Below are 55,053 nucleotides of genomic sequence, written 5' to 3'. Positions count from 1 at the left end.
ACCAGGACGGCGACGACGAGCGATCGCTGGGTCCGCATCCGGCCGGCCACCGCGGGCGCGAGCAGCGCGCCGGCGGCCCCTACCACGTTCGACACGGCCAGCAGGAGACCGCCCTCGCCGACCGGCACGCCCGCGTCGGCCAGCAGGGTCGGGAGCCAGGCGGCGACCGAGTAGAACTGCACGCTCTGCAGCCCGAGGAAGGCCGTGACCTGCCGGGCCAGCGGGCGCCGCAGCAGCGTCCACGAGCCAGCGTCGTCCGGTGCGGTCCGGGTGCCGCGGATCCCGGCGACCGGCACCCAGAGCACCACCGCGATCAGCGCCAGCACCAGCCAGGACGCCAGCGCCACCCGCCAGCCCGCGCCCAGCGCCAGCCCGATCGGCACCGTGAGCCCGGCGGCCGCGGCGGCGCCGATGTTCAGCGAGGCGGAGTAGGCGCCCATCACCGCGCCGGGGCGGGTGAACTCGCGCTTGACGTAGGCGGGCATCAGCACGTTCGCGATGGCGATCGCCGCCCCGGCGACCAGGCTCCCGCCGTAGAGCAGCCACACCGGGTCCAGCAGGCGCAGCGCGATCCCCGCGACCAGCAGCAGCAACGACGCGGCCACCGCCGTCTCCAGCCCGATCCGGCGGGCCAGCCGGGGCGCCACCGGGGCGAAGGCGCCGAAGCAGAGCACCGGCAGGGTGGTGAGCAGGCCGGCCAGCGCGCTGGACAACCCGGTGTCGGCGCGCAGGTCGGTGAGCACCGGCGCCACGCCCACCACCGCGGGGCGCTGGTTCAGCGCGACCACAACGATGGCGACGACCAGCAGCACCACCCCGCCGCGCGAGCGCTGCCCGTGCTGCGCGCGGTCGGTCACCGGACCAGCAGATCACAGGCGCGTCGGCGCGAGGCGGTGTGTCCCGGCTCACACACTTCTGCCATTGTGACCCCGGCACCGCTGGCACCAGGACAGGAGAGCGCATGAGCATCCTCGGGACCCGGGTGGTCCGTACAGAGGACCCGTTGTTCCTCACCCGTGGGGCGGTCTACACCGACGACCTCGTCGACGAGCGGCTGACCGGCGCGCTGCACGCGACGTTCGTCCGCTCCCAGGTGGCCCACGGCCGGCTGCTGTCGGTGGACACCTCGGCCGCCCTCGAGGCGCCCGGGGTGGTCGCGGTCGTGACCGCCGCGGACGTGACCGACCTGGTCGCCATCCCCCCGCCGTTCCCCTTCATCAACGAGGCGATGACCCGACCGTGGCTGGCGTCGGACCGGGTCCGCTTCGTCGGTGACCCGATCGCGGTCGTGCTGACCGAGGAGCGGTACCAGGGCGAGGACGCCGCCGAGCTGGTGGTCGTCGACATCGACCCGCTGCCGGCGGTGGTCGGCACCGCCGCGGCCGCCGCCGACGAGGTGCTGCTGTTCCCGGAGGCGGGCACCAACGTGATGGCCTCGTTCGGCGAACCCGCGACGGCCGACTTCTTCGACGGCTGCGAGGTCGTCGTCACCCAGGCACTGGTCAACCAGCGGGTGGCCCCGGTGCCGCTCGAGGGCCGGGCCGCGGCGGCCGCCTGGAGCGCCGACGGCAGGCTCACCGCGTGGTGCACCAACCAGGGCGCCCAGCAGGCGCGCGGCCAGTTCGGTGACTGGCTGGAGATGGACCCCGACCTCATCCACCTGATCACCCCCGACGTCGGCGGCGGGTTCGGCGCGAAGATCGGCGCCGACCCGGAGTACGCCTTCGTCGCCTGGCTGGCCAAGCACGTCGGCCGTCCGGTCCGCTGGGCGGAGAGCCGCTCGGAGAACATGATCGGGATGCTGCACGGCCGGGCGCAGGACCAGGTCGTCACGATCGGCGGCCGCCGGGACGGCACGGTGGAGGCATACAGCCTGGTCTTCGACCAGGACTGCGGCGCCTACCCCCGGCTCGGGGCCGTGCTGCCCACCCTGACGATGCTCATGGCGCCGGGCGTCTACGCGTTCCCGAAGGTGCACGCCCAGGGCCGCGCGCTGGCCACCACCACCACGTCCATCGGTGCGTACCGGGGCGCCGGCCGGCCGGAGGCCACCGCGGCCGTCGAGCGGGCCATCGACCTGTTCGCGGCCGAGATCGGGATGGACCCGGCGGAGGTGCGCCGGAAGAACCTGCTGCCCGCGTTCTCCGAGCCGCACACCACGCCGATGGGCGCGACCTACGACAACGGCGACTACACGACCGCGCTGGACAAGGCGCTCGAGGCGGCCGGGTACGACGAGCTGCGCGCCGAGCAGGCCCGGCGCCGGGAGGCCGGTGAGGTCCGCCAGCTGGGCATCGGGTTGTCGGTGTACGTGGAGATCACCGGCGCCGACAACGGCGCGGGCACCAAGGAGGCCGCCTCGCTGGAGGTCCACGCCGACGGCACGGCCACCGTGCTCACCGGGACGTCGCCGCACGGGCAGGGCCACGCCACCGCCTGGGCGATGATCGCCAGCGACCAGCTCGGCATCCCCGTGGAGAAGATCACCGTGCTCCACGGCGACACCGACCTGGTGCCGCAGGGCGGGGGCACCATGGGCTCGCGCAGCCTCCAGCAGGGCGGCGCGGCGGTGCACCAGGCCGCCGAGGAGCTCATCGAGGAGGCCCGGCGCCGCGCCGCCGAACGGCTCGAGGTCGACCCGGCGGACCTCGTCGTCGACCTGGGGCTCGCCGGCCTGGCGGTGCGCGGTACGCCGGGCGCCGTCGTCACGTTCGCCGAGCTGGCCGGCGACGAGCGGCTGCTGGTCGCCACCATGTTCGAGGCCAACGCGCCGACCTTCCCGTTCGGCGCGCACGTGGCGGTGGTGGAGATGGACGTCGAGTCGGGCAAGGCGCAGCTCACCCGGCTGGTGGCCGTCGACGACGCCGGCACCGTCATCAACCCGCTCATCGCCGAGGGGCAGCGGCACGGCGGCTTCGCGCAGGGCGTCGCCCAAGCGTTGCTCGAGGAGGTCCTCTACGACGAGGACGGCAACCCGACGACGTCCACGCTGGCCGACTACCCGTTCGTCTCGGCGACCGAGCTGCCCAGCTTCGAGCTCGTCGACATGGCCACGCCCACCCCGATGAACCCGCTCGGCGCCAAGGGCATCGGCGAGGCCGGGACCATCGGCTCGACCCCGGCGGTGCAGAACGCCGTCATCGACGCCGTGGCGCACCTCGGCGTCCGGCACGTCGACATGCCCGTCACCCCCATGCGCGTCTGGCGGGCCGTACAGCAGGCCGCGCACCCCGAGCAGCAGGAGGGCAACTGATGCAGGTCTCCATCACCGTCAACGGTGAGCAGCGCACCGACGAGGTCGAGCCGCGGCTGCTGCTGTGCCACTACCTGCGGGAGGTGCGCGGGCTCCGGGCGACGAACGTCGGCTGCGACTCGACGTCCTGCGGGGCGTGCACGGTCATCGTCGACGGGCTCAGCGTCAAGAGCTGCACGGTGCTCGCCGCGCAGACCGACGGCGGGCAGGTCACGACCCTCGAGGGGCTGTCCGGTCCGGACGGCGAGCTGCACCCCGTGCAGGCCGCCTTCCGGGCCGAGCACGGCCTGCAGTGCGGGTTCTGCACCCCGGGCATGGTGATGGCCGCCGTCGGGGTGCTGGCCGACAACCCCGACCCGACCGACCGCGAGGTCCGGGAGGGGCTGGAGGGCAACCTCTGCCGCTGCACCGGCTACCACAACATCGTCCGGGCGGTGCTGACCGCGGCGAAGGCCGGGCCGGCTGCCGGGCAGGTCCCGCAGGCGCAGGAGGTAGAAGCATGATCCCGTCGACGTTCGACTACGTGAAGGTGCGGTCGGTCGACGAGGCGCTCGCCGCGCTGGCCGAGCACGGGGAGGACGCCAAGCTGCTGGGCGGCGGGCACTCGCTGCTGCCGATCATGAAGCTGCGGCTGGCCATCCCCACGGTGCTGATCGACCTCGGCGGGATCACCGACCTGTCCTACGTGCGGGTCGACGGGGACGAGGTCGCCATCGGCGCCGGCACCCGGCTGTTCGAGGTGGAGCGCGACGAGGTGGTCCGCACCGAGGTGCCGCTGCTGTCCCACGTGGCCGGCCGGGTGGGCGACCCGCAGGTGCGGCACCGGGCCACCGTCGGCGGGACGGTGGCGCACAGCGACCCCGCGTCGGACGTGCCGACGGGGCTGCTCGCGCTCGGTGGCAGCGTGGTCGTGCAGGGGCCGGGAGGACGCCGGGCCATCCCGGTGACCGCCTGCTGGACCGGCTTCTTCGAGACCGACATCGCCTGGGACGAGGTGGTCGTGGAGGTCCGGGTGCCGCGCACCGGGTCGGCCGGCTGGGGCTACGAGAAGTTCACCCGCCGGGAGAACGACTGGGCGATCGTGGCGGCGGCTGCGGTCGACGGCCGGGTCGCGCTGGCCAACATGGCCGGCACGGTGGTGCGGGCGACGGCGACCGAGGAGGCGCTGGCCCGCGGGGCGTCGATCGCCGAGGCGGCGGAGCTCGCGGACCAGGGCACGTCCCCGGGCTCGGACATGCACGCGGACGCCGACTACCGCCGGCACCTGGCCCGCCTGCTCACCCGCCGCGCCCTGGAGTCCGCCGCCGCTGCCTGACCCGGTTTCGGCGCCGAAACCTGGTTCGGTTTCGGCGCCGAAACCGGCGTCTCCCGTCAGCCGGCGGGGGTGAGCATGCCGGCGCCGACGGTGGCGTTGGTGGCCTCGTCGATGAGGATGAAGCGGCCGGTGACCCGGTTGCGGTGGTAGTCGTCGACGAACAGCGGCTGGGTGGTGCGCAGCCGCACCCGGCCGATGTCGTTGAGCCCGAGCTGCGGTGCGTCGGTCTCCCGGTGCAGCGTGTTCACGTCCAGCCGGTACTGCAGCTCCTTGACCATCGCGCGCACCGTGCGGGTGGTGTGCTTGACCGCCAGCCGCATCCGCGGCACCAGCGGGGTGTCGGCCATCCAGCAGACCAGCGCGTCGAGGTCCTGGGTGACCTGCGGGGCGTTGTGCGGCCGGCAGATCAGGTCACCACGGGAGACGTCGAGGTCGTCGCTGAGCCGCACGGTCACCGACATCGGCGGGAAGGCGGCGTCCACCGGGCCGTCCGGGCCGTCGATGCCGGCGATCGTCGTGGTCAGCCCGCTGGGCAGCACCTGCACCTCGTCGCCGGGGCGCAGCACGCCGGCGGCCACCCGTCCGGCGTAGCCGCGGTAGTCGTGGAACGCGTCGGACTGCGGCCGGATCACGTACTGCACCGGGAACCGGGTGTCGACGAGGTTGCGGTCGCTGGCCACGTGCACGTGCTCGAGGTGGTGCAGCAGCGAGGTCCCCTCGTACCAGGGCATGTTCGCCGAGCGGGTCACCACGTTGTCACCCTGCAGCGCCGAGATGGGCACCACGGTGAGGTCCGGGACGTCGAGCTTGGTGGCGAAGGCGGAGAACTCGTCGCGGATCCGCTCGAAGACCTCCTCCGACCAGTCGACGAGGTCCATCTTGTTGACCGCCACGACCAGGTGCGGCACCCGCAGCAGCGAGGCGAGGAAGGCGTGCCGGCGGCTCTGCTCGACCATGCCCTTGCGGGCGTCGACCAACACGATCGCCAGGTCCGCGGTCGAGGCGCCGGTGACCATGTTCCGGGTGTACTGCACGTGCCCGGGGGTGTCGGCGAGGATGAAGGTGCGCCGCGGCGTGCTGAAGTAGCGGTAGGCGACGTCGATGGTGATGCCCTGCTCGCGCTCGGCCCGCAGCCCGTCGGTGAGCAGCGCCAGGTCCACGTAGTCGCCGCGGCTGGCCCGCTCGATCGCGGCGTACTGGTCCTCGAACACCGCCTTGCTGTCGAACAGCAGCCGGCCGATCAGCGTGCTCTTGCCGTCGTCGACCGAGCCGGCGGTGGCGATGCGCAGGATGTCCTTGCGGGCGTGCGCGATCTCCGCAGCCGCCTCGGCGACGGCGGAGTGGACGTCGATGGGGGCGGCCATCAGAAGTACCCCTCCTTCTTGCGGTCCTCCATGGCGGCGTCGCTGACCTTGTCGTCGCCCCGGGTGGCGCCGCGCTCGGTCAGCCGGGTCACCGCGATCTCGGCGATGACCTCCTCGACGTTGCCCGCGGTGGAGCGGACCGCGGCGGTCAGGTTCGCGTCGCCGACCGTGCGGTAGCGGACGCTCTCGTGCAGCACCGGCTCGCCGTCCCGCGGCGTGATGAACTCGTTGACCGCGTAGAGCATCCCCTGGCGGTCGACGACGTCGCGCTCCTTGGCGAGGTAGAGCTGCGGGATGGCGATCTCCTCCTGGGCGATGTAGCCCCAGATGTCCAGCTCGGTCCAGTTGGACAGCGGGAACACCCGGATGGACTCGCCGAGGTGGGTGCGGCCGTTGTACAGGTCCCACAGCTCGGGCCGCTGGTTCTTCGGGTCCCACTGGCCGAACTCGTCGCGGAAGGAGAACACCCGCTCCTTGGCGCGGGCCTTGTCCTCGTCCCGGCGGGCGCCGCCGAACAGGGCGGTGAAGCCGTGCTCCTCGACGGCGTCGAGCAGCACCGGGGTCTGGATCCGGTTGCGGGAGCCGTTGGGCTCCTCGCGGACCGTGCCGGCGGCGATCGCGTCGGGAACGGAGGCGACGACGAGCTCCACGCCGAGCTCGGCGACCCGCTTGTCGCGGAACTCCAGCACCTCGGGGAAGTTCAGCCCCGTGTCGACGTGCATCACCGGGAACGGGATGCGGGCCGGGGCGAAGGCCTTGCGCGCCAGCTCCAGCATGACGATGGAGTCCTTGCCGCCGGAGAACAGCAGCACCGGGCGCTCGGACTCGGCGGCCACCTCGCGCAGCACGTGGATGGACTCGGCCTCCAGCGTCTGCAGCTGGGTGAGCCGGTGGTCGGCGGTGGTCACGCTGGAGGGCTCCCGGGAGTCGGGGACGACGGCAGGTGCCGCCCGGACGGCGACGTCTTCGAGCGGGGCAACCCGATCGGCATGATGCGGATTCCCCGCCCAGTGTCCGTCATGACCCCCGCGGCGTTGCCGTGCGGTCGGTCACCCCCCGTCGACCACCGCCGCGGTGTCGTCGGGCCGGTGGGGTCGGGACGGCCGGCCGGCGGCGTCGGTGATCGCGCTGAAGTAGGCCTCCACCTGCGCGGGGCGCGGGGTCACCCACATGCCACTCGCCTGGACGAGGGGCTGGTCCGGCGCCTCGGCCAGCGCGATCGAGCCGGCGATGGTGACCCGCCGGCCGCGGCTGTCGCCGACCGCCGCGCGCACCAGCAGGGCCGTGCCCAGCGGCACCGGCCGGCGGTAGTCCAGCTCGAGTCGGCCGGTCATGCCCCACAGCCCGGCGGCGTGCGCCGCCGCGCTGAGCACCTGGTCCAGCACCAGCGCGCTCATCCCGCCGTGCACGTAGCTGGGCGGCCCCTCGTAGGGCGGCCCGAGGACCGCCTCCGCCTCGACGCCGCCGTCCACCCGCCGGATGGCCAGCGGCGGGGCCAGCGCGCTGCCCACCCCGCTGACCGGGTTGAACACCCGGCGGAACTGCGCCGGGTCGTCCAGCGCGGGCAGCTGGTCCAGGCCGCGCCGCGACTCCGCCAGGGCGGCGGTCACCTCCCTGGCCCGGGCCGCGGCGGCGCGCAGCCCGGCCGGGCCGACCGTCGTCGTCACCGAGGCCGCGACCAGCTCGCGCAGCGCGGTGCCCAGCTCGGTGACGGCCGCCAGCAGCTCCGCCTCGTCCGTCGTCCCGTCGATCGCCACGGGGCGATTGCACCAGCCAGCGGGGTCCGCCGCCGCTCAGGAGGGCGTCGGCTCCGCGGTCGGGGGGATCGGCGGACCGGACCGGGGCAGCCGGACGGTGAACGTCGCGCCCTGGCCGGGGGCGGTGGTGAGGTCCACGGTGCCGCCGTGCGCCGCCACCAGCGACGCGACGATGGACAACCCCAGCCCGGTCCCGCCGGCGGCGCGGGTGCGCGAGGAGTCGGCCCGGTAGAACCGCTCGAACACGCGCTCCGCGTCGGCCGGTGCGAGCCCGGGGCCCTCGTCGCTGACGGTCAGCACGACGGAGTCGGCGTCGTCCTCGGACAGCCGCACGGTCACCCGGGCGTCGACCGGGGTGTGGGTGAGGGCGTTGGTGACCAGGTTGCCGACCACCTGCCGCAGCCGGGCCTCGTCGCCGGTCACCACGGGCACGTCGGTCAGCGAGGGGTCCAGCAGCAGGCTCAGCGGCCGGTCGGGCTGGACGGCGCGGGCGTCGTGGACGGCGTCCCCGGCGAGCTCGGCGAGGTCCACCGGCCCGAGGGTCAGCGGGCGCTGCTGGTCCAGCCGGGCCAGCTGCAGCAGGTCCTCGACCAGCATCCCCATCCGGGTCGCCTCGGCCTCGATGCGCTGCATGATCCGGCCGGTGTCCTCCGGGCCCTGGACCGCGCCCTGCCGGTGCAGTTCGGCGAAGCCGCGGATCGAGGTGAGCGGGGTGCGCAGCTCGTGGCTGGCGTCGGCGACGAACCGGCGCATCCGCGTCTCGGAGGCGCGGGCCTGCTCCTCGGAGGCCTGCTGGGCACGGAAGGAGCTCTCGATCCGGCCGAGCATCCCGTTGAGCGCCGCCGACAGCCGCCCGACCTCGGTCCGGTGGTCGGCGACCGGGACGCGGCGGGACAGGTCGCCGGCCGCGATCGCCTGCGCGGTGTGCTCGACCTCGCGCAGCGGCCGCAGGCTGTTGCGCACCAGCATGTAGCCGGCGATGGCCATCACCGCCAGGACCAGCGCACCGACCGCCAGTTCGGTGCGGATCAGCCGGGAGAGCAACGCCTGGTCGGCCCCGACGTCCTGGCCCACGACGACGGTGAGGCCGTTGTCAGGCTGCACCACGACCAACCGCCAGGACGTCTTGCCGTCCTCCGAGCGCCGGATGAAGGTCTTACCCCCCTTCTGGGCTGCCTCGTCGGCGGTCAGGTTGCCCAGGTCGGGGACAGAGCCGCCGACGGGGGCCAGTTCCCCGTAGACCCCGTCAGCGTCCAGGCACGCCAGGTAGAGGCCCTGGCCGGCGTACGGCAGGCCGCTGGGGCTGGTGCACTGGACCTCCGCCAGCCGGGTCTTGTAGACGATGTACTGCGCGTCCGTTCGGAGTGCGATCTCTTGCTGCTCGGCGAGGTAACCGCGCAGCAGTGAGGTGGCGGCGCCGCCGGTGGCCGCCAGCGCCAGGGTGACCAGCGCGACCAGCAGCGCCACCAACGTGACCCGCAGCGGCACCCGGTCGCCCCAGGTCCGCCGGCCCGAGGCGGAGGTGTCGGACGGCGGGCCCGAGCTCAGTTCCCCGGCCGACGCACCGGGGTCGGCGGCCGGGGGACTGGTCGCCTGTGCGGTCACGAGCCGCGGGGGAGGCGCAGGGAGTAGCCCACCCCGCGCAGCGTGTGCAGCAGCCTCGGCTCGGTCGTGTCGACCTTGCGCCGCAGGTAGGAGATGTAGGACTCCACGACGTTGGCCTCGCCGTTGAAGTCGTAGTTCCACACGTGGTCGAGGATCTGCGCCTTGGACAGAACCCGGCCGGCGTTGGTCATCAGGTAGCGCAGCAGCTTGAACTCGGTGGGGGAGAGGCTGACCAGCTTCCCGGCCTTAAGGACCTCGTGGCTCTCCTCGTCCAGCTCGATGTCGGCGAAGGTGAGCCGCGGCGCCTCGGTGGCGCGCTGCACGCCCTGGCTGCGCCGCAGCACCGCCCGGATGCGGGCCAGCACCTCGTCCAGGCTGAACGGCTTGGTGACGTAGTCGTCCCCGCCGAGGGTCAGCCCGGTGACCTTGTCGTCGGCCGCGTCGCGCGCGGTGAGGAACAGCACCGGGGTGTGCGTGCCGTTCTGACGCAACCTCCGGACGACGCCGAACCCGTCGAGCCCGGGCATCATCACGTCGAGCACGAGCAGGTCGGGCCGGAACTCGGCGGCGACGGCGAGCGCCTGCTGCCCGTCGGAGGCCACGGCCACCTCGAAGCCCGCGTAGCGCAGGCTGGCCGAGAGCAGCTCCCGGATGTTCGGTTCGTCGTCGACCACGAGCAGTCGCGCCTCGGGCTGCTGCGCGCCCCCGGCGCGCGAGCTGGTGGCGGACACGACCCCTCCCGATGGACCCTGTGCGGCCGCAGTCGTCATGCCGCCAGGGTGCGGTGCCCGGCTGCAGCTGCGCTGGACGCTACCTGTGAGAAGGCTGGGCGAGGGGCCCCGAGCCGCTCAGCCGGCGGGTGACATGGCGCGCCCGCGCCGCCAGTAACCGATCGCGTGGTGCTGGCTGCGGCGCAGCCCCCACCGGCCGCGCAGGTCCGCCCGGACGGTCCGCACGGTCGCCGACTCCGCGCCCACCCAGGCGAAGACGTCCTCCCCCTCGGGCCGGGGCAGCGCCGCGACCGCGTCGGCGAGCAGGTCGGTCCCGGCGGCCGCACCGGAGCGGTGCAGCCAGCGCACCTCCACCCCGGGGGGCGCGGGCACCGGCTGCTCCTCCTCGGGGCCGGCCACCTCGAGCAGGGCCACGCCGCGGGTGCCCGGTGCAGCGGAGGCCAGGATGCGGCTGATCGCCGGCAGCGCGGTCTCGTCGCCGGCCACCAGCAGCCACGAGGCCGGGCCCTCACCGAGCGGCGCCGTGCTCGCCACGCCCAGCAGCGCACCCGGCGCAGCGGCGGCCGCCCAGGTCGCGGCCGGTCCGTCACCGTGCAGCACGAAGTCGACGTCCAGCTCGCCCGCGGCGGGGTCCTGCCGGCGGGCGGTGTAGCTGCGCAGGGCCACGCCGTGGCTGCCCTGCGGCCACACGATGCGCCCGTCGCGGGCGACGGTGGGCCAGCGCGGAGCCGGGTCGCCCACCCGCGGGACCAGCAGGGAGAGGGTCGGGCCCGCTGCCGCCACCACCGGGGCCGGCGCGGTCAGGGTCACCCGGCGCACGGCGGGGGTGACGTCCCGGACGGCGGACACGATGAGCACGTCGACCGGGCGGGCAGCGGCTGGGTCGTCCTCGGTCGGCTCCACGAGCACCGAGCCTAACGAGGCCGACCCGGCCGGCCCCGGGGGAATGGGGCCAGCCGGGCCGGCGTCTCGGGACGGTGATCTCACTGTGCGTAACCGGAGCATTGCGCTGGTCAGGTCTCGCGGTCAGGACCTTCCGTCTGATGAACACGCTACGTGACGAGATCCGGCTCGGTACAGCCCGGTCGCAGGACTCGACCCGAACGGGTGATCACAGGGGTGGATGTGTGCGGTCCGGCGACGCCGGGCAGGCACGAGGGACCGACGAGCTACGGAGGACCGGCGATGGCGCAGGACTTCAGCAAGGGCGACCACGTGAGCTGGAAGAGCCACGGTGGCGAGGCCGAGGGCACGGTCCAGAAGAAGATCACGAAGGACACCGAGGCAGCCGGCCGCAAGGTCAAGGCGAGCTCTGACGACCCGCAGTACGAGGTGAAGAGCGAGAAGAGCGGCGGTACCGCCGTGCACAAGCCCAGCGCGCTGTCCAAGGACTGAGCGGCGCGGCGGGACGGGACGAGGAGGAGCACGTGAGCGAGAACGAGGACACCTTCGCGGGCACGTCCGCGAGGAGCACGAAGCACTCGGCCCGGGAGGACGACGCCCTGGCCCACGAGGTCGAGGGGATGATCCGCTCAGGCCGGTCCACCCACGCCGAGGAGTGGAACGACCCCGAACCCACCGCCGAGGGCGACCCGGACGTCGACAGCTCCCCGGCCGACACCCTGACCGGCGGCGTCCCGGTCGGCATGACCCCCGACGCGGTCGTCGCCCGGGCCGAGCTGGCCCGCTGGCTGGACCGGGCCGACTTCCCCAGCACCGGGCCGGACCTGGTGGAGGCCGCGCGCGACCACCGGGCTCCCGACGTGGTCGCCGACGAGCTGTCCCGGCTCCCCGACGGCCAGGTCTTCGAGCGGATCGGTGACGTCGTCCGCGCGCTGGGCTACCCGACCGAGACCTGACCGCCGGGCGTCGACAACTGACCGGCGCCGTCCCCTGCGGGGCGGCGCCGGTCGTCTTCTCAGTGGCCGTCGGAGTTGGCGGCGGCGCCGTCCTCCTCGGCGATCTCCTCTGCACCGCGGCGGCGGAAGAGCTTGGAGCCGGGGAACCCCTTCACCACCTGGCGCATGTCCTGCACGGTGTCCAGCAGCGCGTGCACGTCCGGCGCGACGTCGCCGAGGGTGGCCAGCACCGGCAGCACGTCCTCGTCCAGGTGGACGACCAGCGTCGGCAGCCGGTCGACCAGCGTGATGAGCGCGGCGACCTCGTCGTCGTCGAGGTGGGCCGCGAACCGGTTGAGGACCGGGGCCAGCACGGTCAGGGCCGGGCGGTAGTCGTCCAGCACCGGCTGCACCGACCCGAGCATCGCCTCGGCGCGGCCGAGCGTGCCGTCGGCGGCACCCGCGGTCCCGCCGACGGCGACGAGGAGCTCGTCGGCGGCGTCCGTGCTGCGCCCGATCCGCTGCACCGCGGTGTCGGCGGCGGCCTGGGTCACGCCGATGGCGTCGATCGCCTGGTCGGCGCGTGACTGCGTCACGCCGATCGCGTCGATGGCCTGGTCCGCCCGGCCCTGGGTGGTGCCGATGGCGTCGATGGCCTGGTCGGCGCGGGACTGCGTCACGCCGATCGCGTCGATGGCCTGGTCGGCCCGGCTCTGGGTGACGCCGATCGAGTCGATCGCCTGGTCGGCGCGGGCGCGGGTGGCCTCGACCGCGGTGATCGCGGCGTCGGCGGCGGCCTGGGTGCCCTTGATCCGGGTCATCGCCTCGTCGGCGTGCGCGCGGGTGGCGTCGATGCCGACGACGGCCTGCTCCGCGCGGTCGGCGATCCGCTCGACCCGGTCGAGCAGCACGGTCAGCCGCTCCAGCAGGTGCTCGACCTCGCCCACCGCGCCCACCACCCGCGGCAGCAGCGCGAGGGCCTCGGTGACCCCGTCCCGCAGGCCGCCGGCCGCGTGGAGCACGTCGGAGGGACCGAACAACGGCAGCTTCACGGTCCCGACGCTACGGTCCACGGCCGTCCCGCGCCGGGCGGGTGGCCCTTGCTGCGCTGCTCAGGACACCTCTCCCGCGCGCCCGACCGGGCTGAGGGCCCCGCACCCGTATCGTGGGGAGGCCCGCGGTCGACGGCGTCCGACCGGGGTGCAGGGGTGGCGAGACGACCAGTCCGGCGAGGGTGCAGCCGGACCACGACGACGGGATCCTTGAACGGTGGCGGACGAGCCGACGCGGAGCGGGGCCGACGGTGGTCCTCCCGTGGGTGACCCGGCGACGGGTCGGTCCGGCGCCGACGACGGCGGCCCCGTCGCGCCGCTGACCGTGGCCGAGCTGCTCGCCCGCTCCGGGACCGACGTCCGGCGCCGCCGGGCCGAGCGCCGCGAGTCCGAGGTGACCGGCCGGGAGCCGGGGGTCCCCCGACGCCGGTCCGGACGACCGCCCGCCGCTGCGGGGCGGCGTGCGCCGCGAACCGTTCCCCGCGGCCGGCCCCTCGTCCTCCCCGCTGCTCCCGACCGGCTGGCAGCCGGCGATGCCCGGGCCCGCGACGCCACCCGACCCGACGCCGCCGTCCCTCCCGCCGGCACCGCCGCCGTCCCCGCCCCCGTCGCTGCCGCGGGCCGCTCGGTGGAGCCCGGCACCCGCGGTGGTGCCCCCCGCCTCGGTGTCCCGGAGCTCCTCCCCGGGCACCGTGCCGCCGCGGCCGGTGATGCGCCCCCTGCGCACCGAGGCGGCGCAGCCCGCCGACCCGGTGCCGGCGGCCCCTCCGGCCCCGGTGGCCGCTCCGCTGCCGGCCGGCCCGGTGTTCGGCTCCACCTACAGCCCCGCGCCGCGGGTGGTCCCGCCCGCATCCGTCACCCCGGCGGCCACCCCGCCGGCGCCTTCGTCGTCCCCGGCCGAGCCCGGCCCCCCGGCCGGCCCCCGCGCGGCCGGGCGCCCAGCCGTCCGTGCCGGTGCCCGGGGTGCGGCGCAGCCTGCCGCTGCCGCCGATCCCCGGTCGGGACGTGCCGGCCTCCGACCAGGGGACCATCACCGACCTCACCGTGCCGCGGCGGCCGGCCAGCCCGGCCCGGCGGCGGCTGACCCGGGTCGTGCTCGCGCTGGTCGCGCTGCTCGGGGTCGTGGCCGCCTACTACGTCGGGCTGTACTTCTACGTCGACCGCACGCTCGACCGCGTCGACGCGCTGGTCACCGACGGGCCGGAGGTCCTCGCCCCCCAGCTGCAGGAGTCCGCGCAGACCTACCTGCTGGTCGGGACGAACCTGCCCGGGCGGAGCGGGCTGTCCGCGGTCAGCACCCTCATCGCGCGCGTCTCCGATGACGGGCAGCAGGCTGTGCTGGTCAGCGTGCCGCCCACCGCGCTCAGCGACACCCCGACCTGCCGGGACAGCGACGGGGAGGTGCGGCCGGCGGCCTCCGAGGCGTTCGCCTCGGCACTGCTGGACGGCGGCCCGTCCTGCCTGGTCCGGTCGGTGCAGCAGCTCACCGGACTGCGCGTCGACCACTACCTCGCGCTGGACCTCGAGCGGCTGCCGGGCATGGTCGACGCCCTGGGCGAGGTCTCGGTGTGCATACCCGATGCCGCCACCGGCGCCGGCTCAGCGCTCGACCTGCCGCCCGGGGAGACTCGGCTGACCGGCGAGGACGTCACCGACTTCCTCCGGGCCGGCAGCACCGGTTCCGACCTCACCGGGGCGGCGGCCGCGGAACGGGAGCAGCTGGTGCTCACCGCGACCCTGCGCACCGCGCTGGACACCGGTACCGTCGCCGACCCGCTGACCCTCACCCGGTTGCTGACCCGGACCGGGGACACCTTCACCGTCGACGCCGACACCGCCCTCGACGACGTCCGGGTCCTCGGCTCCACCCTGGGTGACCTGTCCGGCGACGCGCTGCAGCGCGCCGAGGTGCCGGTGGCCCAGGTCGGGTACGTCCCGGCGGGGTCCGACCAGGCCGCCGTGGTCGTCGACGCCGCGGCGACCCGAGAGCTCTTCGACGCGGTCATCGACGGCGGCACGCTGCCGGCCTCGGCGGAGTCCCAGGCCGCGGCCGACGGGGCTGCCCCGGCGGACGCCTCCACCGGCCCCGGGGCGGCCGGCTCCCTCCCCGACCCGACCGAGGCGCTGCCCGCGGGCACGGTCACGACCGTGGCCCCGGCCGGGGTCACCGTCGACGTGCTCGACGCCTCCGGCGTGGGCCGGACGACGGACGTCGCCGAGGCGCTGGCCGCCGGCGGGTTCCGGGTCGGCGCCCGCGGTGAGGAGCCGGCCGCGGTGGACCGCACGGTCGTCCGCTACGGCCCGGCGTCGGTCGAGCCTGCCCGCACTGTGGCCGCCGCCGTCCCCGGGGCGGTGCTGCAGCCCACCGAGGAGGTCGGCGCCGCGGTGCAGCTGGTCATCGGGCCGGACTTCACCGCCGTCAGCCCGGCCCCCGTGGGCACCGCGGTACCGACGACAGCGGCCCCGGTCCCCCTGGACGAGGGGACCGGGGCCGCATCGGCCTGCAGCTGAGAGGCGTCCTTCGTCAGCCGAAGCGGCCGGAGATGTAGTCCTCCGTCGCCTTCTCCTCCGGGTTGCTGAAGATCTTCTCGGTCGGGTTGAACTCGACCAGGTGCCCGGGCTGACCGACGCCGCTGAGGTTGAAGAAGCCGGTGGTCGTGCTCACCCGCGCCGCCTGCTGCATGTTGTGCGTGACGATGACGATGGTGAACCGCTCCTTGAGCTCCGTCATCAGGTCCTCGATGGCGAGCGTGGAGATGGGGTCCAGCGCCGAGCACGGCTCGTCCATCAGCAGCACCTCGGGCTCCACCGCGATGGCGCGGGCGATGCACAGGCGCTGCTGCTGGCCACCGGAGAGGCCCGAGCCGGGCCGGTTGAGCCGGTCCTTGACCTCGGCCCAGAGGTTGGCGCCCTTCAGCGAGCGCTCCACCAGGTCGTCCATGTCGGACTTCTTCATCCGGGTGCTGTTCAGCCGGACGCCGGCGACGACGTTGTCGTAGATCGACATCGTCGGGAACGGGTTGGGTCGCTGGAAGACCATGCCGATCTGACGGCGGACGTCGACCGGGTCGACGTCGGCGCCGTAGAGGTCCTGGCCGTCGATGACGACCTTGCCCTCGACCCGGGCACCCGGGATGACCTCGTGCATGCGGTTCAGCGACCGCAGGAAGGTCGACTTGCCGCAACCCGAGGGCCCGATCAGCGCGGTGATGCTGCGCGGCTCGATGGAGACGTTCACGCCCTGGACGGCGAGGAAGTTGCCGTAGTAGATGTCCAGGTCCGAGACGTCGATGCGCTTGGCCACAGAGGTGTTCCTCCAGTCCTTCCGGTCAGCGACCGGTCTTGGGGGCGAAGAAGCGGCTGATCAGGCGGGCGACGATGTTGAGCGCCATGACCAGGATGATGAGCACGAGCGCAGCCGTCCAGGCCCGCGCGATGGCCGGCTCCGGCGGGAAGCCGGGCTGGGTGAGCTGGTAGAAGGCGTACACCGGCAGGGTGGTCATCCGGCCGTCGAAGGGGTTCATGTTCGTGCTGGTCAGCAGGCCGGTGGTGATCAGCAGCGGCGCGGTCTCGCCGATGACCCGGGCGATGGCCAGCGTGACGCCGGTGCCCAGCCCGGCGATCGAGGTGCGGAGCACCACCTTCACGATGGTCCGCCACTTCGAGACGCCCAGTGCGTAGCTGGCCTCGCGGAGCTCGTTGGGGACGAGCTTGAGCACCTCCTCCGCCGAGCGGACGACGACCGGGATCATCAGCACCGACAGCGCGACGGCACCCATGATGCCCAGCCGGATGCCCGGACCGAAGAAGATCGAGAACAGCGCGAACGCGAAGAGGCCGGCCACGATCGAGGGGATGCCGGTCATCACGTCGACGAGGAAGGTGATCGCCTTCTTCAGCCGGCCGGAGCCGTACTCCACGAGGTAGATCGCGGTCATCAGGCCGATCGGCACGGAGATGACCGTGGTCAGCCCGGTGACGATCAGGGTGCCGAGGATGGCGTGGTACGCGCCACCGCCCTCGCCGACGACGCCGAGCATCGAGGAGGTGAAGAAGGTGCTGTCCAGCCGCTCGAGCCCCTTGCTCAGCACCGTGTAGACGAGCGAGACCAGCGGGACCAGCGCGATGACGAAGGCGGTGGTCACCAGGCAGGTCACCAGCCGGTCGGTGCCCTTGCGCCGGCCCTCGACCGCGCGGGAGGTGAGCCAGACGGCCAGCGTGCCCAGCACCGCCCCGTACACCACGGTCAGCGCGATGTTGAGGCCGCCGGTGGTGAGCGCCGCGAGCAGCGCGCCGACGACGATGCCGGCCACGTACAGGCCGGTGGGCGCGAACCGGGGCAGCCGGCGGTGGACCTCGACCGGCCCCTGCGCGGACTCGACCGGGCGGACGGGGGTCTGGGTGCTCATCAGTTCGCTCCGGAGAAGTCGGCGCGCCGGTTGACGACCCAGCGGGCCAGCATGTTGACCGCCAGGGTGATCACGAACAGCGCCAGGCCGCTGGCGATCAGGACGTTGACGTTGAGGCCGGAGGACTCCGGGAACTGCAGGGCGATGTTCGCCGCGATCGTCGAGGGGTTCGTGCTGCTGATCAGGTTGAAGGTGACCACGCCGGAGGCGGAGAGCACGATCGCGACCGCGAGGGTCTCCCCGAGCGCGCGGCCCAGGCCCAGCATCGCCCCGCCGATGATGCCGGACTTGCCGTAGGGCAGCACCGCCATCTTGATCATCTCCCAGCGGGTGGCGCCGAGGGCCAGGGCCGCCTCGCGGTGCAGGGCCGGGGCCTGGCTGAAGACCTCGCGGGAGATGGCAGAGATGATCGGCAGGATCATCACCGCGAGCACCAGCCCGACGGTGAGCATGGTCCGGCCGGTCACCGAGGCCGGGCCGGCGAACAGCGGGATGAACCCGAGGTTGCGCTCCAGCCAGCCGTAGAAGGGGACCAGCGCGGGGGCCAGGGTGGCGATCCCCCAGAAGCCGTAGACGACGCTGGGGATCGCGGCGAGCAGGTCCATCACGTAGCCCATCAGGGCGGCCAGCCGGCGGGGCGCGTAGTGGGTGATGTAGAGCGCGATGCCCACGCCCAACGGTGTCGCGACCACCAGGGCGATGAGCGCGGCGAGCAGCGTGCCGAAGATCAGCGGCCAGATGTAGGAAGCGAGCCCCTCCTCGTTGGGCAGGTCCGCGGTGTCGGCGGTCAGGGCCGGGAGGGACTTGCTGATCAGGAAGACCGCGACGCCGGCGAGGACCAGCAGGATCAGGATCCCGGAGCCGGTGGACGCGCCGGCGAACAGGCGGTCGCCGAGACGGCCCTTCGCCTTCGGCGTGGAGTCCCGGCGCTGCGGGGGAGAGGAGGGGGGTGCGCTGGTGGTGGTCACCGGTGGCTCCGTCGTCCGTGCGGTGGGTGGACTGGTGGGTGACGCGGGACGACGGCCCGGGGTGTCACGAGGACTCCCCGGGCCGCCGGCCTGCAGCCGAGACTGTCGGTCAGCCCTGGACGGTGATGGCGTCCACGACGGTCTGGGCCGCCGTGCGCGCCTCGTCGGTGATGGGCGAGCTGCCCGCCGCGTCGGCCGCGGCCTGCTGGCCCTCCTCGCTGATCACGTAGGACTCGAACGCCTTGACCGCGTCGGCCTTGGCCTGGTCCTCGTACTGGACGCAACCGATGTGGTAGCTGACCAGCACGATCGGGTACTCGTCGGCCGACGTCGTCGCGCGGTTCACGGCGACGGCGAGGTCGTACTCGCCACGCCCCTCGACCTTCGGGGAGTTGGCGACGACGGCGGCGGCGGCCTCCGCCGAGGGGGCCACGAACTCCGAGCCGATGCCGATGTTGGCGATGCCGAGCTCGCCGGCCTGGCTCTCGTCGGCGTAGCCGATGGTGCCCGCGCCGTTCTTCACCGCGTCGATGACACCGGAGGTGCCGTTGCCGGCCTCCCCGCCCTGGATCGGCCACTCGCCGTCGGGCTCGTCGGTCCACACGTCACCGGCGGCCTTGGAGAGGTAGTCGGTGAAGTTGGTGGTGGTGCCCGAGTCGTCGGCGCGGTGGACCGGCGAGATCGCGGTGCTGGGCAGCGTGGCGTCCGGGTTGTCCGCGGCGATGGCCGGGTCGTTCCAGGTGGTGATGGTCCCCTTGAAGATGCCGGCCAGGGTGGCGGGGGACAGGTTCAGGTCGTCGACGCCCTCGAGGTTGTAGACCACGGCGATGGCGGAGATGTAGTTCGGCAGCTCGAAGACGCCCGCGTCGCCGCAGACCTCACCGGCCGCGGCGAGCTCCTCGTCGTCCAGCGCCGCGTCCGAGCCGGCGAAGTCCACGCCGCCGGAGGTGAACTGGTCGCGGCCCGCGCCGGAGCCGGCCGGGTCGTAGCTGAAGGTGACGCCGGGCTGCTCGGCGTTGAAGCCGGCCTGCCAGGCCGTCATGGCCGCCTGCTGCGCGCTGGAGCCCGCGCCGACCAGGTCGCCGCTGAGCTCGGCGGAGGAGCTGCCGCTGGCACTGCTGTCGGAGCCGCTGCTGCTGGTGTCCTCGTTCGAGGCGCCGCAGGCGGCGGTGGCGAGGACGGCGGCGAGCGATGCGGACACTGCCGCGGCGCGCGTCGTGGTGCTGAGCTTCAACTCAGTGCCTTTCGACTGGTGTGCCCGGACGTCGTAGCCGGGCAGAGGAATGCAACGAGCAGGACGCTAAGCAGCCCAGGTGGACGGATCCGGGTGGCTCGGTGAACGAGCGGTGAACGCCCCTGGAGCTCTGCGTCACATCCGGGCAGACGCTGTCCGTCGAACGGGTGAACTGCCGCGCGCCGCCGTCACGGCCGAGGCCGATCCGGTCGCTCAGCGTGCGGGGGAGCGCCGCCAGGAGACGTCGACGGCGAACCGGGTGAAACCGCTGCGCTCGTACAGCGAGACGGCGGCGGTGTTGTCCTCCTCGACGTAGAGGAGGACGTGCGACAGGCCGCGCGCCCGCAGGTGCGCCAGGCCCAGGTCGGTGAGCGCGCGGCCCAGCCGCATGCCCTGGGCGTCGGGGTCGATGCCGAGCACGTAGACCTCGCCGATCGGCTGGTCACCGGCCTCGCCGGCCGGGTGCACCTTGGTCCAGTGCGAGCCGAGCAGCCGCCCGTCGCGCCAGGCGAGGAAGAAGCCGGCCGGGTCGAACCACGCCTCGGCCTCGCGCAGCTCGAGGTCCGTGCGCGTCCAGCGGCCCTGCTCGGGGTGGGCGGCGAACGCGCGGGCGTTGACCTGCAGCCAGGCGTCCTCGTCGGTGCCCGGCCGGAAGGTGGCCACGGTGACCCCGGCGGGGAGCGCCGGGTGCGGGTCGGGGTCGACGCCGTCCAGCGGCCGGCGCATCTGCAGCAGCACCCGGGCCTGCGTGTAGCCCCGGCCGGTCGCGAGCTCGGTGGACCCGGGCAGCTGGCCGTGCGCCCAGGTGGCCAGCGGGCGGTCGCCGGCGAGCTCCTCGACCCGGGCGAGCAGCGCCGTCCCGACGCCCCGGCGGCGCGCGGCCGGGGCGACGACCAGCTCCGCCTCGGCGTCGGGCGCGCCCGCCGGGAGCTCGAGCCGGGCGTAGCCGAGCAGCGTGCCTGCGGCGTCCCGGGCGGTGACGTCCGAGCCGCTGGGGACGCCGCCGTGCTGCAGCCGCAGCTCGGACTCCTCCGAGACCGGCCGCACGCCGTCGGCGGCCAGGGCCGCCTCGAGCAGGGCCAGGACCTCGGCCACGGCAGCGGGGGGCAGCCGGTCGGTGACCTCGACGGAGACCGGGTCGGCGGGAGTGCTCAGCGGACCGGTCTCAGGAGAGGCTGTCACCGGCGGTGACGCTCGCCGCGGCCGTGGCGTCGGCGACCTGCTGGTCGAGCTTGTAGCCGACGTTGCGGACGGTGCCGATCAGCGCCTCGTGCTCGGTGCCGAGCTTGGCGCGCAGCCGGCGGACGTGGACGTCGACGGTGCGGGTGCCGCCGAAGTAGTCGTAGCCCCAGATCTCCTGCAGCAGCTGGGCGCGGGAGAAGACCCGGCCCGGGTGCTGGGCGAGGTACTTGAGGAGCTCGAACTCCTTGTAGGTCAGGTCCAGCGGCCGGCCGCGCAGCTTCGCGGAGTAGCTGTGCTCGTCGATGACCAGCTCGCCGGCCTTGGTCACGCCGCCGTCGCCGCCGTCGGCGGGGGTGGCCGCGGCCAGCCGCCGGGCGGTGGCCCACTTCAGCCGGGCGTCGACCTCGGCGGGGCCGGCGGTGTCGAGCACGACGTCGTCCACGCCCCAGTCGGCCGACAGCGCGACGAGGCCGCCCTCGGCGAGGACGGCGACCAGCGAGGCGGCGACCCCGGTGGAGGCGAGCAGCGAGCACAGCGTGCGGGCCGACACGAGGTCGTGCCGGGCGTCGACCAGGACGACGTCACCGGCGTCGCCGTCGAGCAGGCTGGAGAGCTCGGGCGCCACGATGCGCACCTGGTGGGCGAGCAGCCCCAGGGCGGGGAGGACCTCGGTGGTCGCCTGCCGCGCCGAGGTCATGAGCACCAGTCGCATGTCGTCTCCTCACTGGGGTGTGATCCCAGGCCGTCGACGACGCTGTCGAGGTGAGAGTGCAGGATAGCGGACGTGTGCCGCCGTTCGACCCCAGAGGTGACGCAGCGCACCTCCGGTGTCACCACCGACACGTCGGCGCCGCCGGCACCGTGCCGCCGGTGACCTCTGGGACGATCGCCGGGTGACCCCCGCGGCGCTGGACCCCGAGGTGTCCCCGCGGACCCACCACCTGCCGCCGGCCGGGCTGGTGGTGTTGGCCGCGGGGGGCGCCGCCGCGCTGTCGGCCGCCCTGGGCGGGCCGGGCCGGCTGGTGGCCGTCGCGCTCCTGCAGCTCGCGCTGGTCGCCGCGTGGGTGGTGGCCGTCGGGATCCGCGGGCTCCTCGGCTCGGTCGGCCTGGGTGTGGCGACCGCCGCCGGTGCCGACGCCGCCCTACTGCTGCCCGACCGGCCGCAGCTGGACGGGCTGCTGGCGGTGCTGGGGCTGGGGTTCCTGGCCGCCGTCGTGCACCAGATGGCCCGGCCGGCCCCCCGGCTGTACCTCGTCGCGTCGCTGGCCGGCGTCGTCCTGCTGCTCAGCTCGGTGTGCGCGCTCGCGGTGCTGCTGGCCCTGGGCCGGCTCGACGGCGGCGAGCAGGCCCTGGTCACCGCGCTGCTCGCGGTCGGTGCGGCGCTCCTGGTGGGGCACCTGGTCGACCTGGTCCTGCCCCGGCCGCGGATCACCCCGGAGGTGCCCCGCGGACTGCTCGGCCTGCTGCTCGCCGTGGTGGCGGCGGTGGCGGTGGCCTGGCTGCGCGGGGACGGCGGCGCGACGGCCGGCGGGGTCCCCGCGGCCGTCTACGGCGCCGCGCTCGGCGGGGTCGCCGCCCTGATGGCGCTGGGCGCCTCCTACGTCGTCGCCGAGCGCGGGCAGGCGGGCTGGGCGCTGCCCGTCGTGCAGGCGGTGCTGCCGCTGGCCGCGGCGGCCCCCGTCGCCTACGCGCTGACCCTCTACGGCACCGGATGAGCCGCCGGATCGGGTGCCTGGCCGCGGTGCTGGTCCTCCTCGGCGTCGTGCTGGGGGTGCTGGTCGTCGTCGACCGGGTCGGGGTGGGCGTCGCCGAGGACCGGGTCGCCGAGCAGCTCGCCGACCGAGGGCAGCTCGCCGGCACCCCCGACGTCGAGATCACCGGCTTCCCGTTCCTGACCCAGGCGGTGTCGGGCCGGTACTCCGACGTCCGGATCCACCTGACCGCCGAGGAGCTCGGGCAGCCGGCGGGCACCCGCGCCGACGTCTCGCTGCAGGGCGTGCGCGTGCCGCTGTCCGACGCGCTGTCCGGCTCGGTGCAGCAGATCCCGGTCGACCGGGTCGACGGGACGGCGACGCTGTCGTACGCGCTGCTGGCCGACCAGCTCGGCGGCGACACGACCCTCACCCAGGACGGGGACGGCATCCGGCTGACCAAGAGCGTGGAGGTGCTCGGCGTCGACTTCGCGGTGACGGCGGCGGGCACGGTCACCCTGGAGGGCCAGGACGTGGTCGTCGACGTGCACGACGCGTCGGCCGGCGCGGTCGACGTCCCGGACTTCGTGCTCGACACCGCCGACGAGCTGCTCGACTTCCGCTACCGGGTGCCCGCGCTGCCCTTCGGTCTGCAGCTGACCAGCGTGCAGCCGGCCGCCGGGGGCGTCGACGTCCGGGTGCAGGCCCGGGACACGGTGCTCTCCGGCTGAGGAATGCCCGCCGTCCGGGCGCCGTTCCAGCACATCGTGGACACGACGGGTGAGGTCGCGGTGCTGCGCGGGCTCGGCGCCCGCCCCGAGGACGCCGACCTCACCGTCGTGCAGTTCTCCACCGCCTTCTGCGGCCCGTGCCGCGCCACCCGCGCCCGCCTGCAGCAGCTGCAGGCCACCCGACCGGGGCTGGCCCACCTGCACGTGGACGCCGAGAGCCACCTCGACGCGGTGCGGGCGCTGGACGTCCGGCTCACCCCGACGCTGTTCTACCTCGACCGCAGCGGCACCCTGCTCGGGCGCAGCAGCGGCGCCCCGCGGGCGGGCGAGCTGGCCGCCCTGGTGGACGCCCGTACGGCGGTGCGGTCGTGATCAGCTACCCTCGCGCCGTGGGCATCCTGCTGACCTCGCGACGCGCAGTGGACCTGTGCCGCGTCGGCAGCTGCCTGTGTCCCGCCTCCTGAGGACGAGCCCCGCTCGTCCAGACGTGCCCTGACCGCCGTCCGGAGGCCCCGCACCCACATGCCCACCGCTCGTCCCGCGGCCGTCGCGCACGGCTCCGCCGGGGCTCCCCGCTGCACCTGATCGTCCGGCGGCGCAGGCCGCCCGCACCACCCGCCCAGGTCGACCGATCCGCAATCCCTGAGGAGAGCCATCCCATGAGCCGCAACGACGTGCTCGTCACCGCCGACTGGGCCCAGGAGCACCTGGGCCAGCCCGGCCTCGTCCTCGTCGAGGTCGACGAGGACACCAGCGCCTACGACAAGGGCCACATCGAGGGCGCGGTCAAGCTGGACTGGAAGACCGACCTGCAGGACCCCGAGGCGCGTGACTTCGTCGACCGCGAGGGCTTCAGCGCCCTGCTGTCGGCCAAGGGCGTCAGCAACGACGACACCGTCGTGCTCTACGGCGGCAACAACAACTGGTTCGCCGCCTACGCCTACTGGTACTTCAAGGTCTACGGCCACCGGGACGTCAAGCTGATCGACGGCGGCCGCAAGAAGTGGGAGCTGGACAGCCGCCCGCTCTCCTCCGACGTGGTCGAGCGCCCGGCGACGCAGTACCAGGCCGCCGAGCCCGACACCTCGATCCGCGCCTTCCGCGACGAGGTCGTCGCCGCGATCGGCACCAAGAACCTGGTCGACGTGCGCAGCCCCGACGAGTTCGCCGGCAAGCTGACCGCCCCGGCGCACCTGCCGCAGGAGGGCGCCCAGCGCGCCGGCCACATCCCCTCGGCGGTCAACGTGCCGTGGAGCAAGGCGGCCAACGAGGACGGCACCTTCAAGAGCGACGAGGAGCTCGCCAAGCTCTACGCCGAGGCCGGGCTGGACGAGGGCAAGGACACCATCGCCTACTGCCGCATCGGGGAGCGCTCGAGCCACACCTGGTTCGTGCTCCGCGAGCTGCTCGGGCACGAGAACGTGAAGAACTACGACGGCTCGTGGACCGAGTACGGCTCCCTGGTCGGCGTCCCGATCGCGAAGGGCGCCTGACGTGTGCGGCGCCCCCGCGCAGGGCAGCACGCTGGCCGGGGTGGACCTCGCCACCCAGACGGTGATCCAGGGCTCGGTCTGGCACGACGGGTCGCCGGTGGCCGGCGCCTACGTGCGGCTGCTGGACGCCACCGACGAGTTCACCGCCGAGGTGGTGACCAGCCCGGAGGGTGAGTTCCGCTTCTTCGCCGCGCCGGGCACCTGGACGCTGCGGTCGCTGGCCCCGATCGGCCGCGCCGAGCGCAGCCTCGCGGCCGACGTCGGCCTCAACGAGACGACGCTCGCGATCGCCTGACACACAGCGCCCGCCCCGGCTCAGCCGGGGCGGGCGCTGTCGCGTGCGCGGGGTGCTCGCTCAGAGGAAGGTGTCCAGCCAGTCCTGGACGACCTCGGTGTCCACCCGTTGCAGTCCGTCGAGGTAGCGGCAGTTGGCGGTGTAGCCGTAGCTCGTCACCGTGACCAGGTAGCCGTCCTTGAACGTCGGGCCGCCGGAGTCGCCGAAGCAGCTCCCACCCCCGCCGCGGTTGTCGTGCTCGTTGCCGTTCACCTGCAGGATCTGCGGGGTGAGCTTCTGACCCACGACGTCGGTGTAGCGGCGGACGATCGGGTAGCTCATCGGGGTCGGCTTCTGCGGCCCGGCCTCGGGCTTGCGCACCTCGGTGCCGTAGCCGACGACGGTGAACGTCGTGCTGTTCAGCGCCGGCTGGGCGAACTGGTCCAGGTACCCCAGGGGGGCGATCTGCGCCGGCGTGATGCCCGTGACCGGCTCGTCGAGCACGACCACGCCGACGTCGTTCCAGTTGTCCATGTCGGTGAAGCCGGAGTACTCGGGGTGGGTGTACGCCGTCCCGCTGTACCAGCCGGGGAACGCGGCGAGGTCTGCGTCCGTGTAGCCCACCGCCGGGTCCGCCGCTGTCGGGATGGCGGTCGCCGCCTCGGCGGCGGTCCGCGCGACGTCGGGGTCGAAGGTGACGACCGTGTCCCCGAGCGTGCCCTCGGTGCAGTGCGCCGCGGTGAGCAGGACGGTGGGCGAGACGAGCGTGGCCGAGCAGCGGAAGCGGCCGGTCGCGTCGTAGAACAGGATCAGGCCGACGTTCGAGTACCGGTTGGCGGTGTCCTCCGTCCCGCCGGTCACGGCGCCGGCCGTGCTGGGCGCCACCACCCCGACCGTGAGCAGGGACAGGACACCGGCGAGGACCGCGGACAACCTGCGCATGTGCATCTCCTGATCGAGCGTGAGCGACGGATTGCAGACGGTAATGGCTGTGCCGTGACTGTGCACCTCGGCCGGGACAGCCGTCCGGTGCCGTCCGGGAGGCGCTCACCCGCACCGGCCGGGCCGGCGGGCTACAGGCCGACGAGGCCCGCCAGGTCGCGCATCGCGTCGTCGAAGAACGCGTCGGCGTCAGCGACCGCGCCGGTGAAGTGGCCGAACAGCTCGAAGCTGACCGTGCCGAACAGCCCGCTCCAGGCCAGCAGGGCCCGGGCCCGCACCCGGTCGTCGAGGGCGGGGTCCTCCCCGCCCAGCACCGGCGCCACCTCCGGCGTGACCGTCCCCGTCGGGGTGCCGGCGGCGGGCGGCAGGTCGCCGGCGCGGGCGGCGTCGCCGAGCACCCGGCCCAGTGCCATGCCGACGCGGAGCGCGGCGGGCACCGTGTCGCGGGGCGCGGAGTAGCCGGGCACCGGCGAGCCGTAGAGCAGCGCGTACTCGTGCGGGTGCGCCCTGGCCCAGCTGCGCACCGCGCGGCAGATGGCCGACCAGCGCTCCCGCGGGGTGGCCGTGGGGTCGTCGGCCGCCTCCGCCGCGACCCCGAGCGCGTCGTAGCCGTCGATGATCAGCCGGGTCAGCAGCTCGTCGCGGCTGGGGAAGTAGCGGTACACCGCCGACGAGGCCATGCCCAGCTCGCGGGCGACGGCGCGCAGCGACAGCCCCGCGGCCCCGACGGTGGCCAGCTGCGCGCGGGCCCGGTCGGTGATCTCGGACGTGAGCTCGGCGCGGGCCCGCTCCCGGGCGGTGGTCGGCGGCACGGCTCAGGATCCCACGACGAGAGCACCGCGCGCAATCGAGAGCGGCGCTCTTGACAGTGGGTCGAAGCAGGGGCACGGTGGGCGACATCCGAGAGCACTGCTCTCACTTCCAGGGGAGGCCGGGATGGCGCGACACGTGATCATGGGCAAGGGGCCGGTGGGGTCGGCGACGGCGCAGCTGCTGGCCGAGCAGGGCCACCAGGTGGTCGTGCTCTCCCGCAGCGGCGGCACGAGCACCGGCACGATCGAGCACCGCGCCGTCGACGCGTCGGACGCCGAGGCGCTCACCGCCGCCGTCGGTGCGGCCGAGGTGCTCTACAACGCCGTCAACCCGCCGGCCTACGACCGGTGGACGCAGGACTGGCCGCCGATCGCGGCGGCGGTGCTGCGCGCGGCCGAGCGCAGCCAGGCCCTGCTGGTGGTCATGGGCAGCCTCTACGGCTACGGCCGCCCCCGCGGGCCGATCACCGCCAGCAGCCCGCTGGCCGCGACCGACGTCAAGGGCCGCCTGAAGGCCGGCCTGTGGGCCGACGCGCTGGCCGCCCGCGAGGCGGGCCGGATCCGGGTCACCGAGGCGCGCGCCTCGGACTTCGTCGGCCCGACGGTGCCGGCGCCGCAGTCGCACCTGATGCGCCAGCTGGAGACGCTGCGCCGCGGCCGGCGCGCCTGGGTCATCGGGGACCCGGACGCCGCGCACAGCTGGTCCTACCTGCCCGACGTCGCCGCGACGCTGGTCCGGCTGGGCGCCGACCCGCGCGCCGAGGGCCGCGCCTGGCTGGTGCCCACGGCCCCGCCCCGCTCGCAGCGGCAGGCGCTCGCCGACGTGGCGCGGGAGATGGGCGCCCCGCCGGCGAGGGTCAGCGGCATCCCGTGGCCGGTGCTCCGGGCGATCGGTGCGGTGCAGCCGCAGATGCGGGAGCTCGTCGCCATCCGGCACCAGTGGGACCAGCCGTTCGTCATGGACTCGGCCGAGACCACCGACGTCCTCGGCCTGCAGCCGACGCCCTGGGACGAGGTCGCGCGGGCCACCGCCGCCCCGGCGGGTCAGACCCCGACGACGCCGCCGGGCACCGGGACGGCGTCGGCCGGCACCGGACGGCTGAAGAAGTAGCCCTGCGCCTGGTCGCAGCCCAGGGCGAGGAGGGCGTCCCGCTCGCCGGGGGACTCCACGCCCTCCGCGACGGCGACCAGGCCCATGGCGTGCGCCAGGTGCACGCAGCTGGCCACGATCGCGCGGTCGCCGGCGTCGGTGGTCATGCCGGTGACGAAGGAGCGGTCGATCTTCAGCTCGTCGACGGGGAACTGCTTGAGGTAGGTGAAGCTGGAGTAACCGGTGCCGAAGTCGTCGACGGCCAGCAGCACGCCGAGCGCCCGGAGCTGCTGCAGGGTGGTCAGCGCCCCGTCGGGGTCGCTCATCAGCGCCGTCTCGGTGATCTCCAGGACCAGCCGGGAGGACGGCAGCCCGGCGCGGGCCAGCACGCCGGCGACGCGGGTGACGAGGTCGGGGTCGGCGAGCTGCCGGGCGGACAGGTTGACGGCCACCTGCAGGCCGGAGGGGCCGCTCCGGGCGTCCCAGCGGACGGCCTGCTCGACCGCCTCGGTGAGCACCCAGGCTCCGAGGTCGCGGATGACCCCGGACTCCTCGGCCGCGTCGATGAACTCCGCCGGCTGCAGCAGCCCGCGGGTGGGGTGCTGCCAGCGGACCAGGGCCTCGACGCCGCTGATCGTGCCGCTGGCCAGGTGCATCCGGGGTTGGTAGTGCACCCGCAGCTCGCCGTCCCGGAGGCCGGCGCGCAGCTGCTCGAGCAGCACCAGCCGCGCGCTGCCGGGGTCGGTGCTGCCCGGGCGGTGCGCCTCCCAGCGGCCGCTGCCCTGCGCCTTGGCGCGGTACATCGCGGTGTCGGCCCGGCGCAGCACCAGGTCGGCGACCTGCGGTGCCTCGTCGGCGGGCACCGGGACCTCGGCGGAGCAGACCCCGATGCTGGCGGCGACGACGACCTCGACGCCCTGCAGCACGACCGGCTCGGCGAGCACCTGGAGCAGCCGGTCGGCCACGCTGCCGGCGGTGGAGGGCGTCACGTCGTCCAGGACGACGAACTCGTCACCGGCGAGCCGGGCGACGTCGGCGCTGGCCCGCGAGGCGCAGCGGACCCGGCGGGCGACGACCTGCAGCAGCTCGTCGCCGCTGGCGTGCCCGAGGTCGTCGTTGACGGTCTTGAAGCCGTCGAGGTCGAGGAAGAAGACGGTGGGCACCGCGCCGTCGGCGCGGTCGGTGTGCGCCTCGCCGAGGCGGCCGTGCAGGGCGTGCAGCAGGCCCGGCCGGTTGAGCAGGCCGGTGAGCGAGTCGTGGTGGACCAACGCGGTGAGCTCCGCCTCGGCCTCGGCGATCCGGGCCCGCGACTCCTCGGCGCGCCGCCGGGCGGCCAGCAGCTCCTCCTCGTAGCGGCGCCGCTGCTGGGCGTCCACGAGCACCACCCGGGTCTCGGCCCCGTGCGGGCCGGCCGGTACGCGGGTGGCGCTCAGCAGCGCCGGGTGGCGCCGGCCGTCGGCCCCGTTGACCTGCACGGACGCCTCGGCGATCCGGCCGGTGACCACCAGCTGGGGCAGCGAGTGCGTCGTGTAGAGGACGCGGTCGCCGATCGGCAGCAGCTGCGGGAAGGGCGTGCCGAGCAGTGCGTCGGCGGTGTGCCCGGTCCAGCTGGTGAAGGTGGTGTTGACCGCGGTGACCAGCCCGTCGTCGTCCAGCAGGAGCTGGCCGCTCGGCGCGTTCTCCCACAGCTCGGCGTAGTCCCTCACCGCAGCGTCAGCAGGTGCTCGCGGATGGCCGCGGCCGTCTCCTCCGGGGCGCTGATGTGCGGGCAGTGCCCGATGGCCTGCAGCTGGACCACCGTCGCGTCCGGCATGGCGCCGCGGAGGTGGTCGCCCACCGACGGCGGGACCATGGCGTCGGCGCGGCACTGCAGCACCAGGGTGGGCGTGGCCACCTGCGGCAGCAGCGGCCGGTAGTCGGTGGTGAACATGATCCGCAGCAGCTGGCGGGCGATGTCGGGGTCGACGCGGCAGAAGCTCGCGGTGAGCTCCTCGCCGAGCTCCGGTGCGTCCGGCACGCCCATGATCACCGGCGCGAAGGCCTCGGCCCAGGTGAAGTAGTTGCTGTCCAGGGCGGCGGCGACCTCGGCCAGGTCGTCGGCGGAGAAGCCGCCGGCGTAGCCCGTGGCCGGGTCGTCGAGGAAGTAGGGGTTCGGGGCGACCAGCACCAGCTGCCGGAAGCGGTCGGGCTCGGCGATCGCGGCGAGGACGGCCATCATCGTGCTGACGCTGTGCGCCACCAGGGTGACGTCGCGCAGGTCGAGCTCGGCGCAGATGTCCAGGATGTCCGCGGCGTGCCCGTCGAGGGTGGCGTACCGCTCCGGGTCGTAGGCCGAGGTGTCGGACCGGCCGGCACCCATCAGGTCGTACCGGACGACCCGGTGGTCGCCGGTGACGTGCGGCAGCACACCCCGCCACATGCCCTGGTCGCAGCCGAAGCCGTGGGCGAAGAGCAGCACCGGGCCGTCGGGCCGGCCCGTGCTGGTCACGTGGAACCGCTCCGCCACGGTCCCGGCCGTCTGCTGGGTCGGCCGTGCGGCCGCGTCGATCGACACCTGGTCACCTCGGGTGCTGGGGGATCCGCGGGGTTCGGGATCCGTCGTGCACCATCTGCTTCGGCCGACCGCGGCCGGTCCTTGAGCCGGACGTCCCGGGCCCGCCCCTCCGGGTGAGGAGGCCCGCGGCCGGTGGGCTCCGGCGCGCCGGATTACGGTGACGGCATGGGTCTGGTCTCCGCCTGGGTGCTCGTCACCCTCACCGCACTGGTCGCGCTGGGGCTCGCCGCCTCGGCGTGGCGGCTCGCGCGCCGCGACGTCCCGTCGTCCTCCGGGCGGGCCCGGTGACCGCGCCCGTCCCGCCGGGCCTGCCCACCGGTCCGGTCGCCGGGCCGACCGAGCTGCCGGTGGCCGACACGGTCGACGTCCGGGAGGGGCCCGAGGTCGCGCACGAGCTGCTCTCGGTGCTGCCGCTGCTGGGCGAGTGGCACGGCGAGGGCCAGGCCGCCGGCGCCGGGGGTGACCACCGCTTCGGCCAGTGGGTCCGGTTCGCCCACGACGGCCGGGACTTCCTGAGCTACGACTCCCGCACGTGGCGGCTCTCCGACGACGGCCGGGTCGTCGGCCCCGACCAGCGCGAGTCCGGGTTCCTCCGCCCGCGCGGCGAGGACGAGGTGGAGCTGCTGGTCAGCTCCCCGGCCGGCCTGGTGGAGATCTACGTCGGCACCGCCCGGACGACGACGAGCTGGGAGCTCGACACCGACGTGCTGGCCCGCACCCCCGACCACCCCGACACGAGCCGGGCCAAGCGCCTCTACGGCATCGTCGAGGGGGCGCTGCTCTACGCGATCGACCGGGCCGCCGGCGACCAGCCGCTCCGGCCCACCATGTCCGCCCGACTCGAGAGGATCCGCTGACCTCCGTGAGCGCTCCCGCCCAACCCCGCACCCCCCGCCAGGTGGCCGACGCCTACGTCGACGCCGTCTGCGACCTCGACCCGATCGTGGCCACCGCGCTGGGCACCCGTCCCGGGGACGACCGGCTGCCCGACACCACCCCGGCGGGGCTTGAGGCGGAGGCCGAGCTGCTCCGCCGCACCCTCGACGGGCTGGACCGGGTGCTGGCCGCGGACCCCTCGCTGGACGACGACCCGGTCGAGCGGCGCTGCGCCCGGCTGCTGCGCGAGCGGCTCACCGCGGCCCTCGAGCTGCACGAGGCGGGGGAGGACCTGCGGCAGGTGTCGAACCTGTTCTCCCCGGTGCACTCGATCCGCCAGGTGTTCTCGATGATGCCCACCGGGTCGGTGGAGGACTGGGCCGTGCTCGGCCGGCGGCTGGCCCGCGTGCCGGAGGCCTACCGGGGCTACCGGGAGACGCTGACCGCGGGTGCCGAGCGCGGGCTGCTCGCCGCCCCGCGGCAGGTGCAGACCGTCGTCGGCCAGCTCGACGAGTGGCTGGCCGACCCCTACTTCGCCGGGGTGGTCGCCGGCGGCCCGGCGGAGCTGCGGACCGAGCTGGACGAGGCGGCCGCGGCCGCCGACGCCGCCGTGGCCGAGGTGCGCGACTTCCTGCGCGACGTCTACGGGCCGCAGACCGAGGGGACGCCGGACGCGGTCGGCCGCGAGCGGTACGCCCGCTTCGCCCGCTCCTGGAACGGCTCGGACCTGGGCGCCGGCACCGGCCTGGAGGACGCCTACGCCTGGGGCTGGGCCGAGCACCAGCGGATCCTGGCCGAGCAGCGCACCGAGGCGGAGAAGGTGCTGCCCGGGGCCACCCCGATGGAGGCGATGCGCTGGCTCAAGGAGCACGGCGAGGCCGTCGAGGGCGTCGAGGCCATCCGGGTGCGGCTGCAGGCGATGATGGACGAGGCGATCGAGGCCCTGGACGGCGTGCACTTCGACATCGCCGGCCCGGTCCGCACCGTGGAGGCGATGATCGCCCCGCCCGGCAGCGCCGCGGCGCCGTACTACACCCGCCCGGCGCAGGACTTCTCCCGCCCGGGCCGCACCTGGCTGCCGACGCTGGGCCAGGACCGCTTCCCGCTGTGGGACCTGGTGTCGACCTGGTACCACGAGGGCGTCCCGGGCCACCACCTGCAGCTGGCCCAGTGGGCCTACGTCTCGCAGGACCTCTCGTCGTACCAGACCTCGCTCGGCTCGGTCGGTGCGAACGTCGAGGGCTGGGCGCTCTACGCCGAGCGGCTGATGGACGAGCTGGGCTTCCTCACCGACCCCGGCGCGCGGCTGGGCTACCTGGACGCCCAGCAGATGCGCGCCGTCCGGGTGGTCGTGGACATCGGCATGCACCTGGAGCTGCCGATCCCCGACGACGCCGAGGGCGCGGTCGCCGAACACCGCGGCAAGCCGTGGACGCCGGAGCTGGCCCGGGCCTTCTTCGGGGAGAACTGCGGCCGGGACACCGCCTTCCTGGACAGCGAGCTGGTGCGCTACCTCGGCATGCCCGGGCAGGCGATCAGCTACAAGCTGGGGGAGCGGGCCTGGCTGGAGGGCCGCGCGGCGGCGCGGTCGGCGCGCGGCGCCGACTTCGACCTCAAGGCCTGGCACATGGCGGCGCTGTCCCAGGGCAGCCTCGGCCTCGACGACCTCGCCGACGAACTGGCCCAGCTGTAGTCCCGCGCGCTGCTCAGGCATAGGTACCAATACCTGCGTTTCGGGGCGGGATCCGCACGTATTGGTACCTATGCCGGTGTAGGGGCCCCTCATCAATCGGGGGCGTCGACCGGGGGTGGGTTGACCTGGTCGGCGTCCCAGGTGATGCGGTGGGTGAACTCGGCGGGGAGGCCCTCGAGGTCCGGGCGGGCGAGCACCTCGGCGATGCAGGCGGCGCTGCCGGCGACGTAGCTGCTGACCAGGTCGACGTCGGTGGCCACGCACCAGGCCCGGTCGGCCGGCCACCACAGGTTCGCGCTCTGCTCGAACGGCTCGGCGGCCATGTTCGCCGCGGCGAGCTCGATCGGGCCGTTGACCAGCCAGTACTCGCAGCGGGGCAGGCTGAGCGTGGGGTGGTCGGTGATCACCGCGCCGCCCTCGGCCACGGCGAACCAGCAGACGTCGGCGGTCGTCGTCCACCCGGTGAGCACCTGCACCAGGCGCTCGGCGACGGGGGAGGGCAGGTGGCCGCGGGCGGGGGCGCCGTGCCACAGCGGCGACTGGTCGTCGTTCTCGAAGTACTCCATCGACCCGGTCACCGAGCCCCACTGCATGAGCGGGTGCGGGGTCGTGCCGTTGGCCGCGGCGACCGACGCCCAGGGGACCTCGACGTCGTCGTCCCCGACGTAGCGGACGGCGGGGTGGAAGACCCGGGCGACGGCCTCGAAGGACGCCGGGACGAGCGCGGCGACGGTGTCGGGCTTAGCGCTCTGCGCGGACTCGGCCAGCCAGATGCCGGCGGAGGTGTCCAGGGCGACGGAGCGTCCGGCGAACTGCACGGTCGCCTCCACCCCCAGACAACGGACAACCCCCGGGCTGCTCCGCGGCGCTGCCCCCACCGTAGTGGGAGAGCGGCACACGGGCCGACTGGACAACGTCGGCAGCCCGGGGGTCGGGTGACTGTCCGGTTCTCGCTCGCCGCCATCGACGGACGGGCGGGATGCCGTCGTTCAGCTTCCGGCGGGGCTGCGCAGAGGCTGAACGGGCGGCCCATCTGGACGGCGGCTAGCGGACAGCCACCTCACGCGTCCTGTAAGTCATCAACTTCGGGACCACCTCCTCTCTCGTGTACCCAAACCGTACGACGGGATCGGGAGGTCGGCAACGAGGTTCTCTCAGCTCTCGGCGGACGGCCGCTGGTAGACGTCCGGCACGCCGTCGCCGTCGTCGTCCCGGGCCTCCTGCTCGGCGACCAACCGGTACCGGCGGTCGCGCAGCCGGAGCAGCACCGAGGCCAGCAGCGCGGCCAGGAGCGTCCCGGTCAGGACGCCGACCTTCACGTGCTCGTCGCGCAGCGAGCCCACCCCGAACGCCAGCTCGCCGATCAGCAGCGACACCGTGAAGCCCATGCCGCCCAGCACGGCCAACCCGATCACGTCGAGCCAGCCGAGCGCCGGGTCCAGCTGCGCCCGGGTGAACCGGCTCACCAGCCAGGTGGCGCCCGCGATGCCCACCGTCTTCCCGACCACCAGACCGACGACGATGCCGATCGCCACGCTGTCGGACAGCGCGGCCCCGAGCCCGGAGAGGCCGCCCACGGTCACGCCGGCGGAGAAGAAGGCGAACACCGGGACGGCGAAGCCCTGCGAGAACGGCCGGACCCGGTGCTCGAGGTGCTCGGCCAGCCCGGGACCCGCGTCCGGCCCGCCGGCCGCCTCGCTGCGCACCACCGGCACGGTGAACGCCAGCAGCACCCCGGCCACGGTGGCGTGCACGCCGGACTCGTGCATCAGCACCCAGGCCACGGCGGCCAGCGGCAGCAGCAACCACCACGACCTGACGCGCTTCTGCACCAGCACCCCGAACAGGGCGATCGGCACCAGCGCCAGCAGCAGCGGTACCACCTGCAGCGTCGAGGTGTAGAAGACGGCGATGATCGTGATGGCCAGCAGGTCGTCGACGATCGCCAGGGTCAGCAGGAAGGTGCGCAGCCCGGTGGGCAGGTGCGTGCTGATCACCGCGAGGACGGCGAGGGCGAAGGCGATGTCGGTCGCGGTGGGGATCGCCCAGCCGGTCAGCGCCCCACCCCCGGCGCGCAGGTTCACCAGCGCGTAGAGCAGCGCGGGCACCACCATGCCGCCCACGGCCGCCGCGACCGGCAGGGCAGCCTTGCGCGGGTCGCGGAGGTCACCGGCGACGAACTCGCGCTTGAGCTCCAGGCCCGCGACGAAGAAGAAGACCGCCAGCAGGCCGTCGGCCGCCCAGGTGCCCAGTGACAGGTCCAGGTGCAGCCCGAGGAGGTCCGACGGGCCGACGACGGTGTCGCGCAGTGAGTCGTAGGCACCCGACCACGGGGTGTTCGCCCACACCAGCGCGATCAGCGCGCCGATCATCAGCAGGACGCCGCCGACGGTCTCCTTGCGCAGGACGACGGCCAGCCGGCTGGCCTCGGTCCACGAACCGGGGCTGAACAGGCGGGTGGGCACGGTCACGGGGCGGCTCCGGGGTGCGGGGTCGGCTGAGGAGTTGCCGACCAGACTTCCCGGCGCACCGGGGGAGAGCCTACCGGGCGAGCAGCTCCGCCACCCGCGCGGTGAGGCCGGCGTCGTCGCGCTGCACGCCGTCCAGCCGGGTCACGCGTGCGGCCCCGCGGATGCCGGAGAGCAACCAGACGGCGTCGGCCTCGTGCAGGTCGGCGACCGTGCCCGCGGTGACCGCGGTCGGCCAGCCGTCGGCCTCCGCGCGCGCGAACAGCCGGGCCTGGGTGGTGCCGGCGAGGATCCCGGTCTCCACCGGCGGGGTGTGCAGCCGGCCGTCGGCGGCCCACACCACGGTCGAGGTCGGGCCTTCGAACAGCCGGCCCTCCAACGACGTGAAGACGACGTCGTCCGCGCCGGCGGCGTGCGCGTGCCGCTGCGCGGCCATGTTCACCGCGTAGGACAGCGTCTTCGCCCCGCCCAGCAGCCACGGCGCGGTCGCCCGGAAGTCCGCGGGCACGCCCAGGGACAGCGTGACGACGGCGATGCCCGTCTCGCGCTGGCGCAGCGTCTCGGCCGGGACGGCGGCCAGCAGCGCCAGCAGGGTCGGCGGCTCACCTGCACCGAGACCGCGGGTCAGGAAGACCCGGCAGGCGCCGTCGACGTCGGCCGGCCAGTCCGCGGAGGCCGCCGCGACCAGGGTGCGCACCGCCTCCTCGCCGGGGTGGGTGAGCTCGAGCAGCTCGGCCGAGCGGCGCAGCCGGGTGAGGTGGGCGTCCAGGTGCGGCGTCCGCCCGCCGGTGACCAGGACCGACTCGAAGACCCCGTCGCCCCGGCCCAGGCCCTGGTCGAAGGCGGTCACCACCGGTTCGTCGGGAGCTACCGCCCGCACCGTGCCGTCGGTCCAGAGGGCCACCCGCCGCAGAGCCGTCACGCCCCCCACCCTGCCGTACCGGAGATCTAGGCTCGGCAGCGTGTCGGGACCGGAGAGCGCGCCGCCGCTGGCGGCGCAGCTGCGGGCCCGCGGGCTGCGGCTGACCAGCCAGCGCCAGCGGGTGCTGGCGGCGGTCGCCGCGTTGGAGCACGGCACGCCGGAGGAGATCCACGCCCGGCTCCGCGAGGAGGCCGGCCCCGGCGGTGCCGCGCCGGACACCTCCACCGTCTACCGGACCCTCGAGCTGCTGGAGCGGCTCGGGCTGGTGTGGCACACCCACCTGGGCAAGGGTGCGCCGGTCTACCACGCCGCCCAGCACCCGCACCTGCACGTCGTCTGCCAGTCCTGCGGCCAGATCAGCTCGGCCGACCCGGCGCTGCTCGACGGTGCGGCGGAACGTCTGGCGGCCGACCTGGGTTTCACCGTCGACGTGGGCCACGTGGCGCTGTCCGGCACCTGCCGCGCCTGCTCGGAGAAGGAGAACCACCCATGAGCTCCCCCCTGCTGCAGCGCCCCGGCGCCGTCGCCCTCGACCTGGCCGGCGGCGGCACCGTCGCCGCGCACTACGGCGAGCCGCTGCCCGAGCAGCGCCGGCTGGCGGAGGGCGCCGGGCTGGTCGACCGCAGCGACCGCGACGTGCTCGCAGTCCCCGGTGCCGACCGGCTGAGCTGGCTGCACTCGCTCACCAGCCAGCACCTCGAGCGGCTGGGTGACGCCACCGGCTCCGAGGCGCTCGTCCTCTCCCCGCACGGCCACGTCGAGCACCACGTCGTCCTCACCGAGCTGGCCGGGACCACCTGGGGTGATGTCGAGCCGGGCACCGGGGCCGCGCTGGTCGAGTTCCTGCAGCGGATGCGGTTCATGCTGCGGGTCGACCCCGAGCTGGTCACCGACCGCTGGGCGCTGCTGTCGCTGGTCGGGCCGCAGGGCGACGCCGTCCTGACCGCCGCCGGCTGGCCGGTCCCGGTCGAGCCGTACGCCGTCCTCGCGCTGCCCGGTGGTGGCTGGGTGCGCCGGATGCCGGCGATCGGCGACGGGACGGCGGCCGTGGTCGACCTGCTCGTGCCGCGCGGGGAGCTCGCCGCCCGGGCCGACGAGCTGCTGGGCGCCGGAGCCGTGCTGGCCGGGCTGGACGCCCATGAGGCGCTGCGGGTCGAGGCCCGCCGCCCGCGGGCCGGGGTCGACTCCGACCACCGCACGATCCCCAACGAGCTGGAGTGGCTGCGCACCGCCGTCCACCTGGAGAAGGGCTGCTACCGCGGCCAGGAGACGGTCGCCCGGGTGCACAACCTGGGTCGCCCGCCGCGGCGGCTGGTGCTGCTGCACCTGGACGGGATGAGCGAGACGCTGCCCGCACCCGGCACGCCGGTGACCGCCGGCGCCCGTGAGGTCGGCCGGCTGGGGACCGCCGTCCGCCACCACGAGCTGGGCGTCATCGCGCTCGCGCTGGTCAAGCAGTCGGTGACGGCGGAGACGGCGCTGAAGGTGGGCGAGGCGGTGGCCGCGATCGACGCCGGGGACACCGCGCCGGAGCCCGACGCGGCCGTGGCGGCGGCCCGTGACCGGGTCAAGGCCGTCCGGTCTGCGACGATGCACCCCGAGACGACGCGTTCGTGAGCATCGCAGCGAGCGCCAGCGAGTGAGGAGCGGAGCGGTTGCGGAGTCGAGGTGCGCAATCGTGAGACCCGGCACCCTCGTGACGCTCGCCCCCACGGGGGCCGAGTCGGCGAAGGCGGACGTCCCGGCGCTGCCGGTCACCGTCGACGAGGTGGTGGCCACCGCCCGGGACTGCCAGGCCCTCGGCGCCGCCGTGCTGCACCTGCACGTCCGCGGCACCGACACCCGCCCCACGCTGGACCTGCCGCGGGTGCGCGAGGTGGTCGCCGCCGTCCGGGAGGCCACCGACCTGGTCGTCCAGCTCTCGACCGGTGGGGCCGTCACCGACCCGGCCGAGGCCCGGCTCGCGGTGCTGGACGCCGCACCGGACGCCGCCTCGCTGTCGCTGGGCACGGTGAACTTCGGCCGGGACGTCTTCTACAACCCGTGGGACCTCATCGTCGAGCTGCACACCCAGATGCAGCAGCGGGGGATCGTGCCGGAGTACGAGGTCTTCGACCTCGGCCAGCTCGCCACGCTCGCCCGGTTGCTCGACCGGCACGGCACGCCGCACGGTGGCCACGTGCACGTCGACCTGGTGATGGGCGTCCCCGGCGGCATGCCCGGGACGACGGCCGCGCTGGCCGCCTGCCTGCCCGCCCTCCCGCCGGGCGCGACCTTCGCCGCCACCGGCGTCGGCCGGACGTCGCTGCCGGTCATGCTCGCCGCGCTGTCGGCCGGCGGGCACCTGCGGGTCGGCATGGAGGACACCCTCACGTACGCGCCGGACGAGCCGGTGCGCGACAACGCCCAGCTGGTGGCCCGGGCGGCCGGGCTCGCCCGGATCGCCCAGCGCCCGCCGCTCACCCCGTCCGAGGCCCGGCAGCTGCTGGGCATCCCCGAACCCGTGGAGGTCCCGCGATGACTGCTCCCACCTCTGCCGCCGGCGGCGCCGGCGTCGACGAGCTGCTCGACCCGTCGTTCCTCGCCGGCGTCGAGGACCTGCCGATGGCCGACGTCCGCGCGCTGCGGCACCGGGCCGAGCAGGAGGAGGTCAACCTCTCCTTCACCCGGCGGCTGCTGCAGGGCCGGCTGGACATCGTCCGGCGCGAGCTGCAGCGCCGCGCCGAGCACGACGGCCGCTCGCTGGTCGACCTGCTGCCGGAGATCCTGTCCGAGAAGGGCCGCGGGCCCGCGCACGGCCTCGGCCGGCACCAGACGGTGCAGCCCACCTCGCCCGAGCAGTTCGAGACCTGGGTGAACGGGCTGACCCCGGGCGTCGACCTCTCCGACGTGCCGTCGCTGCCCGACGCCGGCCTGGAGCAGGCCGCCCGGGCGCTCGGCGCGGGCGAGCGCAGCCTGTCCGAGCGGCGCCGCGGGGTCCAGCAGGTGATGGACACCGTCGCCGGCGAGCTGGCCCGCCGCTACCGCGACGGCCTCGCCGACGTGGCTCAGCTGCTGGCGGACGAGTCCCGCCACGGATGAACGGAAGGACCCCGTCCTCCTCAGCACTCGCAAGCTCGCGCCGAGCCTCTGGACGGGGCCGGCCACTCTCCCGCACTGATGGAGGAACTGATGTCTGCGTGGCCGGGGAACCCCGTGCTGGTCGAGGTGCGGCGTGGGGGGCTGGGCACGGAGGTGCTCGAGTCGGTGCACCGGGGCGCGCTCGTCGTCCTGGGGGCCGACGGCAGCCCGCTGCTGGAGGTCGGGGACGTCGCCCGGCCGGTGCTGCCGCGCTCGTCGAACAAGCCGGTGCAGGCCACCGCGCTGCTCGCGGCCGGCTGGCGGCCGCGCAACGACCGTGAGCTGGCGATCGGCGCCGCCTCGCACAACGGCGAGGACGGGCACGTCGAGCTGGTCGCCTCGCTGCTGTCGGCGTCCGGGCTCGGGCCCGACGACCTCGGCTGCCCGCCGGCGCTGCCGCAGCACGAGGCCACCCGGGCGCAGTGGCTGGTCGCCGGCCGCGCACCGGAGCGGCTGGCGATGAACTGCTCGGGCAAGCACGCCGCGATGCTGTCGGCCTGCGTGGCCGCCGGCTGGCCGACCGCCGGCTACCTCGAGCGCGACCACCCGCTGCAGCAGGCCATCGAGGCCCGGCTCGGTCAGGCCTCCGGGGAGCCGGTCGCCGCGGTGGTCACCGACGGCTGCGGCGCACCGCAGCACGCGCTGTCCCTCACCGGGCTGGCCCGCGGCGTGCTGTCGCTGGTCCAGGCCCCGTCCGGGACGCCGGGCCGGCTGGTCGCCGACGCGATGCGCGCGCACCCGTGGCTGGTCGCCGGCACCGGGCGCGAGGACACCGACCTGATGGGCGCGGTCCCCGGTCTGCTGGTCAAGGGCGGGGCCGACGGCGTGCACGTCGCCGCGCTGCCGGGTGCCGGGGCGGTCGCGCTGAAGCTGGACGACGGGGGTGAGCGGGGGCGCACCCCGGCGCTGGCGGCCGGGCTGCAGCGGCTGGGCGTGCCGGCCGGGACGTTGTCCCGCTGGCTGACCACGCCGGTGTCCGGCGGCGAGGGCGTGGTGGGGGACATCCGCGCCGCGGACGCGCTGCGCTGAGCGGACTGCTAGCGGTCTGCTTGCAGGAGCTAGCACTTCGGGTTACGCTCGTCCTGTGCAGCGACCCACGGAGTTCGTCCGGGACCAGGTGACCGCGGTCCGCGAGACCGTGGCCACCGCTGCCCAGTCTGCCGCGGCCGGCGCCTCGACCGGGGCGTCCACCGTGGCCTCGTCGGTCCCGGCGGTCGGGTCCCAGGTCGGCGACTTCATCCGCACCCAGCGCAGCGCCGCCCAGGTGTCGCTGCGCGAGCTCGCCCGGACCGCCGGGGTGAGCAACCCCTACCTCTCGCAGGTCGAGCGCGGGCTGCGCAAGCCGTCCGCGGAGATCCTCGCCCAGATCGCCCGGGGCCTGAAGATCTCGGCCGAGACGCTGTACGAGCAGGCCGGCATCCTCGACCGCCGGTCCGGCACGGCCGGCACCGTGGCCGCCATCCGCGCCGACGAGGCGCTCTCCGAGCGGCACAAGGCCGTCCTGCTGGAGCTCTACGAGACCTACGCCCGCGAGCACGCCGCCCAGGCGGCGCGCGAGCCGGCGAGCACCCCGCACCCCACCCCGACGTCCCAGGAGGAGACGGCATGAGCCGCACCGACACCCTGAAGTCCTACGGCGAGACCCTCGTCGACACCGGCCGCACCGGCCTGCTGGCCGCCATCGGCGCCGGCGACGTGGCGGTCGACGCCGCCGTGGACCGCGCCCGCGCCGTCTTCGGCACCGTGCGCACCCGCGCCGAGGCGCTCCCCGGCGAGGCCCAGGTCCAGGCGGACCTGGCCGCCAAGGAGGCCCGGACCCGCGCCGAGCAGGCCCGCGAGCGGGCGTCCCGCGCCGCCGCCGAGGCCCGCGCCCGGGCCGCCCTGGCCCGCAGCCAGGCCGAGGACGCCGCCACCCAGGCCCGCGCCGCGGTGACCAGCGCCGCTGCCACCGTCCGCCCGGAGACCGTGCTCGGCACCGTCACCGGCCTGGTGGAGAGCGCCCGCAACCAGGCGCTGGCCGCCATCGCCGAGCTCGCCGGCCGCGGCGAGAAGGTCGTCGACGAGCTGCGCACCCAGCCCGCGTTCCGCAAGGTCGTGGCCCGCACCGAGCGCGCCGTCGACGCCGTCGAGGACACCCTCGAGGACGTGCTGGAGGAGACCGCCGAGACCGTCGGCAAGGCCTCCGACGAGGTGACCTCGGTCGCGCAGAAGACCAAGGCGCGCACCGACAAGGCCGTCGACGAGGTGACCGACGAGGTCCGCGAGGCCGCCGCCGGCACCAAGGCCGGCGTCCGCGCCGTCGCCGAGCCGGAGACCACCGCCCCGGTCGAGGGCGTCAGCGTGCCGGTGCCGGCCACGACCCGGGCCACCGCCCGGAAGACGGCCCCCAAGGCCCCGGCCAAGGCCCCCGCGAAGGCCCGGGCCAAGAAGGCGACCGCCGGCACCACGCCGGTCCCGGACCCGACCGCCGTCCCCGCGAAGAGCACTCCCGCCAGCTGACGGCGGGCCCCCGGACGGGGGCCCGCCCGCACGGCACCGACGCCCCGGTCCCCGCCTCGTGCGGGAGCCGGGGCGTCGTCGTCTCCCCCGGAGGGGGCAGTCCCGGTCGGGGTCGGCCGCGTCTTGCCGGGCGCGCCTATCCTCGACGGCATGGCTTCCTTCGACGGGCTCATCAACCTCGTCGTCTACTACGGCACCCTCGCGCTGGCGGTGTGGGCCTTCGTGGACGCGGTGGTCCGCCCCGCGGCCGCCTTCGTCGCCGCCGGGAAGCTGACCAAGCCCGCCTGGCTGGCGATCACCGGCATCGCGACGCTCATCCTGCTGTGGCAGGGCCCGCTCAGCTTCCTGGGCCTGCCCGCCGTGGTCGCCGGCGTCGTCTACCTGGTCGACGTGCGGCCGGCGGTGCGCGGTCTGCGCCGGGGCAACTCCAGCTGGTGAGCCCGCCGCTCCCGGGGGGAGCGGGTCAGTACCGGTCGTCGGCGGGCATGACCACCCACAGCACCAGGTAGGCGATGAACTGCGGGCCGGGCAGCACGCACGAGACGACGAAGGCCACCCGGAGCCCGGTCCGGGACAGCCCGAAGCGGCGCGCGAGGCCGGAGCAGACGCCGGCGATGACCTGGTGGCGGGTGTCGCGGGTGAGCCGGCGGGACACGGGTGCGGTCATGCCCCGACCCTACGGCCGGTCGAAGATGCCCGCCGGTGGCTGCGGTGAGGGCTGCGCGTCCGCATCGGTGACCGGCGCGGCCTGCCCGACGAAGCGGACCAGCTCCTCGTCGCTGACCACCCGCGACGGCATCGGGTCGCCCGCGCAGCGGCGGGTCAGCCCGGCGATCGGCAGCTCGGCGTCCGACGCCACCGCGACCGTGTTGCCGAACCGGCGGCCGCGCAGCGTCCCCGGCTCGGCCAGCAGCGCCAGGTGCGCGAAGACGGTGCGCAGGGTGGCCGTCTCGGCGCGCACGAAGCGCAGCGGCGGACCGTCGGAGACGTTCCAGGCGGTGACCCCGCCGGGGCGCAGCACCCGGGCGACGTCGGCGGCGAACTCGACGGTGGTCAGGTGCGCCGGCGTCCGGGCACCGGCGAAGACGTCGACCAGGACGACGTCGGCGCTGGCGTCGGGGTGGGCGGCCAGCCCCTCCCGCGCGTCGGCGGCACGCACCCGGACGCGGGCGCCGCGGGGGAGCGGCAGCTCCCGGCGCACCAGGTCGGTGAGCGCCTCGTCGACCTCCACCACCCGCTGCCGCGAGCCGGGCCGGGTGACGGCGACGTAGCGGGCCAGGGTGAGCGCGCCCCCGCCGAGGTGGACGACGTCGAGCGGCTGCCCCGGCTCGGCGGCCAAGTCCAGCACGTGCCCCATCCGGCGGACGTACTCGAACTCCAGGTGCGTGGGGTCGGCCAGGTCCACGTGCGACTGGGGGACGCCGTCGAGCTGCAGCTCCCACGAGCCGTCGCGGTCGGCGTCGGCGAGCAGCTCCGCCGTCCCCCCGGCGACCTCGGTGCGGCCGGGCAGCGCCGCGAGGTGCGCCCTGTCCCGGCGGCTCACCGCGGGGAGACCGCGGCCCAGCGGACGCTGACCTCGCCGTGCCGCCACCGCCGGGTCGGGCCGACCAGCGGCCAGCCGTCGGCGGCGAGCGCCTCGCAGGCCGCCGCCCAGCGCTGGCGCGGGCCGAACGTCGACAGCCCGGCGGCGGACGCCCAGGCGGCGTCGAACGCGGTGAGGAAGGCGTGCACCGGCTGACCGGGGACGTTGTGGTGGATCAGCGCCTTCGGCAGCCGCTCGGCGAGGTCGGAGGGCCGCTCCAGGTCCGACACCCGGGTGGCCAGCGTGAGCGTGAGCGGCCCGTCCTCGTCCAGCGCCACCCAGGTGCTCCGCCGTCCCCACTCGTCGCAGGTGCCCTCCACGAGCAGCCCGCCCGGCGCGAGCGCGCCGCGCATGGTGTCCCAGGCCCGCGCGGCGGACTCCTCGTCGTACTGGCGCAGCACGTTGAACGCCCGCACCACGACCGGGCGCAGGCCGGCCAGCTCGAACCCGCCGAGCCGGAAGTCGACCCGCGGCGGGTCGCGGTGCTCGGCCACCGCCGCCACCCGCTCGGGGTCGATCTCCAGCCCGACGACCTCCAGGCCGTCGACCTCCTCCCCGAGCCGGTCGACCAGCTCCAGGGTGGTGACCGCCGACGCGCCGTAGCCGAGGTCGACCACCAGCGGCCGGGCCGCGTCCCGCAGCCGGGCGACCTGGGTGCTGACCAGCCAGCGGTCGACCCGGCGCAGCCGGTTGGCGTTGGTGGTGCCGCGGGTGGGCAGGCCGAGCGCCCGGGCGCGGCCGGCGGCCAGCCGCGGCCTGCGGGTCGCGGGCAGCGACGCACGGCGGGTGTGGTCGCTCACGGTGAGCGAGGGTAGTCGCGCGGCCGATTACCGTGGGCGCGTGCAGGAACGCCGAGACGCCGTGCTGGCGGACCTGACCACCCTGTCGGTGGGCGGCCCGATCGACCGGCTGCTGGAGGTCACCACCCGGCAGGAGCTGGTCAGCGCCGTGCGTGACGCCGACGACGCCGGCCGCCCGCTGCTGGTGCTGGGGGGCGGGTCCAACGTCGTCGCGCCCGACAGCGGCTGGCCCGGGGACGTCGTCCTGGTGCGCACCCGGGGCGTGGCGCGCCGGGACACGCCCGACGGGGTCGAGCTCGAGGTCGAGGCCGGCGAGCCGTGGGACGACCTCGTGGCGTTCACCGTCGAGCACGGGCTGGCCGGCATGGAGGCCCTCTCCGGCATCCCCGGGTCGACCGGGGCGACGCCGGTGCAGAACGTCGGCGCCTACGGCCAGGAGGTCGCGGCGCTCATCACGCAGGTGCGCGTCTGGGACCGGGCGGCCCGCACCGAGCGGGTGCTCGGCCCGGCCGAGCTCGGCTTCTCCTACCGGGACAGCCGGCTCAAGGCCCAGCCCGGGGCGCTCGTCGTGCTCGCGGTGACCTTCCGGCTGCGGGCCTCGGACCGGTCGAGCCCGGTCGGGTACGCCGAGCTCGCCCGCACCCTCGGCGTCGAGCTGGGGGAGACCGCCCCGCTGGCCGAGGTCCGGGCCGCCGTGCTCGCGCTGCGCCGGGGCAAGGGCATGGTCTGGGACCCGGCCGACCCGGACTCCCGCTCCGCCGGCTCCTTCTTCACCAACCCCGTCGTCCCGGTCGCGGCGGCCGTGGAGGGCTGCCCGTCGTGGCCGGCCGGGATCGGCGCGGACGGCGCCGCCCAGGTCAAGCTGAGCGCGGCCTGGCTGGTGCAGCACGCCGGCTTCGGCCGCGGCACGCGGGTCGGCCGGGTGGGGACGTCATCGCGGCACAGCCTGGCGCTGACCACCGAGCCCGGCGCCACGGCCACCGAGCTGATGGCCTTCGCCGAGCAGGTGGTCGCCGCCGTCCGGGCCCGGTTCGGCGTCACCCTCGTCCCCGAGCCCACCGCCGTCCGCCCGTAGTTCGGCCCCCGTGCAGGGGCCCGCCGCGAGCTTGCGAGCGGTGGGGGGCACGGGGGTCCTTCATTCGTCGCGGGCGACCTTGTGCTGGGCGGCCTGCGCCCGCGGGCGGACGACGAGCAGGTCGACGTTCACGTGGTGCGGCCGGGTGACGGCCCAGGCGATGCAGTCGGCGACGTCCTCGGCGACCAGCGGCTCGCGGACCCCGCGGTAGATCGCGTCGGTCCGCTCCTGCGACCGGGTGCGGTTGAGGCTGAACTCCTCGGTCTTGACCATCCCGGGGGCGATCTCCACCACCCGCACCGGGTCGTAGACCAGCTCCAGGCGCAGCGTCTCGGCCAGCGTGTGCACCCCGTGCTTGGCCGCGGTGTACGACGCCCCGCCCTCGTAGCTGGTCAGCCCCGCGGTCGAGCCGACGAACACCAGGTCGCCGGCGCCGGAGGCGCGCAGGGCGGGCAGCAGCGCCCGGGTCATCGCCACCGAGCCCAGGACGTTGACCGCGAAGGCCCGCTGCCAGGAGTCGAGGTCGGCCTCGGCCACCGGCGATGCGTCGAACGCGCCGCCGGCGTTGTTCACCAGCACGTCCACCCGGTCCAGGCCCGCGGCGAAGGCGTCGACCGCTGTGGCATCGGTCACGTCGAGCTGCACCGCCCGGCCACCGATCCGCTCGGCCAGCGCGGTCAGCCGGTCCAGCCGGCGGGCGGCCAGGACGACGTCGAACCCCTCCTGGGCCAGCCGTTCAGCGGTCGCGGCACCGATCCCGCTGGAGGCACCGGTGACGACGGCGACGCGGCCCTGACCGGGGAACGCGGCACGGGAGGACGACGGGGGCACGGGGCTGGACATGTGCCCATCCTGGCGTTGTAGGACACTGAGCAGTCGACAGGGGTGTCCCGACCGGGCGCTCGACGGCCCGAGCGGGAGGAGCAGCGTGCCCACGCGTCGCCATCCCCGTCAGCCCACGCCCTGGCGGGCCGCGCCGCCCCCCACCCCGCTCGTCGTGCCCCGGCGGGTCGCCACCCTCTCGGTGCACACCAGCCCGCTGGAGCAGCCCGGTGCCGGTGACGCCGGCGGCATGAACGTCTACGTCGTCGAGGTGTCCCGCCGGCTGGCCGCCCGCGGGATCGCGGTCGACGTCTTCACCCGGGCGACCTCGAGCGAGCAGCCGCCGGTCGTGGAGATGGCCCCCGGCGTCACCGTGCGGCACGTCAGCGCCGGCCCGTTCGAGGGCCTGGGCAAGCAGGAGCTGCCCGCCCAGATGTGCGCCTTCACCGCGGCGGTGCTGCGCGAGGAGGCCCAGCACGAGCCCGGCCACTTCGACGTCGTGCACTCCCACTACTGGCTCTCCGGCCAGGTCGGCTGGCTGGCCCGGGACCGCTGGGGCGTGCCGCTGGTGCACTCCGCGCACACCCTGGCCAAGGTCAAGAACGCCGCGCTCGCCGAGGGCGACGAGCCCGAGCCGCGGGCCCGGGTGATCGGTGAGGAGCAGGTGGTCGCCGAGGCCGACCGGCTGGTGGCCAACACCGCCGAGGAGGCTCGGCAGCTCGTCGACTTCTACGGCGCCGACCCCCGCCGCACCCTGGTCATCCCCCCGGGCGTCGACCTGCAGGTCTTCCGCCCCGGTGACCAGCAGCGCGCCCGGCAGCGGATCGGGGTGCCGGCCGACGCCGTCGTCCTGCTCTTCGTCGGCCGGATCCAGCCGCTCAAGGCGCCGGACATGCTGCTGCACGCCGCGGCCCGGATGCTCGCCGACGACCCGGCGCTGCGCGCGCGGCTGCAGGTGCTCGTCGTCGGTGCGCCCAGCGGGTCCGGGCTCGCCGAGCCGCAGCGGCTGCAGGAGCTCGCCGTCGCGCTGGGCGTCACCGACGTCGTCCGCTTCCTGCCGCCGCAGCGGCCCGAGCGGCTGGCCGACCACTACCGGGCGGCCGACGTCACCGTCGTGCCCAGCCACAACGAGTCCTTCGGCCTGGTGGCCCTGGAGGCGCAGGCCTGCGGCACCCCGGTGGTCGCCGCGGCCGTGGGCGGGCTCTGCACCGCGGTCGACGACGGCGTCTCCGGGCTGCTGGTGCCCGGCCGGGACCCGGCCGACTACGCGGCCGCGATCCGCCGGGTGATGGTCCGCCGCCAGCTGCTGGGCGCCGGTGCCCGCCGGCACGCCACCGCGTTCAGCTGGGACCGGACCACCGACGCGCTCGTCGACGGGTACGCCGCGGCGATGGCCGAGATGCGCGCCGCCCGCCCGCTGCTGCGGCCCGCCGCGGAGCTCCGGCGCAGCGCCGTGGGGCTGCTCGGCCGATGAGCGGGCACCGCGTCGCCGACCTCGACGCCGTGATCGAGGAGACGCTGCGCGCCGCCGAGCTGGAGTACGAGCACCCCGGGCCGGGCCGGTTCGTGGTCACGCTGCCCGGGGTCAAGAAGCTCAAGACGCTGGTCGGGCTCACGGTCGGCGACCACGGGTTCCGGGTCGAGGCGTTCGTGTGCCGGCAGCCGGACGAGAACCGCGAGCAGCTGTGGGCCTGGCTGCTGCAGCACAACGCCCGGATGTACGGCGTCAGCTACTCCATCGACACCGTCGGGGACGTCTACCTGACCGGCCGGCTGCCGCACGCGGCGGTCACGGCCGAGGAGATCGACCGGCTGCTCGGCTCGGTGCTGACCTACGCCGACGAGCACTTCAACACCATGCTGGAGATCGGGTTCGGCAGCTCGATCCGCCGGGAGTGGGACTGGCGGGTCAAGCGCGGGGAGTCGCTGCGCAACCTCGAGGCCTTCGCCGCCTTCGCCGACCCCGCCCGGCGGCCGCGGGAGTGAGCACCACCCAGCACCCGGCGGCGACGGCGGAGGAGCTCCCCGAGGGCTACGCGCGGCGGTGGTGGGTGCTGGCCACGATGATCGTCTGCCTGCTGATGGTGATCATGGGCAACACGATCCTCAACGTCGCGCTGCCCACGCTGCAGCGGGAGCTCGCGGCCACCCAGGGCGAGCTGCAGTGGGCGATCGACTCCTACATCCTGGTCTTCGCCGGGCTGCTGTTCAGCTGGGGCGTGGTCGGTGACCGGATCGGCCGGCGCAAGGTGCTGCTGGCGGGGCTGACCATCTTCTCCGTCGGCTCCGTGCTGGCCGCCTTCAGCGGGTCGGCGATCGAGCTGATCGCCTGGCGGGCGCTGATGGGCGTCGGCGGCGCGGCGGTGCAGCCGGCCACGCTGGCGGTCATCACCAACGTCTTCCCGGCGGGCGAGCGCGGGAAGGCCATCGGCATCTGGGCCGGCGCCGCGGGCATCGCCGTCGCCGGCGGGCCGCTGGCCGGCGGCCTGGTGCTCGAGCACTTCTGGTGGGGCGCGGTGTTCCTGCTCGGAGTCCCGGTCGCCGCACTCGGCGCCGCCGGCATCCTGCTCGTCGTCCCGGAGTCGAAGGACCCCTCGCCGGGCCGGCTGGACGTGCCCGGGGTGCTGCTGTCGATCGCCGCCCTGGTGGCGCTTGTGTTCGGGATCATCCGCGGCGGCGGCGGAGCCGGCTGGGGGTCGCCGGGCGTGCTCGGCCCGCTGCTCGCCGGGGCGGCGCTGCTGGCGGTGTTCGTCTGGTGGCAGCGGCGCACCACCCACCCCGCGCTGGACGTCACGCTGTTCCGCAACCCGGCCTTCTCCGCCTCGGCGGGCGCGCTGGCGCTGAACTTCTTCGCGCTTCAGGGCGCCACCTTCTACCTGGTCTTCTACCTGCAGGGGGTGCGCGGCTACTCGCCGCTGCAGAGCGGCGCGGCGCTCATCCCGGTGGCCGTCGGGATGGCGGTCATGGCGCCGCAGAGCTCCCGGCTGGCCGCCCGGTTCGGGCCGAAGCTGGTGGTGGCGACGGGGTTCCTGCTGGTGGCGGCCTCCTTCGCCGGCATCCAGCTGCTCGACCAGACCGCCCCGCTGTGGCTGGTGCTCGTCGACCTGGCCGTGCAGGGCTGCGGGATGGGCCTGGTGCTTGCCCCGGCGACCGAGGCGATCATGGCCGTCGTCCCGCGGGAGAAGGCCGGCGCCGGGGCCGCGGTCAACAACTCCGTCCGCCAGGTCGGTGGCGCCCTCGGGGTGGCCATCCTCGGTTCGGTGATGGCCTCGGCGTACGCCACCCGCCTCGGCGACGCCGTCGACGGGCTGCCCGAGGGCACCCGCGAGGAGGCCCGCGAGTCGATCGTGGCGACCCTCGGCGCCGTCGAGCAGGCCCAGGGCGGGGACGTCGAGGCGGCCCGGTCCGCGGCAGCGGTCGTCGACCCCGCCCGGGAGGCCTTCGTCGGCGCCATGCACCTCACCGCGCTCGGCACGGTGGCCGCCGCGCTGGTCGCGACGACGGTGGTGCTGGTCTGGATGCCCGGGCGGCTGCCGCACCGCTGAGCGGCCGCCCGGCGGGTGCCCGCGCCGGTCGGGCAGGATGGGCCCGTGACCTCAGGCACCCTCATCCTGCTCCGCCACGGCGAGAGCGAGTGGAACAAGGCCAACCTCTTCACCGGCTGGGTCGACGTGCCGCTGTCGGAGAAGGGCCGCGCCGAGGCGGCCCGCGGGGGCGAGCTGCTGGCCGAGCAGGGCCTGCTCCCCGACGTCCTGCACACCTCGCTGCTCAAGCGGGCGATCAGCACCGCCGAGCTGGCGCTGGCCACGGCGGACCGGCAGTGGATCCCGGTGCGCCGGTCCTGGCGGCTCAACGAGCGGCACTACGGCGCCCTGCAGGGCAAGGACAAGGCGCAGACGCTCGCCGAGTACGGCGAGGAGCAGTTCATGACCTGGCGGCGCAGCTACGCGACCCCGCCGCCGCCGATCGAGGCCGGCAGCGAGTTCAGCCAGGACGCCGACCCGCGCTACGCCTTCCTGCCGCCGGAGTCCCGCCCCGCCACCGAGTGCCTGGCCGACGTCGTCGTCCGGATGCTGCCGTACTGGTACGACGCGATCGTCCCGGACCTGCGGGCCGGCCAGAACGTGCTGGTGGCCGCGCACGGCAACAGCCTGCGCGCGCTGGTGAAGCACCTCGACGGCATGGGCGACGACGAGGTGGTCGGGCTGAACATCCCGACCGGCGTCCCGCTCCGCTACGACCTGGACGCCGACCTGCGGCCCACCCAGCCCGGCGGGCAGTACCTCGACCCCGACGCCGCGGCCGCCGCCATCGAGGCGGTCAAGAACCAGGGCAAGAAGTAGGAGACGACGGAGCCCCGGCAGCCAGGCTGCCGGGGCTCCGTCGAGCGGTGCGCGTGCTCAGTAACTCGGGATGGTCTTCTCGCCGGTCACCAGGTAGACCACCCGGCGGGCGACGCTGACCGCGTGGTCGGCGAAGCGCTCGTAGTAGCGGCCGAGCAGGGTGACGTCGATGGCGGACTCGATGCCGTGGCCCCACGTCGGCAGCAGGAGCTCGCGAAACAGCTGCTTGTGCAGCTGGTCCATCAGGTCGTCCTCGGCCTCCAGCTCGACCGCGGCCTCGATGTCCCGCTTGGCGATGATGGTGCCGGCCTTGGTCACCAGGCTCTCGGCGATGTGCCCGGCCTCCAGGAAGATCGGCCGGACCTCCTGCGGCACCGCGTGCTCCGGGAAGCGCATCCGCGCCACCTTCGCGATGTGCTCGGCCAGGTCGCCCATCCGCTCGAGGTCGCTGACGATCCGCATGGCCGTGGTGATGACGCGCAGGTCGGTGGCGACCGGCTGCTGCCGGGCCAGCAGGGTGAAGCAGCGCTCCTCGATGCTCTCCCGGACCGCGTCGATGCGCTCGTCCCCGGCGATGACCAGGTCCGCCAGGGCGACGTCGGCGTCCAGCAGTGCGGTGGTGGCCGTGCTCATGGCCGAGCCCACCGAGTTCGCCATCTCCACCAGGCAGGCGTTGATGTCGTCCAGCTCTTCGCGGTAGCTCTCGCGCAACACGGTTCCTCCTCTGTCGCGCCGCCGGGCGCGGGCTGCCCGGGTGACGCCCTGCCGCGCGCGGACGTCTCTGCTCGACGGCCGCGGCACGTGTCATGACCAGCGTAGAGACCGCCGGCCCGGCCACAGGGGGCTGCCAGGTGAACGACGGGGCACGCAGCCGTGAACACTTCCGCCCCGACCGGGTGAGGAGTGCCGGAGCGGCTGGTCAGCGGCCGCACCCGCTCTAGCATCGTCGGTGTGGAACCACTGCTCGCCCTCACGGCGGGCCTCGTGATCGGCTTGATGCTGGCGCTGACCGTGGTCCGCACCCGGATGCGGCAGGTCGACGAGGGCGGGGCCGCGAGGAGTGCGGACCTGCTGGTCGACCGGGTCGACAGCGACGCCGCGCTCAGCCGCCGGCTCGTCGACCTGATGGACCCCGCCGTCGTCCTGCTCGGCCCTGACGACGCCGTGGTGCTGGCCAACCCCTCCGCCCGGGCGCTGGGCATCCTGCGCGGTGACCGGCTGGTGGTCCCCGGGCTGGTCGACGTGGCCCGCAGCGTGCAGGTCACCGGCAGCCAGCGGGCCGACGTCGCGCTGCCCGGGAACGTGGTGGGCACCGGTCCGCGGATGGTCGGCGTCCACGGCATCCGGCTGGGCAGCGGCCCGGTCGTGACGCCCGGCCCGGTCGCGCTGGTGCTCACCGACGTCACCGAGGCCCGCCGGGTCGAGGCGGTGCGCCGCGACTTCGTCGCCAACGTCGGGCACGAGCTGAAGACCCCCGTCGGCGCGCTCGCGCTGCTGGCCGAGGCCGTGCAGGGCGCGGCCGACGACCCGGAGACGGTGCAGCGCTTCGCCGCCCGCATGCAGCACGAGGCCGACCGGCTGGCCCGGCTGGTCCGCGAGCTGATCGACCTCTCCCGGCTGCAGGGTGCCGAGCCGCTGCCCGAGCTGGTGCCGGTCGCCGTCGGCACGGTGGTGGCCGAGGCCGTCGACCGGACGCGGGCCGCGGCCGCCGCCAAGGACATCCAGCTGGCCGTCGCCGCCCAGCCCGGGCTGGTCGTGCGCGGCGTGGAGGCCCAGCTGGCCACCGCGCTGACCAACCTGCTGGCCAACGCCGTCGCCTACAGCCCGCCGGGGACGACGATCGCCGTCGGCGCCCGCGCGCGGTCCGGGTTCGCCGAGATCGCGGTCACCGACTCGGGGATCGGCATCCCGCGCTCGGACCGGTCGCGGGTGTTCGAGCGCTTCTACCGGGTCGACCAGTCCCGGGCCAGCGCCACCGGCGGCACCGGCCTCGGGCTGGCGATCGTCAAGCACGTCGCGAGCAACCACGGTGGCGCGGTGACGGTGTGGAGCGAGGAGGGCCTCGGCTCCACCTTCACCCTGCGCATCCCGCTGGGCACCGACGCCGACCAGCCGGCCGACGAGGCCGGCCCGGAACGGCCGCCGGTGCCCCCGCTGCACGGCCGGCCGGCCACAGACGAGGGCCCCACCGGGGCCCTGCAGGAGAACGACCTGGAGAGAGGACGGTCATGACCCGAGTGCTCGTGGTGGAGGACGAGGAGTCCTTCTCCGATGCGCTGTCCTACATGCTGCGCCGGGAGGGCTACGACACCGTCGTGGCCGCTTCCGGGACGGACGCGCTCGCCGAGTTCGACCGGGCCGGGGCCGACATCGTGCTGCTGGACCTCATGCTGCCGGGGCTCTCCGGCACCGAGGTCTGCCGGGCACTGCGCACCAAGAGCTCCGTGCCGATCATCATGCTGACCGCCAAGGACACCGAGATCGACAAGGTCGTCGGGCTGGAGCTGGGGGCCGACGACTACGTCACCAAGCCCTACTCCGCGCGCGAGCTGGTCGCCCGGATGCGGGCCGTGCTCCGCCGCGGCACCGAGCCCGAGGTCTCCACCGAGGCGGCGCTCGCCGCCGGACCGGTGCGGCTGGACGTCGACCGGCACGTGGTCGCGGTCGACGGGCAGCCGGTCTCGCTGCCGCTGAAGGAGTTCGACCTGCTCGAGCTGCTGCTCCGCAACGCCGGGCGGGTGCTCACCCGCGGGCAGCTCATCGACCGGGTCTGGGGCGCGGACTACGTCGGCGACACCAAGACCCTCGACGTCCACGTCAAGCGGCTGCGCGCCAAGCTCGAGCCCGACCCGGCCAACCCGCGCTACCTGGTGACCGTCCGGGGGCTGGGCTACAAGTTCGAGGCTTAGCTGTGCACATTGCGATCCTGACGGATCGCACCGCGGCCAGGTGCCTGCTCGCCTGGCACTGAGCCGTTTCCTGTCACGCCGGAGGTGACCCCTTCGGGGCCGCCGTCCGGCGTGACCGGCTCCGCCGTCCGTACTCGTCCCCCGAGTGAGCCGCACGGCCGCCCAGGGGGCGAGCTCCTACTGACCTCTTCCGGTCTCTTCCTGGAGCTCGTCGATCTTGATCGAGGCGTCGGCCTTGGAGATGTCGTCGGGCACCTCTTCGCCGGCCTGCCGGGCGAGGGTGTGCAGGTAGCTCTTCTGCGCACCGGTGGCGGGCTCGTCGCCGGTCACCCAGTCCGAGGGGTCCTTCTCGGCGGTGGGGTCGCCGGCCTGGCCGGTGTTCACGTTGGCTTCGCTCATGTGTTCGAAGCTACGCGGGGACGGCGACTCGTGCAGCCCGAGCCGCGGCGGCGTCGGCCGACGACTGGGCGGCCGCGCGGTCGGCGATCCGGGTGCGCGTGCGGGCGGTGTCCCAGCGGCGGCCGGTGCGGTAGACGTGCACCGCGCCGCAGGCCGGGCACTCGACGTGCAGGGCGAGGTGGGTCGGGTGGTTGGTGACCGATCGGATGCGCCGGTCAGCGACCAGCTCGTCGGTCCGGGTCACGGGGCAGGTGATCAGCAACATGGGACGAGCGTGCTCGGACTCCGGCCACTCGACGAGTGGCAGGACTGACCACGGTCGCGGTTTTCCTGCCATCATGTGTCCATGCGCACACCTGACCGCCCCCTCGTCGTCAGTGCCGTGGTGAGCGAGGGGGTCGTCGGCAGCTTCGGGCTGGGTGTCACCACCGAGATCTTCGGCTACGACCGCACCGCGATGGGCCTGCCGCGGTTCGACTACGCGCTGGTCACCGAGGAGCCGGGGGTCGTCCGCACGGACACCGGGCTGGCGATGCTGGTCGACGCGGGGCTCGACCGGCTGGCCGTCTCCGACATCGTCACGCTCACCGCCTGGGAGCTGTTCGAGCGGGTGCCCTCACCGGCCCTCATCGACGCGGTGCGCGCCGCGCACGACCGCGGCGCGATCATCGTCAGCCAGTGCACCGGCGCCTTCGTGCTGGCCCACGCCGGATTGCTCGACGGCTGCCGGGCGACCACGCACTGGCGCTACGCCGGCGAGCTGGCCGCCCGGTTCCCGGCGGTGCGCGTCGACCCGTCGGTGCTCTACGTCGACTGCGGCCGGGTGCTCACCGGCGCCGGGACGGCGGCCGGCGTCGACACGCTGCTGCACCTGGTGCGCCGGGAGTGGGGCGCGGCCGCGGCCAACGCCCTGGCCCGGGACATGGTCGTGCCCCCGCACCGCGACGGCGGGCAGGCCCAGTTCATCGACACCCCGGTCGCCCGCTGCGAGGACGACCTGCTCGGCGTCGTCCTGGAGTGGGCGCGGGCCCACCTGGCCGAGGACATCAGCGTCGAGTCGCTGGCCCGCCGGGCGCTGATGAGCCCGCGCAGCTTCGCCCGCCGGTTCAAGGCCACCACCGGGACGACGCCGCACGCGTGGCTGCTCGGCCAGCGGCTGGCCGCCGCCGAGGGGCTGCTGGAGGACAGCGACGCCCCGGTGGAGGAGATCGCCCGGCTGGTCGGCTTCGGCACGGCGGCCGGGCTGCGCG

Annotated in this window: 59 protein-coding genes and 1 pseudogene (2 of these 60 only partly in view); 32 read left to right on the top strand and 28 right to left on the bottom strand. The window is 74.8% G+C overall.

Annotation, left to right across the window (positions count from 1 at the left end; all coding sequences use genetic code 11):
* Positions 1-857 carry the 5' portion of a CynX/NimT family MFS transporter gene (locus tag MODMU_RS24040; protein WP_014743005.1) on the bottom strand. The gene continues 397 nt to the left of window position 1, outside the view, so only the first 857 of its 1,254 coding nucleotides appear in the window; the start codon lies at positions 855-857; its stop codon lies beyond the left edge, outside the window.
* Between the two features lie 104 nt (positions 858-961).
* On the opposite strand from MODMU_RS24040, the gene MODMU_RS24035 reads away from it, so the two are divergent.
* From MODMU_RS24035 to MODMU_RS24025, 3 genes are read left to right on the top strand one after another with little or no spacing between them, the layout of a single operon-like run.
* Positions 962-3,253 (top strand): xanthine dehydrogenase family protein molybdopterin-binding subunit, encoded by a 2,292-nt coding sequence (locus tag MODMU_RS24035; protein ID WP_014743004.1) that lies wholly within the window; start codon positions 962-964, stop codon positions 3,251-3,253.
* A complete protein-coding gene (locus MODMU_RS24030; protein WP_014743003.1) occupies positions 3,253-3,756 on the top strand; it encodes a (2Fe-2S)-binding protein in 504 nt (167 codons plus the stop codon). The genes MODMU_RS24035 and MODMU_RS24030 overlap by 1 nt, the downstream gene beginning before the upstream one ends.
* Entirely contained in the window at positions 3,753-4,568 is an 816-nt protein-coding gene (locus MODMU_RS24025; RefSeq protein WP_014743002.1) for an FAD binding domain-containing protein, read from the top strand. The genes MODMU_RS24030 and MODMU_RS24025 overlap by 4 nt, the downstream gene beginning before the upstream one ends.
* Before the next feature lie 56 nt (positions 4,569-4,624).
* Here MODMU_RS24025 and MODMU_RS24020 read toward each other — a convergent pair whose 3' ends face one another.
* The 6 genes and pseudogenes from MODMU_RS24020 to MODMU_RS23995 all read right to left on the bottom strand — a co-directional run bounded on the left by MODMU_RS24020 (position 4,625) and on the right by MODMU_RS23995 (position 10,928).
* Positions 4,625-5,932: a sulfate adenylyltransferase subunit 1 gene (locus MODMU_RS24020; RefSeq protein WP_014743001.1), complete on the bottom strand. Its 1,308-nt coding sequence runs from the start codon at positions 5,930-5,932 to the stop codon at positions 4,625-4,627.
* Positions 5,932-6,855, bottom strand: a pseudogene (cysD, locus tag MODMU_RS24015) (sulfate adenylyltransferase subunit CysD); the annotation flags it as partial. The pseudogene cysD and the gene MODMU_RS24020, both read right to left, overlap by 1 nt.
* Before the next feature lie 126 nt (positions 6,856-6,981).
* On the bottom strand, positions 6,982-7,689 hold the full coding sequence (locus MODMU_RS24010; RefSeq protein ID WP_014742999.1) for a PaaI family thioesterase: 708 nt from the start codon (positions 7,687-7,689) through the stop codon (positions 6,982-6,984).
* Between the two features lie 36 nt (positions 7,690-7,725).
* Positions 7,726-9,294 carry a sensor histidine kinase gene (locus MODMU_RS24005; RefSeq protein ID WP_014742998.1) on the bottom strand — a complete coding sequence of 523 codons (1,569 nt, stop codon included), beginning with the start codon at positions 9,292-9,294 and terminating at the stop codon, positions 7,726-7,728.
* On the bottom strand, positions 9,291-10,025 hold the full coding sequence (locus tag MODMU_RS24000; protein WP_014742997.1) for a response regulator transcription factor: 735 nt from the start codon (positions 10,023-10,025) through the stop codon (positions 9,291-9,293). Before MODMU_RS24000 ends, MODMU_RS24005 begins: the two co-directional genes overlap by 4 nt.
* 117 nt (positions 10,026-10,142) lie before the next feature.
* Positions 10,143-10,928 carry a siderophore-interacting protein gene (locus tag MODMU_RS23995; protein ID WP_041797578.1) on the bottom strand — a complete coding sequence of 262 codons (786 nt, stop codon included), beginning with the start codon at positions 10,926-10,928 and terminating at the stop codon, positions 10,143-10,145.
* 282 nt (positions 10,929-11,210) lie between these two features.
* Here MODMU_RS23995 and MODMU_RS23990 point away from each other — a divergent pair, with 282 nt between their 5' ends.
* Both MODMU_RS23990 and MODMU_RS23985 read left to right on the top strand, forming a co-directional pair.
* A complete protein-coding gene (locus MODMU_RS23990; protein ID WP_014742995.1) occupies positions 11,211-11,420 on the top strand; it encodes a hypervirulence associated TUDOR domain-containing protein in 210 nt (69 codons plus the stop codon).
* 32 nt (positions 11,421-11,452) lie between these two features.
* On the top strand, positions 11,453-11,884 hold the full coding sequence (locus tag MODMU_RS23985; RefSeq protein WP_014742994.1) for a DUF2795 domain-containing protein: 432 nt from the start codon (positions 11,453-11,455) through the stop codon (positions 11,882-11,884).
* 59 nt (positions 11,885-11,943) lie between these two features.
* On the opposite strand, the gene MODMU_RS23980 is transcribed toward MODMU_RS23985, so the two are convergent.
* Positions 11,944-12,915, bottom strand: coding sequence for a hypothetical protein (locus tag MODMU_RS23980; RefSeq protein WP_014742993.1), 972 nt, complete (start codon positions 12,913-12,915; stop codon positions 11,944-11,946).
* A 963-nt stretch (positions 12,916-13,878) separates the two neighbouring features.
* Between MODMU_RS23980 and MODMU_RS23975 the strand changes: the two genes are divergently transcribed.
* Positions 13,879-15,426: an LCP family protein gene (locus MODMU_RS23975; protein WP_166503595.1), complete on the top strand. Its 1,548-nt coding sequence runs from the start codon at positions 13,879-13,881 to the stop codon at positions 15,424-15,426.
* A 13-nt stretch (positions 15,427-15,439) separates the two neighbouring features.
* Here the strand turns inward: MODMU_RS23975 and pstB are convergent, their stop codons facing one another.
* The 6 genes from pstB to MODMU_RS23945 all read right to left on the bottom strand — a co-directional run bounded on the left by pstB (position 15,440) and on the right by MODMU_RS23945 (position 21,420).
* On the bottom strand, positions 15,440-16,219 hold the full coding sequence (gene pstB / locus MODMU_RS23970) for a phosphate ABC transporter ATP-binding protein PstB (RefSeq protein ID WP_014742990.1): 780 nt from the start codon (positions 16,217-16,219) through the stop codon (positions 15,440-15,442).
* Positions 16,220-16,244: 25 nt separating this feature from the next.
* The gene (gene pstA, locus MODMU_RS23965) at positions 16,245-17,324 is read right to left on the bottom strand and encodes a phosphate ABC transporter permease PstA (protein WP_014742989.1); all 1,080 of its coding nucleotides are present in this window, start codon (positions 17,322-17,324) and stop codon (positions 16,245-16,247) included.
* A complete protein-coding gene (pstC, locus tag MODMU_RS23960; RefSeq protein WP_014742988.1) occupies positions 17,324-18,292 on the bottom strand; it encodes a phosphate ABC transporter permease subunit PstC in 969 nt (322 codons plus the stop codon). The genes pstA and pstC overlap by 1 nt, the downstream gene beginning before the upstream one ends.
* Before the next feature lie 109 nt (positions 18,293-18,401).
* Entirely contained in the window at positions 18,402-19,493 is a 1,092-nt protein-coding gene (pstS, locus tag MODMU_RS23955) for a phosphate ABC transporter substrate-binding protein PstS (protein ID WP_231851715.1), read from the bottom strand.
* A gap of 246 nt (positions 19,494-19,739) precedes the next feature.
* A complete protein-coding gene (gene mshD / locus MODMU_RS23950; RefSeq protein WP_014742985.1) occupies positions 19,740-20,708 on the bottom strand; it encodes a mycothiol synthase in 969 nt (322 codons plus the stop codon).
* Positions 20,692-21,420 (bottom strand): winged helix-turn-helix transcriptional regulator, encoded by a 729-nt coding sequence (locus MODMU_RS23945; RefSeq protein WP_014742984.1) that lies wholly within the window; start codon positions 21,418-21,420, stop codon positions 20,692-20,694. The genes mshD and MODMU_RS23945 overlap by 17 nt, the downstream gene beginning before the upstream one ends.
* Before the next feature lie 181 nt (positions 21,421-21,601).
* Between MODMU_RS23945 and MODMU_RS23940 the strand changes: the two genes are divergently transcribed.
* The 6 genes from MODMU_RS23940 to MODMU_RS23920 all read left to right on the top strand — a co-directional run bounded on the left by MODMU_RS23940 (position 21,602) and on the right by MODMU_RS23920 (position 24,918).
* The gene (locus MODMU_RS23940) at positions 21,602-22,423 is read left to right on the top strand and encodes a hypothetical protein (RefSeq protein ID WP_014742983.1); all 822 of its coding nucleotides are present in this window, start codon (positions 21,602-21,604) and stop codon (positions 22,421-22,423) included.
* Complete coding sequence (locus MODMU_RS23935; RefSeq protein ID WP_014742982.1) at positions 22,420-23,130, top strand: LmeA family phospholipid-binding protein; 711 nt, start codon at positions 22,420-22,422, stop codon at positions 23,128-23,130. Before MODMU_RS23940 ends, MODMU_RS23935 begins: the two co-directional genes overlap by 4 nt.
* A gap of 3 nt (positions 23,131-23,133) precedes the next feature.
* Positions 23,134-23,502, top strand: coding sequence for a thioredoxin family protein (locus MODMU_RS23930; protein ID WP_014742981.1), 369 nt, complete (start codon positions 23,134-23,136; stop codon positions 23,500-23,502).
* On the top strand, positions 23,499-23,594 hold the full coding sequence (locus MODMU_RS30405) for a putative leader peptide (protein WP_430699183.1): 96 nt from the start codon (positions 23,499-23,501) through the stop codon (positions 23,592-23,594). Before MODMU_RS23930 ends, MODMU_RS30405 begins: the two co-directional genes overlap by 4 nt.
* A gap of 195 nt (positions 23,595-23,789) precedes the next feature.
* Positions 23,790-24,623: a sulfurtransferase gene (locus MODMU_RS23925; protein WP_014742980.1), complete on the top strand. Its 834-nt coding sequence runs from the start codon at positions 23,790-23,792 to the stop codon at positions 24,621-24,623.
* A 1-nt stretch (position 24,624) separates the two neighbouring features.
* Positions 24,625-24,918, top strand: coding sequence for a DUF1416 domain-containing protein (locus tag MODMU_RS23920; RefSeq protein WP_014742979.1), 294 nt, complete (start codon positions 24,625-24,627; stop codon positions 24,916-24,918).
* Positions 24,919-24,978: 60 nt separating this feature from the next.
* Here MODMU_RS23920 and MODMU_RS23915 read toward each other — a convergent pair whose 3' ends face one another.
* On the bottom strand, positions 24,979-25,839 hold the full coding sequence (locus MODMU_RS23915; protein ID WP_014742978.1) for a S1 family peptidase: 861 nt from the start codon (positions 25,837-25,839) through the stop codon (positions 24,979-24,981).
* A 131-nt stretch (positions 25,840-25,970) separates the two neighbouring features.
* Positions 25,971-26,651 carry a TetR/AcrR family transcriptional regulator gene (locus MODMU_RS23910; protein ID WP_014742977.1) on the bottom strand — a complete coding sequence of 227 codons (681 nt, stop codon included), beginning with the start codon at positions 26,649-26,651 and terminating at the stop codon, positions 25,971-25,973.
* A gap of 124 nt (positions 26,652-26,775) precedes the next feature.
* Between MODMU_RS23910 and MODMU_RS23905 the strand changes: the two genes are divergently transcribed.
* Entirely contained in the window at positions 26,776-27,762 is a 987-nt protein-coding gene (locus MODMU_RS23905) for an NAD-dependent epimerase/dehydratase family protein (RefSeq protein ID WP_041795586.1), read from the top strand.
* On the opposite strand, the gene MODMU_RS23900 is transcribed toward MODMU_RS23905, so the two are convergent.
* Complete coding sequence (locus tag MODMU_RS23900) at positions 27,696-29,447, bottom strand: putative bifunctional diguanylate cyclase/phosphodiesterase (protein WP_014742975.1); 1,752 nt, start codon at positions 29,445-29,447, stop codon at positions 27,696-27,698. The two genes, MODMU_RS23905 and MODMU_RS23900, sit on opposite strands and share 67 nt — an antisense overlap.
* A complete protein-coding gene (locus MODMU_RS23895) occupies positions 29,444-30,295 on the bottom strand; it encodes an alpha/beta fold hydrolase (RefSeq protein ID WP_014742974.1) in 852 nt (283 codons plus the stop codon). The genes MODMU_RS23900 and MODMU_RS23895 overlap by 4 nt, the downstream gene beginning before the upstream one ends.
* A gap of 165 nt (positions 30,296-30,460) precedes the next feature.
* Between MODMU_RS23895 and MODMU_RS30180 the strand changes: the two genes are divergently transcribed.
* Genes MODMU_RS30180 through MODMU_RS23885 form a run of 3 tightly spaced genes read left to right on the top strand, consistent with a single transcriptional unit; the run spans position 30,461 to position 32,864 of the window.
* Positions 30,461-30,583, top strand: coding sequence for a hypothetical protein (locus tag MODMU_RS30180; protein ID WP_014742973.1), 123 nt, complete (start codon positions 30,461-30,463; stop codon positions 30,581-30,583).
* Entirely contained in the window at positions 30,580-31,152 is a 573-nt protein-coding gene (locus MODMU_RS23890; RefSeq protein WP_014742972.1) for a heme-binding beta-barrel domain-containing protein, read from the top strand. Before MODMU_RS30180 ends, MODMU_RS23890 begins: the two co-directional genes overlap by 4 nt.
* 5 nt (positions 31,153-31,157) lie before the next feature.
* Complete coding sequence (locus tag MODMU_RS23885; protein ID WP_041795584.1) at positions 31,158-32,864, top strand: DUF885 domain-containing protein; 1,707 nt, start codon at positions 31,158-31,160, stop codon at positions 32,862-32,864.
* Between the two features lie 92 nt (positions 32,865-32,956).
* Here MODMU_RS23885 and MODMU_RS23880 read toward each other — a convergent pair whose 3' ends face one another.
* The 3 genes from MODMU_RS23880 to MODMU_RS23870 form a co-directional block, all read right to left on the bottom strand.
* Complete coding sequence (locus tag MODMU_RS23880; RefSeq protein WP_051144268.1) at positions 32,957-33,682, bottom strand: hypothetical protein; 726 nt, start codon at positions 33,680-33,682, stop codon at positions 32,957-32,959.
* Positions 33,683-34,018: 336 nt separating this feature from the next.
* Positions 34,019-35,335 carry a Na+/H+ antiporter NhaA gene (gene nhaA, locus MODMU_RS23875; RefSeq protein ID WP_014742969.1) on the bottom strand — a complete coding sequence of 439 codons (1,317 nt, stop codon included), beginning with the start codon at positions 35,333-35,335 and terminating at the stop codon, positions 34,019-34,021.
* A 70-nt stretch (positions 35,336-35,405) separates the two neighbouring features.
* Complete coding sequence (locus MODMU_RS23870; protein WP_014742968.1) at positions 35,406-36,254, bottom strand: aminotransferase class IV; 849 nt, start codon at positions 36,252-36,254, stop codon at positions 35,406-35,408.
* 40 nt (positions 36,255-36,294) lie between these two features.
* On the opposite strand from MODMU_RS23870, the gene MODMU_RS23865 reads away from it, so the two are divergent.
* From MODMU_RS23865 to MODMU_RS23830, 8 genes are all read left to right on the top strand, one after another.
* On the top strand, positions 36,295-36,747 hold the full coding sequence (locus MODMU_RS23865; RefSeq protein WP_014742967.1) for a Fur family transcriptional regulator: 453 nt from the start codon (positions 36,295-36,297) through the stop codon (positions 36,745-36,747).
* A complete protein-coding gene (ygfZ, locus tag MODMU_RS23860; protein ID WP_014742966.1) occupies positions 36,744-37,871 on the top strand; it encodes a CAF17-like 4Fe-4S cluster assembly/insertion protein YgfZ in 1,128 nt (375 codons plus the stop codon). The genes MODMU_RS23865 and ygfZ overlap by 4 nt, the downstream gene beginning before the upstream one ends.
* Positions 37,872-37,932: 61 nt before the next feature.
* Positions 37,933-38,775, top strand: a complete 843-nt coding sequence (locus MODMU_RS23855) for a beta-keto acid cleavage family enzyme (RefSeq protein ID WP_014742965.1) — start codon at positions 37,933-37,935, stop codon at positions 38,773-38,775.
* Positions 38,772-39,335: an RsiG family protein gene (locus MODMU_RS23850; RefSeq protein ID WP_014742964.1), complete on the top strand. Its 564-nt coding sequence runs from the start codon at positions 38,772-38,774 to the stop codon at positions 39,333-39,335. Before MODMU_RS23855 ends, MODMU_RS23850 begins: the two co-directional genes overlap by 4 nt.
* A 90-nt stretch (positions 39,336-39,425) precedes the next feature.
* The gene (locus MODMU_RS23845; RefSeq protein WP_041797565.1) at positions 39,426-40,403 is read left to right on the top strand and encodes an asparaginase; all 978 of its coding nucleotides are present in this window, start codon (positions 39,426-39,428) and stop codon (positions 40,401-40,403) included.
* A gap of 55 nt (positions 40,404-40,458) precedes the next feature.
* Positions 40,459-40,983 carry a helix-turn-helix domain-containing protein gene (locus MODMU_RS23840; protein WP_014742962.1) on the top strand — a complete coding sequence of 175 codons (525 nt, stop codon included), beginning with the start codon at positions 40,459-40,461 and terminating at the stop codon, positions 40,981-40,983.
* Positions 40,980-41,873 (top strand): hypothetical protein, encoded by an 894-nt coding sequence (locus MODMU_RS23835; RefSeq protein WP_014742961.1) that lies wholly within the window; start codon positions 40,980-40,982, stop codon positions 41,871-41,873. The genes MODMU_RS23840 and MODMU_RS23835 overlap by 4 nt, the downstream gene beginning before the upstream one ends.
* A gap of 150 nt (positions 41,874-42,023) precedes the next feature.
* Positions 42,024-42,311, top strand: coding sequence for a DUF2516 family protein (locus MODMU_RS23830; RefSeq protein ID WP_014742960.1), 288 nt, complete (start codon positions 42,024-42,026; stop codon positions 42,309-42,311).
* Positions 42,312-42,336: 25 nt separating this feature from the next.
* Here the strand turns inward: MODMU_RS23830 and MODMU_RS23825 are convergent, their stop codons facing one another.
* The 3 genes from MODMU_RS23825 to MODMU_RS23815 are packed head-to-tail and all read right to left on the bottom strand — an operon-like array spanning position 42,337 to position 44,255.
* Positions 42,337-42,540 (bottom strand): PspC domain-containing protein, encoded by a 204-nt coding sequence (locus MODMU_RS23825; RefSeq protein ID WP_014742959.1) that lies wholly within the window; start codon positions 42,538-42,540, stop codon positions 42,337-42,339.
* Positions 42,541-42,549: 9 nt separating this feature from the next.
* Positions 42,550-43,416 carry a spermidine synthase gene (locus tag MODMU_RS23820; protein WP_014742958.1) on the bottom strand — a complete coding sequence of 289 codons (867 nt, stop codon included), beginning with the start codon at positions 43,414-43,416 and terminating at the stop codon, positions 42,550-42,552.
* Entirely contained in the window at positions 43,413-44,255 is an 843-nt protein-coding gene (locus MODMU_RS23815) for a class I SAM-dependent methyltransferase (RefSeq protein WP_014742957.1), read from the bottom strand. The genes MODMU_RS23820 and MODMU_RS23815 overlap by 4 nt, the downstream gene beginning before the upstream one ends.
* Before the next feature lie 40 nt (positions 44,256-44,295).
* Between MODMU_RS23815 and MODMU_RS23810 the strand changes: the two genes are divergently transcribed.
* On the top strand, positions 44,296-45,330 hold the full coding sequence (locus tag MODMU_RS23810; RefSeq protein WP_014742956.1) for a UDP-N-acetylmuramate dehydrogenase: 1,035 nt from the start codon (positions 44,296-44,298) through the stop codon (positions 45,328-45,330).
* 60 nt (positions 45,331-45,390) lie between these two features.
* On the opposite strand, the gene MODMU_RS23805 is transcribed toward MODMU_RS23810, so the two are convergent.
* The gene (locus MODMU_RS23805; RefSeq protein WP_014742955.1) at positions 45,391-46,173 is read right to left on the bottom strand and encodes an SDR family oxidoreductase; all 783 of its coding nucleotides are present in this window, start codon (positions 46,171-46,173) and stop codon (positions 45,391-45,393) included.
* A gap of 85 nt (positions 46,174-46,258) precedes the next feature.
* On the opposite strand from MODMU_RS23805, the gene mshA reads away from it, so the two are divergent.
* The 4 genes from mshA to MODMU_RS23785 are packed head-to-tail and all read left to right on the top strand — an operon-like array spanning position 46,259 to position 50,495.
* Entirely contained in the window at positions 46,259-47,626 is a 1,368-nt protein-coding gene (gene mshA / locus MODMU_RS23800; protein WP_231851714.1) for a D-inositol-3-phosphate glycosyltransferase, read from the top strand.
* A complete protein-coding gene (locus MODMU_RS23795) occupies positions 47,623-48,138 on the top strand; it encodes a type III secretion system chaperone family protein (protein WP_014742953.1) in 516 nt (171 codons plus the stop codon). The genes mshA and MODMU_RS23795 overlap by 4 nt, the downstream gene beginning before the upstream one ends.
* Positions 48,135-49,697: an MFS transporter gene (locus tag MODMU_RS23790; protein ID WP_014742952.1), complete on the top strand. Its 1,563-nt coding sequence runs from the start codon at positions 48,135-48,137 to the stop codon at positions 49,695-49,697. The genes MODMU_RS23795 and MODMU_RS23790 overlap by 4 nt, the downstream gene beginning before the upstream one ends.
* Before the next feature lie 45 nt (positions 49,698-49,742).
* Positions 49,743-50,495 (top strand): phosphoglyceromutase, encoded by a 753-nt coding sequence (locus tag MODMU_RS23785; protein WP_014742951.1) that lies wholly within the window; start codon positions 49,743-49,745, stop codon positions 50,493-50,495.
* Positions 50,496-50,552: 57 nt separating this feature from the next.
* On the opposite strand, the gene phoU is transcribed toward MODMU_RS23785, so the two are convergent.
* Positions 50,553-51,209: a phosphate signaling complex protein PhoU gene (gene phoU, locus MODMU_RS23780; protein ID WP_014742950.1), complete on the bottom strand. Its 657-nt coding sequence runs from the start codon at positions 51,207-51,209 to the stop codon at positions 50,553-50,555.
* A 237-nt stretch (positions 51,210-51,446) separates the two neighbouring features.
* Here phoU and MODMU_RS23775 point away from each other — a divergent pair, with 237 nt between their 5' ends.
* Together MODMU_RS23775 and MODMU_RS23770 are read left to right on the top strand one after the other, a co-directional pair.
* Entirely contained in the window at positions 51,447-52,727 is a 1,281-nt protein-coding gene (locus tag MODMU_RS23775; RefSeq protein ID WP_014742949.1) for a sensor histidine kinase, read from the top strand.
* Positions 52,724-53,404, top strand: a complete 681-nt coding sequence (locus MODMU_RS23770) for a response regulator transcription factor (protein WP_014742948.1) — start codon at positions 52,724-52,726, stop codon at positions 53,402-53,404. The genes MODMU_RS23775 and MODMU_RS23770 overlap by 4 nt, the downstream gene beginning before the upstream one ends.
* A 177-nt stretch (positions 53,405-53,581) precedes the next feature.
* Here the strand turns inward: MODMU_RS23770 and MODMU_RS23765 are convergent, their stop codons facing one another.
* Positions 53,582-53,803, bottom strand: a complete 222-nt coding sequence (locus MODMU_RS23765) for a DUF3072 domain-containing protein (RefSeq protein ID WP_014742947.1) — start codon at positions 53,801-53,803, stop codon at positions 53,582-53,584.
* A gap of 10 nt (positions 53,804-53,813) precedes the next feature.
* The gene (locus MODMU_RS23760; RefSeq protein WP_014742946.1) at positions 53,814-54,068 is read right to left on the bottom strand and encodes a hypothetical protein; all 255 of its coding nucleotides are present in this window, start codon (positions 54,066-54,068) and stop codon (positions 53,814-53,816) included.
* Between the two features lie 81 nt (positions 54,069-54,149).
* On the opposite strand from MODMU_RS23760, the gene MODMU_RS23755 reads away from it, so the two are divergent.
* Positions 54,150-55,053: the 5' portion of a helix-turn-helix domain-containing protein gene (locus tag MODMU_RS23755; protein ID WP_041797561.1), read on the top strand. 170 nt of this gene lie beyond the right edge of the window; 904 of the gene's 1,074 nt are visible here — the first part of the coding sequence; its start codon is at positions 54,150-54,152; its stop codon lies off the right edge, out of view.

Source organism: Modestobacter italicus, assembly GCF_000306785.1.
Classification (GTDB): Bacteria; Actinomycetota; Actinomycetes; order Mycobacteriales; family Geodermatophilaceae; genus Modestobacter; species Modestobacter italicus.
The sequence above is the reverse complement of the archived record's forward strand: the minus strand, read 5'-3'. Positions and strand labels throughout refer to the sequence as shown.

Bases quoted from the DNA above. Each gene is read 5' to 3' on its own strand.
- MODMU_RS24035 (WP_014743004.1), top strand. From the start codon at position 962: ATGAGCATCCTCGGGACCCGGGTGGTCCGTACAGAGGACCCGTTGTTC.
- MODMU_RS24030 (WP_014743003.1), top strand. From the start codon at position 3,253: ATGCAGGTCTCCATCACCGTCAACGGTGAGCAGCGCACCGACGAGGTC.
- MODMU_RS24025 (WP_014743002.1), top strand. From the start codon at position 3,753: ATGATCCCGTCGACGTTCGACTACGTGAAGGTGCGGTCGGTCGACGAG.
- MODMU_RS24020 (WP_014743001.1), bottom strand. From the start codon at position 5,932: ATGGCCGCCCCCATCGACGTCCACTCCGCCGTCGCCGAGGCGGCTGCG.
- MODMU_RS23990 (WP_014742995.1), top strand. From the start codon at position 11,211: ATGGCGCAGGACTTCAGCAAGGGCGACCACGTGAGCTGGAAGAGCCAC.
- pstA (WP_014742989.1), bottom strand. From the start codon at position 17,324: ATGAGCACCCAGACCCCCGTCCGCCCGGTCGAGTCCGCGCAGGGGCCG.
- MODMU_RS23945 (WP_014742984.1), bottom strand. From the start codon at position 21,420: ATGCGACTGGTGCTCATGACCTCGGCGCGGCAGGCGACCACCGAGGTC.
- MODMU_RS23935 (WP_014742982.1), top strand. From the start codon at position 22,420: ATGAGCCGCCGGATCGGGTGCCTGGCCGCGGTGCTGGTCCTCCTCGGC.
- MODMU_RS23930 (WP_014742981.1), top strand. From the start codon at position 23,134: ATGCCCGCCGTCCGGGCGCCGTTCCAGCACATCGTGGACACGACGGGT.
- MODMU_RS23925 (WP_014742980.1), top strand. From the start codon at position 23,790: ATGAGCCGCAACGACGTGCTCGTCACCGCCGACTGGGCCCAGGAGCAC.
- MODMU_RS23915 (WP_014742978.1), bottom strand. From the start codon at position 25,839: ATGCGCAGGTTGTCCGCGGTCCTCGCCGGTGTCCTGTCCCTGCTCACG.
- MODMU_RS23905 (WP_041795586.1), top strand. From the start codon at position 26,776: ATGGCGCGACACGTGATCATGGGCAAGGGGCCGGTGGGGTCGGCGACG.
- MODMU_RS30180 (WP_014742973.1), top strand. From the start codon at position 30,461: ATGGGTCTGGTCTCCGCCTGGGTGCTCGTCACCCTCACCGCACTGGTC.
- ygfZ (WP_014742966.1), top strand. From the start codon at position 36,744: ATGAGCTCCCCCCTGCTGCAGCGCCCCGGCGCCGTCGCCCTCGACCTG.
- MODMU_RS23850 (WP_014742964.1), top strand. From the start codon at position 38,772: ATGACTGCTCCCACCTCTGCCGCCGGCGGCGCCGGCGTCGACGAGCTG.
- MODMU_RS23845 (WP_041797565.1), top strand. From the start codon at position 39,426: ATGTCTGCGTGGCCGGGGAACCCCGTGCTGGTCGAGGTGCGGCGTGGG.
- MODMU_RS23835 (WP_014742961.1), top strand. From the start codon at position 40,980: ATGAGCCGCACCGACACCCTGAAGTCCTACGGCGAGACCCTCGTCGAC.
- MODMU_RS23830 (WP_014742960.1), top strand. From the start codon at position 42,024: ATGGCTTCCTTCGACGGGCTCATCAACCTCGTCGTCTACTACGGCACC.
- MODMU_RS23825 (WP_014742959.1), bottom strand. From the start codon at position 42,540: ATGACCGCACCCGTGTCCCGCCGGCTCACCCGCGACACCCGCCACCAG.
- MODMU_RS23805 (WP_014742955.1), bottom strand. From the start codon at position 46,173: ATGTCCAGCCCCGTGCCCCCGTCGTCCTCCCGTGCCGCGTTCCCCGGT.
- MODMU_RS23795 (WP_014742953.1), top strand. From the start codon at position 47,623: ATGAGCGGGCACCGCGTCGCCGACCTCGACGCCGTGATCGAGGAGACG.
- MODMU_RS23770 (WP_014742948.1), top strand. From the start codon at position 52,724: ATGACCCGAGTGCTCGTGGTGGAGGACGAGGAGTCCTTCTCCGATGCG.
- MODMU_RS23765 (WP_014742947.1), bottom strand. From the start codon at position 53,803: ATGAGCGAAGCCAACGTGAACACCGGCCAGGCCGGCGACCCCACCGCC.
- MODMU_RS23760 (WP_014742946.1), bottom strand. From the start codon at position 54,068: ATGTTGCTGATCACCTGCCCCGTGACCCGGACCGACGAGCTGGTCGCT.